This is a genomic window from Streptomyces sp. Ru62 (assembly GCF_002920615.1).
Taxonomy (GTDB): domain Bacteria; phylum Actinomycetota; class Actinomycetes; order Streptomycetales; family Streptomycetaceae; genus Streptomyces.
On sequence record NZ_PQSU01000004.1, the window covers coordinates 230,152 to 285,327 of the forward strand.

The 55,176-nt window shown below is 71.7% G+C and carries 55 protein-coding genes and 1 tRNA gene (2 of these 56 cut by a window edge); 29 read left to right on the forward strand and 27 right to left on the reverse strand.

The genetic code is table 11. From position 1 onward, the window contains the following. Nucleotides 1-971 carry the 5' portion of an NADP-dependent oxidoreductase gene (locus C3492_RS07270; RefSeq protein WP_103810898.1) on the reverse strand. Its footprint begins 28 nt before the window's first position, so 971 of the gene's 999 nt are visible here — the first part of the coding sequence; the start codon lies at nucleotides 969-971; its stop codon lies off the left edge, out of view. Between the two features lie 97 nt (nucleotides 972-1,068). On the opposite strand from C3492_RS07270, the gene C3492_RS07275 reads away from it, so the two are divergent. The 3 genes from C3492_RS07275 (at nucleotide 1,069) to C3492_RS07285 (ending at nucleotide 2,989) form a co-directional block, all read left to right on the forward strand. Next, nucleotides 1,069-1,506, forward strand: a complete 438-nt coding sequence (locus C3492_RS07275; protein ID WP_103810899.1) for a MarR family winged helix-turn-helix transcriptional regulator — start codon at nucleotides 1,069-1,071, stop codon at nucleotides 1,504-1,506. 77 nt (nucleotides 1,507-1,583) lie between these two features. Further along, nucleotides 1,584-2,378: an EI24 domain-containing protein gene (locus C3492_RS07280; RefSeq protein ID WP_103810900.1), complete on the forward strand. Its 795-nt coding sequence runs from the start codon at nucleotides 1,584-1,586 to the stop codon at nucleotides 2,376-2,378. Continuing rightward, a complete protein-coding gene (locus C3492_RS07285) occupies nucleotides 2,375-2,989 on the forward strand; it encodes a LysE family translocator (protein ID WP_103810901.1) in 615 nt (204 codons plus the stop codon). The genes C3492_RS07280 and C3492_RS07285 overlap by 4 nt, the downstream gene beginning before the upstream one ends. Here C3492_RS07285 and C3492_RS07290 read toward each other — a convergent pair. The 3 genes from C3492_RS07290 to C3492_RS07300 form a co-directional block, all read right to left on the reverse strand. Then, entirely contained in the window at nucleotides 2,961-4,202 is a 1,242-nt protein-coding gene (locus C3492_RS07290) for a pyroglutamyl peptidase (RefSeq protein ID WP_103810902.1), read from the reverse strand. The genes C3492_RS07285 and C3492_RS07290 overlap by 29 nt on opposite strands. Before the next feature lie 343 nt (nucleotides 4,203-4,545). Further along, on the reverse strand, nucleotides 4,546-5,511 hold the full coding sequence (locus C3492_RS07295) for an aldose epimerase family protein (RefSeq protein ID WP_103810903.1): 966 nt from the start codon (nucleotides 5,509-5,511) through the stop codon (nucleotides 4,546-4,548). A gap of 15 nt (nucleotides 5,512-5,526) precedes the next feature. Continuing rightward, the gene (locus tag C3492_RS07300) at nucleotides 5,527-6,411 is read right to left on the reverse strand and encodes an SGNH/GDSL hydrolase family protein (RefSeq protein ID WP_103810904.1); all 885 of its coding nucleotides are present in this window, start codon (nucleotides 6,409-6,411) and stop codon (nucleotides 5,527-5,529) included. 257 nt (nucleotides 6,412-6,668) lie between these two features. Here C3492_RS07300 and C3492_RS07305 point away from each other — a divergent pair, with 257 nt between their 5' ends. Beyond that, entirely contained in the window at nucleotides 6,669-7,163 is a 495-nt protein-coding gene (locus C3492_RS07305) for a DUF3145 domain-containing protein (protein WP_103810905.1), read from the forward strand. A gap of 71 nt (nucleotides 7,164-7,234) precedes the next feature. Here C3492_RS07305 and fabF read toward each other — a convergent pair whose 3' ends face one another. The 5 genes from fabF to fasR form a co-directional block, all read right to left on the reverse strand. After that, the gene (gene fabF / locus C3492_RS07310) at nucleotides 7,235-8,497 is read right to left on the reverse strand and encodes a beta-ketoacyl-ACP synthase II (protein ID WP_103810906.1); all 1,263 of its coding nucleotides are present in this window, start codon (nucleotides 8,495-8,497) and stop codon (nucleotides 7,235-7,237) included. A 106-nt stretch (nucleotides 8,498-8,603) separates the two neighbouring features. After that, the gene (locus C3492_RS07315) at nucleotides 8,604-8,852 is read right to left on the reverse strand and encodes an acyl carrier protein (RefSeq protein WP_014672482.1); all 249 of its coding nucleotides are present in this window, start codon (nucleotides 8,850-8,852) and stop codon (nucleotides 8,604-8,606) included. Between the two features lie 81 nt (nucleotides 8,853-8,933). Then, nucleotides 8,934-9,965 (reverse strand): ketoacyl-ACP synthase III, encoded by a 1,032-nt coding sequence (locus C3492_RS07320; protein ID WP_030649488.1) that lies wholly within the window; start codon nucleotides 9,963-9,965, stop codon nucleotides 8,934-8,936. A 10-nt stretch (nucleotides 9,966-9,975) separates the two neighbouring features. After that, complete coding sequence (locus C3492_RS07325) at nucleotides 9,976-10,893, reverse strand: ACP S-malonyltransferase (RefSeq protein WP_103810907.1); 918 nt, start codon at nucleotides 10,891-10,893, stop codon at nucleotides 9,976-9,978. A gap of 89 nt (nucleotides 10,894-10,982) precedes the next feature. Continuing rightward, nucleotides 10,983-12,188, reverse strand: coding sequence for a fatty acid biosynthesis transcriptional regulator FasR (gene fasR, locus C3492_RS07330; RefSeq protein ID WP_103810908.1), 1,206 nt, complete (start codon nucleotides 12,186-12,188; stop codon nucleotides 10,983-10,985). 184 nt (nucleotides 12,189-12,372) lie between these two features. On the opposite strand from fasR, the gene C3492_RS07335 reads away from it, so the two are divergent. Further along, the gene (locus C3492_RS07335; RefSeq protein ID WP_103810909.1) at nucleotides 12,373-13,026 is read left to right on the forward strand and encodes a pirin family protein; all 654 of its coding nucleotides are present in this window, start codon (nucleotides 12,373-12,375) and stop codon (nucleotides 13,024-13,026) included. On the opposite strand, the gene C3492_RS07340 is transcribed toward C3492_RS07335, so the two are convergent. Together C3492_RS07340 and C3492_RS07345 are read right to left on the reverse strand one after the other, a co-directional pair. After that, nucleotides 13,023-13,844, reverse strand: a complete 822-nt coding sequence (locus tag C3492_RS07340; RefSeq protein WP_103810910.1) for a serine hydrolase — start codon at nucleotides 13,842-13,844, stop codon at nucleotides 13,023-13,025. The two genes, C3492_RS07335 and C3492_RS07340, sit on opposite strands and share 4 nt — an antisense overlap. Nucleotides 13,845-13,863: 19 nt before the next feature. Then, a complete protein-coding gene (locus tag C3492_RS07345; RefSeq protein WP_181140241.1) occupies nucleotides 13,864-14,340 on the reverse strand; it encodes a GNAT family N-acetyltransferase in 477 nt (158 codons plus the stop codon). Between the two features lie 96 nt (nucleotides 14,341-14,436). Between C3492_RS07345 and C3492_RS07350 the strand changes: the two genes are divergently transcribed. Beyond that, on the forward strand, nucleotides 14,437-14,892 hold the full coding sequence (locus C3492_RS07350; protein ID WP_103810912.1) for a MerR family transcriptional regulator: 456 nt from the start codon (nucleotides 14,437-14,439) through the stop codon (nucleotides 14,890-14,892). Here the strand turns inward: C3492_RS07350 and C3492_RS07355 are convergent, their stop codons facing one another. The 3 genes from C3492_RS07355 to C3492_RS07365 all read right to left on the reverse strand — a co-directional run bounded on the left by C3492_RS07355 (nucleotide 14,893) and on the right by C3492_RS07365 (nucleotide 17,777). After that, nucleotides 14,893-15,741, reverse strand: coding sequence for a DUF4429 domain-containing protein (locus tag C3492_RS07355; RefSeq protein ID WP_103810913.1), 849 nt, complete (start codon nucleotides 15,739-15,741; stop codon nucleotides 14,893-14,895). It abuts the gene before it with no gap. Nucleotides 15,742-15,807: 66 nt separating this feature from the next. Then, a complete protein-coding gene (locus C3492_RS07360) occupies nucleotides 15,808-17,025 on the reverse strand; it encodes an alpha/beta hydrolase (protein ID WP_103810914.1) in 1,218 nt (405 codons plus the stop codon). A gap of 125 nt (nucleotides 17,026-17,150) precedes the next feature. Beyond that, a complete protein-coding gene (locus tag C3492_RS07365; RefSeq protein ID WP_103810915.1) occupies nucleotides 17,151-17,777 on the reverse strand; it encodes a TetR family transcriptional regulator in 627 nt (208 codons plus the stop codon). Between the two features lie 124 nt (nucleotides 17,778-17,901). Here C3492_RS07365 and C3492_RS07370 point away from each other — a divergent pair, with 124 nt between their 5' ends. Beyond that, complete coding sequence (locus C3492_RS07370) at nucleotides 17,902-19,521, forward strand: MFS transporter (protein ID WP_103810916.1); 1,620 nt, start codon at nucleotides 17,902-17,904, stop codon at nucleotides 19,519-19,521. Nucleotides 19,522-19,760: 239 nt separating this feature from the next. Continuing rightward, entirely contained in the window at nucleotides 19,761-20,066 is a 306-nt protein-coding gene (locus C3492_RS07375) for a small hydrophobic protein (protein ID WP_103811047.1), read from the forward strand. Here C3492_RS07375 and C3492_RS07380 read toward each other — a convergent pair. After that, the gene (locus C3492_RS07380) at nucleotides 20,063-20,884 is read right to left on the reverse strand and encodes a potassium channel family protein (protein WP_258055547.1); all 822 of its coding nucleotides are present in this window, start codon (nucleotides 20,882-20,884) and stop codon (nucleotides 20,063-20,065) included. The two genes, C3492_RS07375 and C3492_RS07380, sit on opposite strands and share 4 nt — an antisense overlap. Before the next feature lie 133 nt (nucleotides 20,885-21,017). Beyond that, complete coding sequence (aceE, locus tag C3492_RS07385) at nucleotides 21,018-23,765, reverse strand: pyruvate dehydrogenase (acetyl-transferring), homodimeric type (RefSeq protein WP_103810917.1); 2,748 nt, start codon at nucleotides 23,763-23,765, stop codon at nucleotides 21,018-21,020. 395 nt (nucleotides 23,766-24,160) lie between these two features. Here aceE and C3492_RS07390 point away from each other — a divergent pair, with 395 nt between their 5' ends. From C3492_RS07390 to C3492_RS07415, 6 genes are all read left to right on the forward strand, one after another. After that, entirely contained in the window at nucleotides 24,161-24,598 is a 438-nt protein-coding gene (locus tag C3492_RS07390) for a DUF3052 domain-containing protein (RefSeq protein WP_030649446.1), read from the forward strand. Nucleotides 24,599-24,726: 128 nt separating this feature from the next. Then, complete coding sequence (locus C3492_RS07395; RefSeq protein ID WP_103810918.1) at nucleotides 24,727-25,185, forward strand: peroxiredoxin; 459 nt, start codon at nucleotides 24,727-24,729, stop codon at nucleotides 25,183-25,185. A gap of 138 nt (nucleotides 25,186-25,323) precedes the next feature. Next, a complete protein-coding gene (locus C3492_RS07400) occupies nucleotides 25,324-25,899 on the forward strand; it encodes a TerD family protein (protein ID WP_014672465.1) in 576 nt (191 codons plus the stop codon). A 113-nt stretch (nucleotides 25,900-26,012) separates the two neighbouring features. Next, entirely contained in the window at nucleotides 26,013-26,591 is a 579-nt protein-coding gene (locus C3492_RS07405; RefSeq protein ID WP_103810919.1) for a TerD family protein, read from the forward strand. A 76-nt stretch (nucleotides 26,592-26,667) separates the two neighbouring features. Then, complete coding sequence (locus C3492_RS07410) at nucleotides 26,668-27,807, forward strand: DUF475 domain-containing protein (protein ID WP_103810920.1); 1,140 nt, start codon at nucleotides 26,668-26,670, stop codon at nucleotides 27,805-27,807. An 88-nt stretch (nucleotides 27,808-27,895) separates the two neighbouring features. Then, the gene (locus C3492_RS07415) at nucleotides 27,896-28,633 is read left to right on the forward strand and encodes a Tellurium resistance (RefSeq protein WP_103810921.1); all 738 of its coding nucleotides are present in this window, start codon (nucleotides 27,896-27,898) and stop codon (nucleotides 28,631-28,633) included. 23 nt (nucleotides 28,634-28,656) lie between these two features. On the opposite strand, the gene C3492_RS07420 is transcribed toward C3492_RS07415, so the two are convergent. Continuing rightward, nucleotides 28,657-29,424, reverse strand: a complete 768-nt coding sequence (locus C3492_RS07420) for a TerD family protein (RefSeq protein ID WP_103810922.1) — start codon at nucleotides 29,422-29,424, stop codon at nucleotides 28,657-28,659. Between the two features lie 176 nt (nucleotides 29,425-29,600). Here C3492_RS07420 and C3492_RS07425 point away from each other — a divergent pair, with 176 nt between their 5' ends. Genes C3492_RS07425 through C3492_RS07435 form a run of 3 tightly spaced genes read left to right on the forward strand, consistent with a single transcriptional unit; the run spans nucleotide 29,601 to nucleotide 34,108 of the window. Beyond that, nucleotides 29,601-30,767 carry an HpcH/HpaI aldolase/citrate lyase family protein gene (locus tag C3492_RS07425; protein WP_103810923.1) on the forward strand — a complete coding sequence of 389 codons (1,167 nt, stop codon included), beginning with the start codon at nucleotides 29,601-29,603 and terminating at the stop codon, nucleotides 30,765-30,767. 27 nt (nucleotides 30,768-30,794) lie between these two features. After that, nucleotides 30,795-33,293, forward strand: coding sequence for a phosphoribosyltransferase (locus C3492_RS07430; RefSeq protein WP_103810924.1), 2,499 nt, complete (start codon nucleotides 30,795-30,797; stop codon nucleotides 33,291-33,293). Further along, nucleotides 33,293-34,108, forward strand: a complete 816-nt coding sequence (locus C3492_RS07435; RefSeq protein WP_103810925.1) for an HAD family hydrolase — start codon at nucleotides 33,293-33,295, stop codon at nucleotides 34,106-34,108. The genes C3492_RS07430 and C3492_RS07435 overlap by 1 nt, the downstream gene beginning before the upstream one ends. A 102-nt stretch (nucleotides 34,109-34,210) precedes the next feature. Here the strand turns inward: C3492_RS07435 and C3492_RS07440 are convergent, their stop codons facing one another. After that, the gene (locus tag C3492_RS07440) at nucleotides 34,211-34,438 is read right to left on the reverse strand and encodes a zinc ribbon domain-containing protein (protein ID WP_103810926.1); all 228 of its coding nucleotides are present in this window, start codon (nucleotides 34,436-34,438) and stop codon (nucleotides 34,211-34,213) included. Nucleotides 34,439-34,648: 210 nt separating this feature from the next. On the opposite strand from C3492_RS07440, the gene C3492_RS07445 reads away from it, so the two are divergent. The 3 genes from C3492_RS07445 (at nucleotide 34,649) to C3492_RS07455 (ending at nucleotide 39,474) form a co-directional block, all read left to right on the forward strand. Further along, a complete protein-coding gene (locus C3492_RS07445) occupies nucleotides 34,649-36,844 on the forward strand; it encodes a transglycosylase domain-containing protein (protein ID WP_258055560.1) in 2,196 nt (731 codons plus the stop codon). A gap of 43 nt (nucleotides 36,845-36,887) precedes the next feature. Then, nucleotides 36,888-38,183, forward strand: a complete 1,296-nt coding sequence (locus C3492_RS07450) for a hypothetical protein (protein WP_103810927.1) — start codon at nucleotides 36,888-36,890, stop codon at nucleotides 38,181-38,183. Nucleotides 38,184-38,370: 187 nt separating this feature from the next. Continuing rightward, on the forward strand, nucleotides 38,371-39,474 hold the full coding sequence (locus C3492_RS07455) for an amidase domain-containing protein (RefSeq protein WP_103810928.1): 1,104 nt from the start codon (nucleotides 38,371-38,373) through the stop codon (nucleotides 39,472-39,474). Here the strand turns inward: C3492_RS07455 and C3492_RS07460 are convergent. The 3 genes from C3492_RS07460 to C3492_RS07470 form a co-directional block, all read right to left on the reverse strand. Then, on the reverse strand, nucleotides 39,462-40,094 hold the full coding sequence (locus C3492_RS07460) for a DUF4383 domain-containing protein (protein WP_103810929.1): 633 nt from the start codon (nucleotides 40,092-40,094) through the stop codon (nucleotides 39,462-39,464). The genes C3492_RS07455 and C3492_RS07460 overlap by 13 nt on opposite strands. 79 nt (nucleotides 40,095-40,173) lie before the next feature. Then, nucleotides 40,174-41,568, reverse strand: coding sequence for a hypothetical protein (locus C3492_RS07465; RefSeq protein ID WP_103810930.1), 1,395 nt, complete (start codon nucleotides 41,566-41,568; stop codon nucleotides 40,174-40,176). A gap of 74 nt (nucleotides 41,569-41,642) precedes the next feature. Further along, a complete protein-coding gene (locus C3492_RS07470; RefSeq protein WP_103810931.1) occupies nucleotides 41,643-42,413 on the reverse strand; it encodes a DUF4097 family beta strand repeat-containing protein in 771 nt (256 codons plus the stop codon). Nucleotides 42,414-42,614: 201 nt separating this feature from the next. Here C3492_RS07470 and C3492_RS07475 point away from each other — a divergent pair. Further along, nucleotides 42,615-42,686: transfer RNA gene (locus C3492_RS07475), tRNA-Val, on the forward strand. A gap of 46 nt (nucleotides 42,687-42,732) precedes the next feature. Here the strand turns inward: C3492_RS07475 and C3492_RS07480 are convergent. Next, a complete protein-coding gene (locus tag C3492_RS07480; protein WP_103810932.1) occupies nucleotides 42,733-43,071 on the reverse strand; it encodes a hypothetical protein in 339 nt (112 codons plus the stop codon). Nucleotides 43,072-43,339: 268 nt separating this feature from the next. Next, complete coding sequence (locus C3492_RS07485; protein WP_103810933.1) at nucleotides 43,340-44,239, reverse strand: ketopantoate reductase family protein; 900 nt, start codon at nucleotides 44,237-44,239, stop codon at nucleotides 43,340-43,342. A gap of 91 nt (nucleotides 44,240-44,330) precedes the next feature. Here C3492_RS07485 and C3492_RS07490 point away from each other — a divergent pair, with 91 nt between their 5' ends. From C3492_RS07490 to C3492_RS07500, 3 genes are all read left to right on the forward strand, one after another. Continuing rightward, on the forward strand, nucleotides 44,331-44,561 hold the full coding sequence (locus C3492_RS07490) for a DUF2277 domain-containing protein (protein WP_103811049.1): 231 nt from the start codon (nucleotides 44,331-44,333) through the stop codon (nucleotides 44,559-44,561). Nucleotides 44,562-45,033: 472 nt separating this feature from the next. Beyond that, nucleotides 45,034-45,492: a DoxX family protein gene (locus C3492_RS07495; RefSeq protein WP_103810934.1), complete on the forward strand. Its 459-nt coding sequence runs from the start codon at nucleotides 45,034-45,036 to the stop codon at nucleotides 45,490-45,492. A gap of 122 nt (nucleotides 45,493-45,614) precedes the next feature. Then, nucleotides 45,615-46,259: a DedA family protein gene (locus C3492_RS07500; protein ID WP_103810935.1), complete on the forward strand. Its 645-nt coding sequence runs from the start codon at nucleotides 45,615-45,617 to the stop codon at nucleotides 46,257-46,259. Nucleotides 46,260-46,269: 10 nt separating this feature from the next. Here the strand turns inward: C3492_RS07500 and C3492_RS07505 are convergent, their stop codons facing one another. Beyond that, nucleotides 46,270-46,914 carry an HNH endonuclease family protein gene (locus tag C3492_RS07505; protein ID WP_103810936.1) on the reverse strand — a complete coding sequence of 215 codons (645 nt, stop codon included), beginning with the start codon at nucleotides 46,912-46,914 and terminating at the stop codon, nucleotides 46,270-46,272. A 382-nt stretch (nucleotides 46,915-47,296) separates the two neighbouring features. On the opposite strand from C3492_RS07505, the gene C3492_RS07510 reads away from it, so the two are divergent. Beyond that, nucleotides 47,297-47,878 (forward strand): TMEM165/GDT1 family protein, encoded by a 582-nt coding sequence (locus C3492_RS07510; protein ID WP_103810937.1) that lies wholly within the window; start codon nucleotides 47,297-47,299, stop codon nucleotides 47,876-47,878. Between the two features lie 198 nt (nucleotides 47,879-48,076). Further along, nucleotides 48,077-48,745 carry an HAD family hydrolase gene (locus tag C3492_RS07515; protein WP_103810938.1) on the forward strand — a complete coding sequence of 223 codons (669 nt, stop codon included), beginning with the start codon at nucleotides 48,077-48,079 and terminating at the stop codon, nucleotides 48,743-48,745. Between the two features lie 323 nt (nucleotides 48,746-49,068). Here C3492_RS07515 and C3492_RS07520 read toward each other — a convergent pair whose 3' ends face one another. Beyond that, nucleotides 49,069-50,088 carry a peptidoglycan-binding protein gene (locus C3492_RS07520; protein ID WP_103810939.1) on the reverse strand — a complete coding sequence of 340 codons (1,020 nt, stop codon included), beginning with the start codon at nucleotides 50,086-50,088 and terminating at the stop codon, nucleotides 49,069-49,071. A 128-nt stretch (nucleotides 50,089-50,216) separates the two neighbouring features. Between C3492_RS07520 and C3492_RS07525 the strand changes: the two genes are divergently transcribed. After that, nucleotides 50,217-52,277, forward strand: coding sequence for an MDR family MFS transporter (locus C3492_RS07525; RefSeq protein ID WP_103810940.1), 2,061 nt, complete (start codon nucleotides 50,217-50,219; stop codon nucleotides 52,275-52,277). Between the two features lie 6 nt (nucleotides 52,278-52,283). Here C3492_RS07525 and C3492_RS07530 read toward each other — a convergent pair whose 3' ends face one another. Beyond that, entirely contained in the window at nucleotides 52,284-52,802 is a 519-nt protein-coding gene (locus C3492_RS07530; protein ID WP_103810941.1) for a GNAT family N-acetyltransferase, read from the reverse strand. A gap of 137 nt (nucleotides 52,803-52,939) precedes the next feature. Between C3492_RS07530 and C3492_RS07535 the strand changes: the two genes are divergently transcribed. Together C3492_RS07535 and C3492_RS45465 are read left to right on the forward strand one after the other, a co-directional pair. Further along, nucleotides 52,940-53,620: a hypothetical protein gene (locus C3492_RS07535; protein ID WP_103810942.1), complete on the forward strand. Its 681-nt coding sequence runs from the start codon at nucleotides 52,940-52,942 to the stop codon at nucleotides 53,618-53,620. 5 nt (nucleotides 53,621-53,625) lie between these two features. Continuing rightward, nucleotides 53,626-54,762, forward strand: coding sequence for a hypothetical protein (locus tag C3492_RS45465; RefSeq protein WP_258055548.1), 1,137 nt, complete (start codon nucleotides 53,626-53,628; stop codon nucleotides 54,760-54,762). Here C3492_RS45465 and C3492_RS07545 read toward each other — a convergent pair. Beyond that, nucleotides 54,751-55,176, reverse strand: the 3' portion of a protein-coding gene (locus C3492_RS07545; RefSeq protein WP_181140242.1) for a DUF1992 domain-containing protein. The gene runs 15 nt beyond the window's last position; the window shows 426 of its 441 coding nt (coding positions 16-441); the start codon falls outside the window, past its right edge — the gene reads right to left on this strand; the stop codon is at nucleotides 54,751-54,753. The two genes, C3492_RS45465 and C3492_RS07545, sit on opposite strands and share 12 nt — an antisense overlap.

Here is a 55,176-nt window from a genome sequence, read left to right on the forward strand (position 1 = left end):
TTGTCGCCGCGCAGGACCCCGAGGAACGCCTCCAGGTTGTTCTCGATGCCCTCGACCACGGTCTCCCGGTACTTCAGCGCGCCCGAGGCGACCCACGGGCCGACCTCCTGGACGAACTGCGGCTGGAGGTCGTAGTGGTCGCCGACCAGGAAGCCCTCGATCCGGCCGCGGGTCTGGATCAGACGGGCCAGGTTCTTCGGGCCGGGCGCGGGCTCGGTGTTGTTGTAGACCGAGATCATGCCGCAGACGGCGATCCGGCCGCCCTGGTTCAGCGAGCCGATCGCGGCCTCCAGGTGGTCCCCGCCGACGTTGTCGAAGTAGACGTCGATGCCGTCGGGCGCCGCCTCGCGCAGCTGCTCGGCGACCGGGCCGTTCTTGTAGTTGAACGCGGCGTCGAAGCCGTACTCGTCCACGAGCAGCTTGACCTTCTCGTCGGACCCGGCGGAGCCGATGACCCGCGAGGCGCCCTTGAGCTTGGCGATCTGGCCCACCTGGCTGCCGACGGCCCCGGCGGCGCCCGACACGAACACGCTGTCGCCCTCCTTGAAGGAGGCGGTGCGCAGCAGGCCGGCGTAGGCGGTCAGGCCGGTCATGCCGAGGACGCCCAGGTACGTCGACAGGGGGGCGGCCTCCGGGTCGACCTTCACGGCGTTCTTCGCGTCCACGGCCGCGTACTCGCGCCAGCCGAAGAAGTGCAGGACGTGGTCGCCGGCGGAGATGCCCTCGGCGCGGGACTCGATCACCTCGCCGACCGCGCCGCCCTGCATGACCTTGCCCAGCTCGAAGGGGGCGACGTAGGACTTGGCGGCGCTCATCCTGCCGCGCATGTACGGGTCGACGGAGAGGTACTTGTTCCGCACCAGCACCTGACCCTCGCCCGGGGTCGGGACCGGCGCCTCGACGAGGGCGAAGTCCTCGGGCTTCGGCCAGCCGACGGGTCGGCTGAGCAGGTGCCACTCGCGGTTGATCATGACGGAGCCTTTCGTGTCACGGCATTTACTTCAGTACCTGAAACAACCATGCCCCTGAATATTTCATGATGTCAAGTAACCGGGTATTCTGGTGGGTATGCCCACACCGTCGAAGACCCACCGCCCCGACCCCCTCACCATGGAAGTGGTCGAGCTGATAGGTGACGTCGTGTCCCGTTTCTACGCGGACTACGAGGAGGCGGCGGGCGAGCACACGCTGACCGGCCCGCAGGCCAGGCTGCTCAGCCTGCTCTCGCTGGAACCGCTGCCCATGCGCAAGCTGGCCCAGAAGCTGAAGTGCGAGCCGTCGAACGTCACCGGGATCGTGGACCGGCTGGAGTCCCGCGGCCTGGTGGAGCGCCGCCCCGACCCGGCCGACCGCCGGGTGAAGGTCGCCGCCGCCACCGAGGAGGGCCGCAGGGTGGCCCGGGACCTGCGCGAGGGCCTGCACTTCGCCCGTGAGCCGCTCGCCGCGCTCACCGACGACCAGCGCCGCTCCCTGCGCGACCTGCTCCGGCGCATGCTGGACGCCTGAGACCCCGGCCGGCCACGGGCCGGCCTCGCTGTCACCGGCCGCCCGCGCCGTCACACCGAGCCAGTAGAGTCCTCGCCATGCGCGATCTTGGGGTGGGTTTCGGGTATCTGCTGAAGGGCCAGCGCTGGGTGACCCGGCACGGGCGGAGTTACGGCTTCGGGCTGCTGCCCGGACTGATCACGCTGGTGCTGTACGCCGCCGCGCTGGTCGCGCTGGCCATATGGGGCGCGGACGCGGTCACCTGGGCGACCCCGTTCGCGGACGACTGGTCCAGCCCCTGGCAGGGGCTGTTCCGCGGTTTCCTCACGGCCGTCCTCTTCGCCCTGGGCCTGCTGCTGGCCGTGCTGACGTTCACCGCCGTCACCCTGCTGGTCGGCCAGCCCTTCTACGAGAACCTGTCGGAGAAGGTCGACGCCGACGTCTCGCCCGACGGCACCGCCCCGCGGTCGCACCTGCCGCTCTGGCGCGAGCTGTGGATCTCCGCCCGGGACAGCCTGCGCGTCCTGGTGCGGGCCGGCCTGTGGGGCGTCCTGCTCTTCGCCCTCGGGTTCCTGCCGTTCGTCGGGCAGACCGTCGTCCCCGTGATCGGCTTCTTCGTCACCGGCTTCTTCCTCACCGAGGAACTGGCCGCCGTGGCGATGCAGCGCCGGGGCGTCGACCTGCGCGCCCGGCTCACCCTGCTCCGCTCCCGCAAGAGCCTGGTCTGGGGCTTCGGCACACCCCTGGGCCTGGCCTTCCTGGTCCCGTTCGTCGCGGTGTTCCTGATGCCGGGCGCCGTCGCGGGCGCCACGCTCCTCGCCCGCGACCTGCTGGGCGAGGAGACCCGCGAGGACGGCGCCGACGAGCCCGAGGCGGAGGACGTCACCCCGTGACCGAGATACTCGCCGTAGCCGTCATCACCGTCCTGGCCGTCATCGCCCCCGGCGCCGACTTCGCGATGATCGTCCGCAACAGCTATCTGTACGGCCGCCGCACCGGCCTGCTCGCCGCCACCGGGGTCGCCGCGGGCGTGCTGGTCCACGTCACCTACACCATGCTCGGCGTGGGCCTGCTGATCGCCTCCTCCACCTTCCTGTTCACGGTCATCAAGCTGATCGGCGCCGCCTACCTCGTCCTCGTCGGCGTCCGCACCTTCCGCGCGCGCGGCGAGGTGACGGTGGACCTGGAGCACAAGACGGAGCTGACCCCGCTCGCCGCGCTGCGCACCGGCTTCCTCACCAACGTCCTCAACCCCAAGACGACCCTGTTCGTCGTCTCCACGTTCGCCCAGGTCGTCAGCCCCGGTACGCCGGTCCACCGGCAGGTGGGCTACGGCCTGTTCATGTCGCTGGCCCACCTGCTGTGGTTCGGAGTGGTCGCGCTGTTCTTCTCGCAGGAGCGGATGCGCACGCTGATGCTCCGGGCCCAGAAGGTCCTCAACAAGGTCATCGGATCCGTCCTGGCCGGTCTCGGCGTCAGCCTGGCCTTCGCTCCGTCGCACTGACGGACACGGCGACGATCGACCGGACCTGCGCGATGATGTCCAGCCGGTTGCGCACGAACTCCGGGTCGGTCACCTCGGTGGTGTTCCCGGCCCCGAACTGCAGCACGGGGGTGTGCACATGCCCGCCCGGCAGCGTGTCGTGCAGCCCGAGCCGGTCGCGCAGCAGGGTGGCCCGGTAGGCGATCTCGTTGGAGAGGTAGTCACCGCCGGCCCCGGCACGGGCGGTGGAGCCGGGGGTCGGCCCGTCCGGCCGTACGACGGGCGTGGTGCCGCCGGCCGGGACCTCGGTCACCTCCGTGTGGTCGTACACGGGGAAGCGGCCCGTCCGCGCGGTCACGACGGCGGTGTACGGCAGCGTGGTGCTCGTCCACTGCGGCTGCGACGCCGGGTCCGTGACCGGGATGGTCCCGGTCCGGCCGACGTTGTCGTTGTCGGCGAAGCCGCCCCGCCACGCGCCGTTGGTGCGCTCGACGTCGAACCGGCCGACCCGGCCCTGGCTCACGGTCGTGAACAGGTCCACCTTCGGCAGATACGGCCGCAGCGTCCGCTCCACCGTGCCCTCGGCGAAGTCCTGCCAGCGCACCGGGAACACGGCCGTCTCGACGCGCGCCGGTCCCTCGGCCGTCTCGACGACCGTGCCGTCCAGCGCGAGCGCCGTCGCCCCGGAGGGGTTGGAGATGCGGATGTCCCGGTCGAGCGTGAAGGGGTCGAACCCGGTGAGCAGGACGCGCCGCAGGTGCCCCTTCCCCGGGTAGCGGATGTCGGTCTGCCCGCGCGAGGAACGCTCCAGCTCGTCGAGGAGCGCGCCCCGTTGCTGGTCCGTGAGCCCGAACTCCGGATCCCACGTGCGCACCTCCCGGGTCATCCCCAGCCGGGCCCAGTACAGCGGCCGGTCGTCGTCCCGGCTCAGATCACCGCCGGCCGGCCCCCGCCCCTGTGCCCGCTGCACGGCTCGCCGCCACAGCGCGGACCCCTCGCGCACGACGACGCGGCGGGCCTGCGCGTAGGAGTGCGCCTGGTGCAGAGCGCGGCCGAACTCCGGTGCGGCGTCGGCGAACCCGGAACGCCGGAGGATCTCCTGCGGCACGGCCTTGTCGAGCCGCTGTTCCTCGGCGGTGGGGGAGGGCGGGGTGGCGGCGGACGCCGTGGTGGCGGGCGCGGACAGGCCGGCCAGCAGGGCCAGCCCGAGGAGGCCGATACGTATACGCGTCAAGGGAGTTCGGGTCCTTCCGTCGCTGTGGGGCGCGTGGTGCGGTGGGACGGCCGCAGTATCGCGTGACGGAAGTGACCCGCGCCATGGTGCGGGCGATCCCGTCGGCGGTCTGCCGCGCGGCGCCTGCCCCCCCCAGGCCCGGGACGAGACCGCGCTGACGTCGGCAAGTGTGAAGGGTTCGTACGAGATCTCCGCCGGACGCCCGATCGAGGGCCGCCACGTCATCACGACGATTAACGTCTGATCCGGGACAAGTCCCCCGCAGGGGACGCGTCCCTCCCGCGCAGCCCCGGTCCGGGAACCTGACCCCTGGACCGGGGCTACACGGCACCCCGGCGACGGGCTACCGGCCCCGGACGCCGAAGCCGTACACCGTCTCGGAACGGAAGACCTCGCCGGGCCGCAGCACCGTGCTCGGGAAGTCCGGCCGGTTGGGGGAGTCCGGGAAGTGCTGCGTCTCCAGGGCGATCCCGGCGCCGGGGCCGAGCGGCCCGGACAGGTGGTCGGCGGTGTACAGCTGGAGGCCGGGCTCGGTCGTGGCCACCGTCAGGGTCCGCCCGGACTCCGGGTCGTGCAGCTCGGCCACCTCCTCCGCCACCTCGGTCACGCCCTTGTCCAGGACGAAGTTGTGGTCGTACCCGGAGCCGGTCCTGCGGGCCGTACGGAAGTCGAAGCGGGAGCCGGTCACGTCCTCCGGCGCGCCGGCCGGGATCAGGTCCGCGTCCACCGGCGTGTACCGGGACGCGGCCAGCCGCAGCTCGTGCCCGCCCGCGTCACCGGAACCGCTCAGGTTCCAGTACGCGTGACTGGTCAGGTTGACCACCGTCGGCGCGTCCGTGACCGCCTCGTAGGCGATCCGCAGCGCGCCCGACGCGTCGAGGGTGTACGTCACCGCCACCTCCAGCCGCCCCGGGAAGCCCTCCTCGCCGTGCGGGCTGACCCGGCTGAGGCGGACGCCGTGCTCGACCGGTGCCACCTCCCACACGCGCTTGTCGAACCCGCGTTCACCGCCGTGCAGCGAGTTCGGGCCGTTGTTGCGGGCCAGCGCGTACGTCCGGCCGTCCAGCGGGAACCGGCCGCCCGCGATCCGGTTCGCGTACCGGCCGATCACGGCACCCAGATACGGCTCCGGATGCGCCAGGTAGCCGTCGAGGCCGGGGAAGCCCAGCGCCACGTCCGCCGTCCGCCCGGCGCCGTCCGGGACTTCCACGGACTGCACGATCCCGCCGTACGACAGCACCCGCACCCGCACCCCGCCGCGCTCCAGCGTCCACCGGTGCACCGCCGTGCCGTCGGGGAGTGTGTTCATGCGGAAAACCCTAGGTCACGGATTTCTCGCCGTGATCCGCCGGTAAGCGATCTCCGCGAGCCGCGCCTGACCGTCCTTGCTGGGGTGGAACCAGTCCCAGTGGCTGAGCTGGTCCGTGCCGAAGCGGTAGTCGTACACCGCGTTGTCGTCGAAGCGGCAGCGGCGGTCCTTGGCACAGACCTCCTTCAGCACCCGGTTGTACTCCACCACCCGCTGCTGCACGGAGTCCCGGCGCAGCATCGCCGCGCTGGTCAGATCGTCCGCGTCGCCCAGCATCGACGGGCAGATGCCCAGCTTCCACACCTGCTTGCCCAGCGGGTTCGTCCGGCCCTCCGACCACAGCCGCTTCAGATTCGGCACACTCGCCACGTACACCTGCGTCTTCGGCAGCGCCGAACGCAGGGTGCGCAGCGCCTCCTCGAAGTCCGCGCGGAAGTCGGCCGGCGGGGTCATCGCCGACGCCGAGGCCCGGCAGGCGTCGTTCGCCCCCACCATCACCGTCACCAACTGCGGGCCGCGGGAGACCGCCTGCTCCATCTGCCCGGGCAGGTCCGCCATCCGGGCGCCCGTCACCGCGTAGTTCCAGCTGCGCTCCGCCGCCCCCGTCACGCCCAGCAGCCGCACCGCCAGGCTGTCCACCTTGGCGTCGCTGCCCGTCGCCCACGACACCTCCGGGCAGTCCGACAGCACCGTGCACGCGTCGAAGCCGCGCGTGATGGAGTCGCCCACCGCGGCGATCGAGTCCGGGCTGCGGTCCCACACCGGGGGCCGGGCCGCGCGCGCCTTGGTGCCCGCCGGGGCCGGCGCGCTCCCCGGCCTGTCGTCACATCCGGCGGCGCCCAGCAGGACGGCCGCCACGACGGCGAGAACGGCCCGTACACGGTGGCTTCGCTTCCGCATCCCTGCTGTTCCCCTCGTTCGACGGTAGGCATCCCCCTCCCCTGACAACGTGCGAGGGTTCCCGGCCCGGCGCCCCGGGAACGGCGCACCCCCGCACAAGCGTCCCCCTGGGTGAATGGCGGCGGTTTCCTGGCACCGGGACCGACCGTACGTCACACTCCTTGCCCCGCCGCAGGGTAGCCTCGCCATCAACGCGGCCGTCGCGCCACTGCCGCCCAGCCAGTCCGCAAGATGTCCCGCTCTGCCCGGAGGTTCCGGTGACGACACGTGGAGTTCTGTACGTGCACTCCGCGCCGCGCGCGCTGTGCCCGCACGTCGAGTGGGCCGTCGCCGGGGTGCTCGGCACGCGCGTCAACCTCGACTGGATCCGGCAGCCCGCGGCCCCGGGCACCTGGCGCTCGGAGTTCTCCTGGCAGGGCCAGGCCGGCACCGCCTCCAAACTCGCCTCGGCACTGCGCGGCTGGCACCTGCTGCGCTTCGAGGTCACCGCCGAGCCCTGCGCGACTGCCGAGGGCGAGCGCTACAGCTGCACCCCCGACCTCGGCATCTTCCACGCCGTCACCGGCATCCACGGCGACATCCTGATCCCCGAGGACCGCCTGCGCGCCGCGCTGACGCGGTCCAGGCAGGGGGAGACCGACCTGGAGGCGGAGATCGCCAAGCTCCTGGGCAAGCCCTGGGACGACGAACTGGAGCCGTTCCGCTACGCCGGCGAGGGCGCCCCGGTCCGCTGGCTGCACCAAGTGGTGTGACGTCGCGCACGTAGCGGCGGACATGACTGAAGGGCCCTCACCTGCTGGTGAGGGCCCTTCAGTCATGTTTCTCAGATCGTCCGGAACGCCAGGACCACGTTGTGCCCGCCGAAGCCGAACGAGTCGTTCAGCGCGGCGATACGGCCCTCGGGCAGAGCCCGCGCCTCACCGACGACCACGTCCGCGTTGACCTCGGGGTCGAGGTTGTCCACGTTGATGGTCGGCGGCGCCGTGCGGTTCACCAGCGCCAGGATCGACGCCACGGTCTCCACACCACCGGCACCGCCCAGCAGGTGACCGGTCATCGACTTGGTCGCGGAGATCGCCATGTGGTCGACGTCGTCGCCGAACACCTTCCGCAGCGCCTTGATCTCGGCCACGTCACCCTGCGGCGTCGAGGTGGCGTGCGCGTTCACGTGCACGATCTCGGCCGGCTTCAGGTCCGTGTTGTCCAGCAGGTTCTGCAGCGCGTGCGCGATCCCGTTGCCGGACGGCTCGGGCTGCGTGATGTGGTGCGCGTCGGCGGAGATGCCCTGTCCGACCGCCTCGGCGTAGATCCGGGCGCCGCGGGCCTTCGCGTGCTCCTCGGACTCCAGGACGATCACACCGGCGCCCTCACCGAGCACGAAGCCGTCCCGGCCGGCGTCGTAGGGACGCGAGGCGCCCTGCGGATCGTCGTTGTTCTTGGACATCGCCATCATGTTGCCGAACGCGGCGATGGGCAGCGGGTGGATGGCGGCCTCGGTACCACCGGCCACGACCACGTCCGCACGCCCGGTGCGGATCATCTCGATCGCGTACCCGATGGCCTCCGCGCCCGAGGCGCAGGCCGAGACCGGGGTGTGCACACCGGCGCGGGCACCCAGCTCGATACCGACGTTGGCCGCCGGGGAGTTGGGCATCAGCATCGGCACGGTGTGCGGGGAGACGCGGCGTACGCCCTTCTCCTTGAGGATGTCGTACTGGTCCAGCAGGGTCGTCACGCCGCCGATGCCGGAGGCGATGACCGCGCCGAGACGGTCGGGGTTGATGGACGAGTCCTCACCGGCCTTGGCGGTGAAGCCGGCGTCCTTCCAGGCCTCCTGAGCGGCGATCAGCGCGAACTGCGCGGACCGGTCCAGCTTGCGGGCCTGCGGGCGGGGGATGATCTCGCCCGGCTCGACGGCGATCTGCGCGGCGATCCGGACCGGCAGCTGAGCCGCCCACTCCTTCTCCAGCAGGCTGACGCCGGACGTACCGGCGACGAGGGCCTCCCAGGTCGAGGCTGCGTCGCCACCCAGCGGTGTGGTTGCGCCGATACCGGTGACGACCACGGTGTGATTGGTCGGGCTCACGGGAATTCTTTCTCCAACGGATACGGGAGGACTACCCCCGCGTCTGCGGGGATTACGGCGCCACCGCCGGGTGGCGGGGCTAGCAGCCTGCGGCCTACGGGGTGGCTCAGGCCTGGTGCTTGAGGATGTACTCGGTCGCGTCGCCGACGGTCTTGAGGTTCTTGACGTCCTCGTCCGGGATCTTCACGTCGAAGCGCTCCTCGGCGGCGACGACGACCTCGACCATGGACAGCGAGTCGACGTCCAGGTCGTCGGTGAAGGACTTGTCCAGCTGGACGTCCTCGGTGGGGATCCCGGCGATCTCGTTCACGATCTCGGCGAGACCCGCGACGATCTCTTCCTGAGTGGCGGCCATGTCAGGCGCTCCTTCTTCGATAATCCAGACGGTTTGTGGCAGTTGTCCCCCTGCCGGATCGCATGATCCGGCACGGAGTGCCTAGGGGAGGGTAACGACCGTGGCGGCGTAGACGAGACCCGCCCCGAATCCGATGACGAGCGCGGTGTCGCCGCTCTTCGCCTCCCCGGTCGCCAGGAGCCGCTCCATCGCGAGCGGGATCGAGGCGGCCGAGGTGTTGCCGGTGGTGCGGATGTCACGGGCGACCGTGACGTGCTCCGGCAGCTTCAGTGTCTTCACCATCGAGTCGATGATCCGCACATTGGCCTGGTGCGGGATGAAGACGTCCAGGTCGTCCGCGGTGATTCCGGCCGCGTCCAGCGCCTGCTGGGCGACCTTCGCCATCTCGAACACGGCCCAGCGGAACACCGCCTGGCCCTCCTGCGTGATCGCAGGGAACTTGATGTTGCCCTGGCTGTCCAGGGGCAGCTGGGAGACGTCACCGACGGCGAACCGGTCCCAGGACACGGTCTGCTTGATGGTCTCGGACTTGTCTCCCTCGGAGCCCCACACGGTCGGGCCGATCGCCGGCTCGTTCGAGGGGCCGACCACGACCGCGCCGGCGCCGTCACCGAACAGGAACGCGGTCGCGCGGTCCTCCAGGTCGGTCAGGTCGCTCAGCCGCTCCACGCCGATCACGAGGACGTAGTCGGCGGAACCTTCCACCACCATGCCCTTGGCGAGCGTGAGGCCGTAGCCGAAGCCCGCGCAGCCGGCCGAGATGTCGAAGGCGGCGGCCTTGTCCGTGCCCAGCTTGTCGGCGATCTCCGTGGCGACGGCCGGGGTCTGGCTGAAGTGCGACACGGTCGAGACGACCACCGCGCCGATCTGCTCGGCGTCGATGCCGGCGTCCGCGATGGCCTTCCCGGAGGCCTCGATCGCCATCGCGGCCACGGTCTCCTCCGGGCCCGCCCAGTGCCGGGTCTCGATGCCGGAGCGGGAGCGGATCCACTCGTCGGACGAGTCGATCTTCTCCAGGATCACCTCGTTGGGCACGACCCGGGTCGGCCGGTAGCCGCCGACACCGAGGATGCGCGCATACGGGGCACCCTTGCTGGGCTTGATCTTCGCCATGTACGGCTCCTTAGGCACCGGCGTGCTCTGCGAAGAGAGCGCGGGCCGCGTCGAGGTCGTCGGGGGTCTTCAGGGCCAGCGTCGCGACACCGGGCAGGGCCCGCTTGGCCAGGCCGGTCAGCGTGCCGCCCGGGCACACCTCGACGAGCGCGGTGACGCCCAGCTCCTTGAACGTCTCCATGCACAGGTCCCAGCGCACCGGGTTGGCGACCTGGCCGACCAGCCGCTCCAGCACCTCGGCACCGGACGCGACGGCCCGGCCGTCCTTGTTGGAGACGTAGGGAACCTTGGGGTCGGCCGGCGACAGCGCCGCCGCGGCCTTGGCCAGCGTCTCGACCGCGGGCGCCATGTGCCGGGTGTGGAAGGCGCCGGCCACCTTCAGCGGGATGACCTTGCGCACGCCCTCGGGCTTGTCCTCGGCCAGCGCGGCGAGCTGCTCCAGCGTGCCGGCGGCGACGATCTGGCCCGCGCCGTTGATGTTCGCCGGGGTCAGGCCCAGCTTCTCCAGGTGCGCGACGGAGGTCTCCGGGTCGCCGCCGAGCAGCGCCGCCATGCCGGTCTCGGTGACGGCGGCGGCGTCGGCCATCGCCAGACCCCGCTTGCGGACGAGGCCCAGGGCGGCCGTGTCGTCCAGGACACCGGCGAAGGCGGCGGCGGTGATCTCACCGACGCTGTGCCCGGCGACCGCGCCGGGGTTGATGTCACCGAGTGCCGCGGCGGACAGGATGCCGGCGGCCACGAGCAGCGGCTGGGCCACCGCGGTGTCCCGGATGGCGTCGGCGTCGGCCTGGGTGCCGTAGTGCACCAGGTCCAGTCCGATGGCGTCCGACCAGGCGGCGACGCGGTCGGCGGCACCGGGCAGTTCGAGCCAGGGGGTCAGGAAGCCGGGCGTCTGAGCGCCCTGGCCGGGAGCGACGAGTACGAGCACTCTCACACTCTCTCTTGGGGACGGGCACGGCCGCCCGTGAGGACAGGGACGAAGAACACGAAGGGCTTTTGTGGGCCTCCGACAAAACCCTATGCCTGGGTTTCAGCGTCGGCCAGACGCCCCAGGATGAGCGCGATCCGTAGTGTGAACGCGGATCGTACATCCGAAGGCGACCATCCGGTGACGTCAGTCACACGTCGGAGCCGGTAGCGCACGGTGTTCGGGTGAACGAAGAGCATCCTCGCCGCGCCTTCCAGGCTGCTCGCCTGCTCCAGGTACACACTCAGGGTTTCCAGGAGAGCCGAGCCCGCTTCCTCCAGCGGTCTGTAGATCTCCTCCACCAGCTGTTCGCGGGCGCTCGGATCACCCGCGATGGCCCGCTCCGGCAGCAGGTCGTCCGCCAGCACCGGACGCGGCGCGTCCTGCCAGGCGGAACAGGCCTTCAGCCCCGCGGCGGCGGCCTGCGCGGACCGGGTGGCGGCCAGCAGATCGGGTACCACGGGCCCCGCGACGACCGGCCCGGCGGCGAACGGCCCGATCAGCGACTTGGCCACGGCGAGCGGGTTGGCGCTGCCACCGGCGACGACGACCAGCCGGTCGCCGAGCACCCCGGTGAGCACCTGGAGCTTGGCGTGCCGGGCGGCCCGCCGGATGGCCTCCACCGTCAGCTCGCTGTCCCCGTCCGGCGCGGTCCCCAGGACGACGCACACGTGCTCGGGCGAGTTCCAGCCCAGCGCGGCGGCCCGGCTGACGGCCCCCTCGTCCGCCTCCCCGCTCAGCACCGCGTTCACCACCAGCGACTCCAGCCGTGCGTCCCAGGCACCCCGTGCCTCGGCGGCCTGGGCGTACACCTGGGCGGTGGCGAAGGCGATCTCCCGGGCGTACACGAGCAGCGCCTCACGCAGCACGCTCTCGTCGCCCGGCGCCGCCACCTCGTCGATGGCGGACTCCATGACCTCGATGGTGGTCCGCACCATCTCCACGGTCTGCCGCAGCGTGATGGCCCGGGTCAGTTCACGCGGCGCGGTCCCGAAGACGTCCGTGGAGATCGCCTGGGGCGCGTCCGGGTGCCGGAACCACTCGGTGAACGCCGCGATGCCCGCCTGGGCGACGAGGCCGATCCAGGAACGGTTCTCCGGGGGCATGGCCCGGTACCACGGCAGGGTCTCGTCCATGCGCGCGATGGCCTGTGCGGCCAGGCTCCCGGAGGACTTCTCCAGTCGCTTCAGGGTCGCGGCGTGCTGATGGACGTCGTGGGCTGCGGGATCGCCGTTGTGGGATTCGGGTTCGGGCACGGGGACAAGACTGCCTTATCGGGCCGGGCCCGTGCGCCGCCGGGGCTGGCTTGACGGCTCGGTCGCCTCCGGGGGCGCGCCCCCTCCGGCTCCCTCGCGGCCGACGCGCGGGGACGGTGGGCGTCGGTGGGCCCTTGGCCTCGGTCGGGTCTCGTGTGCCCGGCCCGGCTACCGTGGTGCCGTGATGGACGTACGGCGCGCCGGTGAGCGCTATCGCGGAGGGGATCCCGGGGCCGGGATCGACACCTGGCACGCCTTCTCCTTCGGCCCGCACTACGACCCGGACAACCTCCGCTTCGGCGCGGTGATCGCCTGCAACGAGGAACGGCTCGCGCCCGGCGCCGGCTTCGACGAACACCCGCACAGCCACACCGAGATCGTCACGTGGGTGGTGGAGGGGGAGCTGACCCACCGTGACTCCACGGGCCACGAGACACGGGTCCGGCCCGGGGACGTGCAGCACCTCGGCGCGGCGGCGGGCGTACGGCACGTCGAGCGCAACGACGGGGACGTCCCCCTGACCTTCGTGCAGATGTGGCTGGCGCCACGGGAGCCCGGCGGCGACCCCTCCTACGACCTCGTCCCCGGCATCGCCGACTCCACGCCGTACGCGGTGCCGGTGGCGGGCGCGATGCTCCACGTGCGCCGCCTGGAGCCCGGCGAGCGGACCGCCGTCCCGGACGCGGCGTACGTGTACGCGCACGTGGCGCGGGGCGAGATCCGGCTGGCGGGGGAGGAGCTGGGCCCCGGCGATGCGGCGAGGATCACAGGGGCGGAGGGCCTGGAGGCGGTGGCGGTCACGCCGGCGGAGCTGCTGCTGTGGGAGATGACGGCCTAGCCGCGCAGCTCCGCGAGCACCGCGTCCGTGAAGGCCGGCCATGCCTCGATCGCCCAGGGGCCGAACGCCCGGTCCGTCAGGGCGACCCCGGCGAGCCCGGCATCCGGGTCGACCCACAGGAACGTACCGGACTGCCCGAAATGCCCGAAGGTGCGGGAGGAGGACGAACTCCCCGTCCAGTGCGGGGACTTCCCGTCGCGGATCTCGAAGCCCAGCCCCCAGTCGTTCGGGTTCTGGTGGCCGTACCCCGGCAGGACCCCCTTCGTCCCCGGGTACTGCACGGTCATCGCCGCCGCCACCGTCCGCGCGTCCAGCAGCCTCGGCGCCTGCACCTCCGCCGCGAACCGCAGCAGGTCCCCGACCGTGGACACCCCGTCCTTCGCCGGCGACCCCTCCAGCGACGTCGACGTCATCCCCAGCGGCTCCAGCACCGCCTGCCGCAGGTACTCCGCGAACGGGATGTCCGTCGCCTTGGCGATGTGGTCCCCGAGCTGCTCGAACCCGGCGTTGGAGTACAGCCGCCGCTCCCCGGGCGGGGCCGTCACCCGGTGCTCGTCGAAGGCGAGCCCGGAGGTGTGGGCGAGAAGGTGACGGACCGTCGACCCGGGCGGTCCGGCGGGCTCGTCCAGCTCGACCGCGCCCTCCTCGTAGGCGACGAGCGCGGCGTAGGCCGCCAGCGGCTTGGTGACGGAGGCCAGCGGGAAGCGGTGCCCGACGGGACCGTGCGTCCCGAGGACGGTCCCGTCGGCACGTACGACGCCCGCCGCGGCGGTGGGGACGGGCCAGTTCTCGATCAGCGCCAGGCTCTGCAACGACATGTCTCCGAGCCTATGCGGCTCACAGCACCAGCCGCATCGACGGGTCGGGGTCCCGCGTGAAACCGAGGGAGGTGTACAGCGGCTCGGCCTCCGGCGAGGCGTTCAGCAGCACGTGCCCGGCACCCCGCGCCCGGAACCAGCCCAGCAGCTCCGCCATGCACGCGCGCGCGTACCCCCGCCGCCGGGCGTCCGGGTCGGTCGCCACGCTGAAGACGTGCCCGACCCGCCCCCGGGGATTCCCGGCCTTGCCGATGCGGTACTCCACCGTCCCCGCCACCAGCGCGGCCAGTGCCTCCGGCCGGGCGGGATGCTCCACGACGAACGCGGCGAAGTCCCCGTCCTGCTCGGCGAGCCGCTCCCGCAGCGCCGGCAGCGACTCCGCGTGCCACTCCGTCGGCCCGGAACCTCCCGCGCTCCACAGGGAGTCGATCATCACCTGGCGCAGTCGCAGCACTTCGGCGGCGTCCTCGGGCCGGGCCCGGCGTACAAGACTCATGGGCCACACGCTAGTGAGCCGCCCCGGGTGCCGTCCCGTGGAATTCTCGGCGAACCCGCTTGCTTGGAGTGCACTCCAAGGCCATAGCGTGGGGGCATGACGGTGATGCAGACCACGCCAGCGGCCACCGAGCAAGCCACCCCCGCCGACATCTGCTCCGCCCCGCCCCGGCGGCACCCCCGCCCCGACGGCCAGGACCGCTACACGATCAGCGAGGTCGTCGCGTTCACCGGCCTCACCGCGCACACGCTGCGCTGGTACGAGCGGATCGGGCTGATGCCGCACGTGGACCGCTCGCACACCGGCCAGCGCCGCTACAGCAACCGCGACCTGGACTGGCTGGACTTCGTGACCAAGCTCCGCCTGACCGGCATGCCGGTGGCGGACATGGTGCGCTACGCGGAACTCGTCAGGGAGGGCGACCACACCTTCGCTCAGCGCCGTCAACTGCTGGAGTCGACCCGCCGGGACGTCCTGTCCAGGATCGCGGAACTCCACGACACCCTGGGCGTCCTGGACAGGAAGATCAGCTTCTACGGCCGCGAGCGGTAGCTACAGCTCGGCCAGCAACTCGGCCTTCTTGGAGGAGAACTCCTCGTCGGTGACCAGCCCCGCCTGATGCAGCTCCCCGAGATGCCGGATCCGCTCGGCGATGTCGGCGGGGTCACGCCGTGCCGGGGCCGGTACGGCGGCTACCGGCCCACGCGTGCGCACCGCCGCCAGCACGGCCGCGGCGAACGGGAGTGACTCGTGCACCGGCCCGTACCCCAGGCCGAACACCACCGACGCCGGATCCTGGTCCGGCTGCACGGAACGGGCGGAGCCCGCATCGCGGGGCACCAGCCGCAGATGCCCGTCGAAGATCTCCGGCGACCGCCACTCCACCCCGCTCAGGGAGGCCACCGGAAAGCTCTGGTCGCCGGCCTTCCACTTCGCCGACGACGCCCCGGTCCAGGACCAGCGGAACTGTACGGACGTCCCGTCGAAGGACGCCTTCCCGTCGTACGCCTTGAACTGCAGCGGCGCCTCGGGCGCCGTCACCAGATGCCGCTCGGCGGGCCCCGACTCGGTCAGCAGGCCCTTCAGTTCGTCGGCGTAGTACTCGGCGAGGGTCTCCCGCTCGGCCGGCAGCACCAGCCGGTAGGGGTCGGAACCCTCCTTCAACTGGCCGTCGGCCGCCTCCATCAGCGGATCGGCACCCGGACGTGGCGTCAGGCGCAGGACGACCGTGCCGCGCTTGCCCGGGGCGAGGGTCACGCCCTCCACCGCGGACAGCGGGATCCGGCGCTCGCCGAGCGCCTGGAACAGCTTCGGTGTTCGAATCCCCCGTTCGTAACGGATGAGCACGGAGTCGGACTCGAACTCCCAGACGGCATGAAAACCCGCCAGTACGTCACCCATGCGGCTCATCGTATGCGGCACGTGCTCCTCCGTCGCCACCCGCGCAGACCGCACTTCCTGCTGTTTCTACGCGCGTCCGGCTGTCACCGTGCCGGACAGACCGGACCGGCACGCATCGTTCTCCCGTGCGCACGTCACCGTGTCGTACGCGCCCACGCCGATGTCGGCGAGGTTGCGCAGGCTGTCCGTGCCGGGCTGGAAGTAACCGCTGTGCCCCTCGGCGTCCCGGGCCGACAGCACCCGCGCCCCGAATGCCGAGGAGACCGGGTCGGCGCCGTGGCCGAGGCCGCCCAGCTCCAGGTACGGAACATCCTGCACCCAGTCACTGGCGTCCCGCATGGCCCACACCCGGGCCGTCGTGCCCAGGTGGGAGGCCTTGGCGACGCGCATGCCGGGGCTCGCGGCCACCGCTATGTCGGCGACCCGGCGGGGCATGCCGTGTGCGGCGACCCCGCAGACCACCGAGCCGTAGCTGTGACAGAACATCGACACCGGGGCCCGGCCGGGCAGCGCGCGCAGCAGCGCGTTCAGCCGTACGGCCCCCTCCTCGGCGCGCAGTCCGGTGGCCGCGTCCACCCCGAGCCCGTCGGGGGAGGTGTAGTCGGCCCAGGCGATCACGGCCGTACGGGTCCGCGGGCTCGCCTCGCGCTCGGCCGCGTACAGGGCCTTGGCCATGCCGACCGGGGCGCTGTACTTGCGGTTCGTCCGCTGGAAGGTGAGCAGGTCGGTGTCGACGCCGGGGACGACGACCGAGATCCGCTGCGCCGTGGAGAGGTCGCCGAAGACCTCGGCGACCCGGCCCGAGCCCTCGGGGTCGAAGGCCAGGATGTGCCGGCCGGGGTTCAGCAGGGACGTGTAGCGGTCCATCCGGCGGGCCGCGTCCTGCTGGCCCGCCGTGCTGAGCCGGCTGTCGTGCACACGCTTGCGCTCGACCTCGCGGGCCTGCGCCAGCGCGACGCGGTTGGCCCGGTAGCGCAGGGAGACGGGCGCGCCGTTCATGTTGCCGACCGCCAGCGGATAGCGGTGGGCGAGACGGCCGCGGTCGTGCGGGGTGAGCGAGGCGAAGAAACGGGCCAGCCGGGACGGCGCGGCCTCGGGGTCCGGCAGGCTGAGGCCGTGGAGGCGGCCGTGCTCCCACTTGGTGAGCGAGGCCTGGAGAGCTGTCGACTCCCGGTGACTGCGCAGGGCGGTCCAGCCGGTGGTCGCGAGCATCACGAACACGACGGCCAGCGCCAGCAGCGCGCGCCAGACGTTCCATTGCGGGGAGGTGTCGAAGGAAGTCACTGGGAGGACACACTAGGAGAACGGGAGGGTCTCGCGGTAACCGAGTGACAGGGATCACGTTTCGGCAGTAACCGAACAGGGGCCGGCGATCTGCCGGAGGCGGTCCCGGCGATCCGCCGGCGGTCTCAGGCGCTGCGCCAGTTGCCCGTGAGCGCCGAACCCACCTGATCGAGGTACGCCGCGCTGAGCGTCCGGAGCGCTTCCGGGCCGAAGTCCTCGCGCACGCAGCACTGCCGTTCGGTGACCCGTATCACCGCGGCGAAGACGGCCACCGCCAGCCGGGGGCGTGGATCGGTGTCCACGTCGACGCCCTCCCGTTCGGCCAGCAGACGGGCGATCGTCTCCTCGGTCGCCGCCGACCGGCGCAGATGGGCGGCGAGCAGCGCGGGCGTCGACTCGATCGTCCGGTACATGCGCAGGTACAGCTCGACCGGGACGATCGACTCGACCGACTCGCGTATCGCGTCCCAGCCTTCGAGGAACGCCTGCCGCAGGGCCTGCATCGGCGCCTCGTGCGGCGGACGCGCGCGGACGGCCGCCACGAAGGCCGCCTCCGTGATGTTCTGCACCGTGAAGGCCACATCCTCCTTGCCCGCGAAGTAACGGAAGAAGGTGCGCTGGGAGACGTCGACGGCCTCGGCGATCTCGTCGACGGTCGTGTGCTCGTACCCCTGGGTGGTGAACAGTTCGAGAGCGGCCCGCAGCAGCGATTCCCGTGTACGCCGCTTCTTGCGCTCGCGCAGCGTCTCCATGGCCCCTCTATGGCCTCTCTCCTGTGCGTGTCCGGCCGGCCCAGCCTATGCGCCGATGTCGTGTCAGTAACCGACGAGTGAATTGGTTTGTCAACTGTCAGTGACTGTCACTAGCCTGGGAAGTATGACTAGTCAGACCACCGTCGACGCGCCGGGGCCGGGGGACGGGGCGCCCGCGGCGCCGCCGGGGCCCGCGCCGGCCCAGGGCCTGCGCGGCCACCCGTGGCTCACTCTCCTCACCGTCGCCGTAGGGGTCATGATGGTGGCCCTCGACGGCACCATCGTGGCCATCGCCAACCCGGCCATCCGTGACGACCTCAACGCGTCCTTCGCCGACGTGCAGTGGGTGTCCAACGCCTACTTCCTCGCCCTCGCGGTCACGCTGATCACCGCGGGCAAGCTCGGTGACCGCTTCGGCCACCGGCAGACCTTCCTCATCGGTGTGACCGGCTTCGCCGCCGCGTCCGGTGCCATCGGGCTCTCCGGCAGCATCGCCGCCGTCGTCACCTTCCGGGTCTTCCAGGGCCTGTTCGGCGCGCTGCTGATGCCGGCCGCGCTCGGCGTGCTGCGGGCCACCTTCCCGGCCGAGAAGCTGAACATGGCCATCGGTGTGTGGGGCATGGTGATCGGCGCGTCCACGGCGGGCGGCCCGATCCTCGGCGGTGTCCTCGTCGAGCACGTCAACTGGCAGTCGGTCTTCTTCATCAACGTGCCGGTCGGTGCCCTCGCGCTGCTCCTCGGCACCATGATCCTGCTCGACCACCGTGCCGAGAACGCCCCGCGCTCCTTCGACCTGCTCGGCATCGCCCTGCTGTCGGGCGCGATGTTCTGCCTGGTCTGGGCGCTGATCAAGGCCCCGACCTGGGGCTGGGGCGACGGCAAGACATGGCTGTTCATGGTCGTGTCCGTGGCCCTCTTCGCCCTCTTCGCCTTCTGGGAGACGAAGGTCGCCGAACCGCTGATCCCGCTGGGCCTGTTCCGCTCGGTGGCCCTGTCGGCGGGTGTCGTCCTGATGGTCCTGATGGCCATCGCCTTCCTGGGCGGCCTGTTCTTCGTGACGTTCTACCTGCAGAACGTGCACGGGATGAGTCCCGTCAAGGCCGGCCTGCACCTGCTGCCGCTCACCGGCATGATGATCGTCGGCTCGCCGCTGGCCGGCACCGCGATCACCAAGCTCGGCCCGCGCGTCCCGCTGGCCTTCGGCATGGCCGTGACCGCGGTCGCCCTGTACGGCATGTCGACGCTGGAGCCGGACACCGGCAGCGGTCTGATGTCCCTCTGGTTCGCGCTGCTCGGCCTGGGCCTCGCACCGGTCATGGTCGGCGCCACCGAGGTCATCGTCGGCAACGCCCCCCTGGAGCTGTCCGGTGTGGCCGGCGGTCTCCAGCAGGCGGCCATGCAGATCGGCAGCAGCCTCGGTACGGCGGTGCTGGGCGCGGTGATGGCCTCCAAGGTCGACAGCGACCTGCCGGGCAACTGGGCGGACGCGGGGCTGCCGAAGCTGACCCCGGATCAGCTCGACAAGGCCTCCGAGGCGGTCCAGGTGGGCGTGGCCCCGGTGACGAAGGGCATGCCGGAGCCGGTCGCCGCGAAGATCACCGCCGTCGCCCACGACACCTTCATCTCCGGTATGAGCCTCGCCTCCCTGGTCGCGGCCGGCGTGGCGCTGGTCGCCGTCCTCGTCGCGCTCTTCACCAAGCGCGGCGCCAACGCGGAGGCGGGCGCGGGCGTGGGCCACATCTGAGCCCGGGTTCTCCGTCTCCCTCCCGGCGGAGTTCCCCTATCAGGGTGACTCCGCTAAAGATCGCTCGCCCCCGGCACACGCCGCAGGTCACAGTGGGTCAAGTCCTCCGCAGGACATGGGAGGACGTCGGGCCGCGGCGCGCGCTGCTGGAGGGGGGCAGCGCGCGCACGTCTGCCGACGCGGAACCGGGGTACCCGCACACCGAAGCCGAACTGTCCATTCACGTCAAGGAGTTGATGATGGCGGGCTTCGGGCGAGGAACGAGCGGGTACCCCCGGTCACGCGGCCGCACGTGGCAGCGGACCGGGCCGGACCGTGCGACGCTCGGGATCATCGGCACGATCTGTGCGGTGGCCGGATTTTTCGCACTGGGCATCGTCCTGGGCCCGGTGGCGATGTTCTGCGGCTGGCAGTCGATGGGCCGCAAGTGGTCCAACGACGGCAACGTCCCCGCACTGGTCGCCCTGATCCTGGGCGCGATCGACACGTTGCTCGCCATCATCGCCCTGGCGGGCGCGGCGACGTGGGGCCACGGGCTCCTCTAGCCGACGGCGTCCCGCCGCAGGGTCGTGGGCGCGTTGGCGGCCGCGGGCACGTCGTGGCCGCTCGCGCGGTTCCCCACGCCCCCTTCGGGATGCTTGAGTTCGGCCAACCGGGCCACCTCCGCCCGCAGCAGCCGTACCTCTTCGGCCAGGGCGGAGATGGCCTCTGTCTGCCGCCGCTCCTCCACGTCGTCCTTCTCGAACCGCGAGATGAACCACGCGGCGATGTTCGCGGTGACGACACCGAGCAGCGCGATCCCCGACAGCATCAGCCCGACGGCGATCATCCGTCCGAGGCCGGTCGTCGGCGCGTGGTCCCCGTACCCCACGGTCGTCATCGTCGTGAACGACCACCACACGGCGTCACCCAGTGTCCGGATGTTCCCGTCCGGCGCCTCCCGCTCCACGGACAGCACCGCGAGCGACCCGAACATCAGCAGGCCGACCACGGCCCCGACGACATAGGTGGTCAGCCGGATCTGCGGAGCCATCCGCGCCCGCCGGCCGACCAGCAGCAGCGTGGACACCAGCCGCAGCAGCCGTAGCGGTTGCAGGACCGGCAGGACCACCGCGCACAGGTCGGGCCAGTGCTGTCGTACGAAGTCCCGCCGGTGCGGGGCGAGGGCCAGCCGGACCAGATAGTCGAGGGCGAACGCCGCCCACACCACCCACTCGACACCCGTGCACACGGCCGTCAGGGAGTGACCGGCGGAGTCGTCCACGATCGGCACCGCGTACGCCACGGCGAACGCCACCGCGAGCGCCAACAACGGCCGCTGGGTACGCCCCTCCCACCGAGCCTGCGCCGACAGTTGATCCATGCCAGCAATCGTAAAGAAACCGTAAGGCCACCGCGCCCCCGAAGGGGCGCGGGGAGCTGCGCGACCAGCCACCACGGACCCGCAGGTCCCCACGACCCCGGCAACCCTCGTCGGCCGAAGCCGAGGGCACCGGCTAGGCGTCGCCGCCCGCCGCCCCCGGATCCGCCGCCGAGACGTCCAGCAGCCGGTAGCGGTCGATGGCCTGCTTGAGCACGGAGCGGTCGACCTTGCCCCCGCGGGCCAGCTCGGTCAGCACCGCCACCACGACCGACTGGGCGTCGATGTGGAAGAAGCGGCGCGCCGCGCCCCGGGTGTCGGCGAAGCCGAAGCCGTCGGCGCCCAGGGACTGGTACGTGCCGGGCACCCAGCGCGCGATCTGGTCCGGAACCGATCGCATCCAGTCGGACACGGCCACGAACGGCCCCTCGGCGCCACTGAGCTTCCGTGTCACGTACGGCACCCGCTGCTCCTCCTCCGGATGCAGCAGGTTGTGCTCCTCGCACTCCACGGCCTCGCGGCGCAGCTCGTTCCAGGAGGTCGCGGACCACACGTCGGCCCGGACGTTCCACTCCTCGCCGAGGAGCCGCTGCGCCTCCAGGGCCCACGGGACCGCCACGCCCGACGCCATGATCTGCGCCGGCACGGAGCCGCCCGTGCCCTCCTTGAGCTTGTAGACGCCCTTGACGATGCCCTCGACGTCCACGCCCGCCGGCTCGGCCGGGTGCTGGATGGGCTCGTTGTAGACGGTGAGGTAGTAGAAGACGTCCTCGCCGTGCGGGTGCTCGGCCGAGCTGCCGTACATCCGGCGCAGGCCGTCCTGCACGATGTGCGCGATCTCGTACGCGTACGCCGGGTCGTAGGCCACGCAGGCCGGGTTGGTGGAGGCCAGGAGCTGGGAGTGGCCGTCCGCGTGCTGGAGGCCCTCGCCGGTCAGGGTCGTACGACCGGCGGTCGCACCCAGGACGAATCCGCGCGCCAGCTGGTCGGCCATCTGCCAGAACTGGTCGCCCGTGCGCTGGAAACCGAACATCGAGTAGAAGACGTACACCGGGATCAGCGGCTCGCCGTGCGTGGCGTACGCCGAGCCCGCCGCGATCAGTGACGCCGTGCAGCCCGCCTCGGAGATGCCGTCGTGCAGCATCTGGCCGGTCGGCGACTCCTTGTAGGCCAGGAGCAGCTCGCGGTCGACCGACTCGTACTGCTGGCCGAGCGGGTTGTAGATCTTCGCGCTCGGGAAGAAGGAGTCCATGCCGAACGTGCGGTACTCGTCCGGTGCGATCAGCACGAACCGCTTGCCGATCTCCTTGTCCCGCATGAGGTCCTTGAGAAGGCGCACAAAGGCCATGGTCGTCGCGATGGACTGCTGGCCCGTGCCCTTCTTCACGGTCGCGTACGCCTTGTCGTCCGGCAGGGCGAGCGGCTGGGAGCGGACGACGCGGGTCGGGACGTAACCGCCGAGGCCCTTGCGGCGGTCGTGCATGTACTGGATCTCCTCCGAGTTCCGGCCCGGGTGGTAGTACGGCGGCGGGCCGGACTCCAGCTCCTTGTCGGAGATCGGCAGGTGCAGACGGTCCCGGAAGTGCTTGAGGTCGTCGACCGTCAGCTTCTTCATCTGGTGCGTGGCGTTGCGGCCCTCGAAGTTCGGGCCCAGCGTCCAGCCCTTGATCGTCTTGGCCAGGATGACCGTCGGCTGCCCCTTGTGCTCCTTGGCCGCCCTGAACGCCGCGTAGATCTTGCGGTGGTCGTGGCCGCCGCGGCCGAGGTGCAGGATCTGCTCGTCGGTCATGTTCTCGACCATCGCGCGCAGACGCAGGTCGTCACCGAAGAAGTGCTCCCGGATGTACGCGCCGGACTCGGTGGCGTACGTCTGGAACTGGCCGTCCGGCGTGATGTTCATCTTGTTGACCAGCACGCCGTCCCGGTCCTGCGCGAGCAGCGGGTCCCAGGTGCGGTCCCAGATCAGCTTGATCACGTTCCAGCCGGCGCCCCGGAAGACCGACTCCAGCTCCTGGATGATCTTGCCGTTGCCGCGGACGGGGCCGTCCAGCCGCTGGAGGTTGCAGTTGACCACGAAGGTCAGGTTGTCCAGGCCCTCGCGGGCGGCCAGGGTGAGCTGGCCGAGCGACTCCGGCTCGTCCATCTCGCCGTCGCCGAGGAACGCCCACACGTGCGACCGGGAGGTGTCGGCGATCCCGCGCGCCTGCATGTACCGGTTCATCCGCGCCTGGTAGATCGCGCCGAGCGGGCCGAGGCCCATGGAGACCGTCGGGAACTCCCAGAAGTCCGGCATCGAGCGCGGGTGCGGGTAGCTGGACAGCCCGTTCGGGTACTTCGACTTCTCCTGCCGGAAGCCGTCGAGCTGCTCCTCGCTGAGCCGGTCGAGCAGGTACGCGCGGGCGTAGATGCCGGGGGAGGCGTGGCCCTGGAAGAAGACCTGGTCGCCGCCGTCGCCCTCGTCCTTGCCGCGGAAGAAGTGGTTGAAGCCGACGTCGTACAGCGAGGCGGAGGAGGCGAAGGTGGCGATGTGGCCGCCGACGCCGATGCCCGGGCGCTGGGCGCGCGAGACCATGACGGCCGCGTTCCAGCGGGTGGCGTTCAGGATCCTGCGCTCGATCTCCTCGTTGCCCGGGAAGAACGGCTCGCTCTTGGTGGGGATCGTGTTGACGTAGTCCGTGCTGCGCATCTCGGGCACGGCCACCCGCCTCTCGCGGGCACGCTCGATCAGACGCAGCATGAGATAGCGGGCCCGCTCCCGGCCGCGCTCGTCGACGGCGGCGTCCAGGGAGTCGAGCCACTCCTGGGTCTCTTCGGGATCGAAGTCAGGAACCTGACTCGGAAGGCCGCCAATGATGATCGGATTGCGATCGGATCCGGAAGCCACGCTGTTCCTTACCTGTCAGAGGGCCAGTTCGTTGCACCTGCCTACACCGTTCCCCATCGTGTACCTCGGGAAGGCGTACGTCACCCGCACCGTCATCTGCACCGGTCAAAACGCAACGATACGCCCGGGGTGTGACGTGCATGGCAAAGTTGTTCGAGCGACGTAACCCCGGATGATTCCGAACGTGACAAACCGGGCGCATCGGCGTGATGTGGGTCGCGCGGAATCGAGATACGGTGCTGGGAGTTGCGGCGACACGGCCGGGATCGTCACCGTTTCGGCGGTCCCGACGGCCGGGTACTTGCGCGATCCGCCCCGCCCGTGTGGACTACGGCCAATGCTTCGCGCACGCGCGTGGCTGAGATACTTACCAAGACATGATCAGGAGGCAACCCGTGAGCGCGACCGCGGACCACGCGGAGGAGCGGACGAACCCTGCCGCCAGGCTGGGGTTCCAGCCCGGGCAGGTGGTCCAGGAGATCGGCTACGACGACGACGTCGATCAGGAGCTCCGCGAGGCCATCGAGGAAACCATCGCAGGCGACCTCATGGACGAGGACTACGACGACGTGGCCGACGCCGTTGTGCTGTGGTTCCGTGACGACGACGGCGACCTGACGGATGCGCTGGTGGATGCCACCACGTACATCGAAGAGGGCGGCGCGATCCTGCTCCTCACGCCGAAGACCGGCCGTGCGGGGTACGTCGAGCCGAGCGACATCCAGGACGCCGCCACGACGGCCGGCCTGACCGCTTCGAAGAGCGTCAGCGTCGGCAAGGACTGGAGCGGCAGCCGGCTGGCGACGCCGAAGGCGGCCAAGTCCAAGAGGTGACCGTCCTCGGACGCCGGACGGGCTGGACATCGCCCCAGCCCGTCCGGGAGTCCCCGGTGGCCGCTGCGTAGGGTGGAACCGAGCGTCCGCGCTCCCACCCGAACAGCCCACCGAAGGGAAGCACGACGATGGCGATCCAGGTCGGCGACAAGGCGCCCGACTTCGAGCTGAAGGACAACCACGGCCGGACCGTGAAGCTCTCGGACTTCCGCGGCGACAAGAACGTGGTCCTGCTCTTCTACCCCTTCGCCTTCACCGGCGTGTGCACCGGCGAGCTGTGCGAGCTGCGCGACAACCTGCCGAAGTTCCAGGACCGCGACACCCAGCTGCTCGCCGTCTCCAACGACTCCATCCACACGCTGCGCGTCTTCGCCGAGCAGGAGGGCCTGGAATACCCCCTGCTGAGCGACTTCTGGCCGCACGGCAACGTCTCGCGCGCGTACGGCGTCTTCGACGAGGACAAGGGCTGCGCCGTCCGGGGCACCTTCGTCATCGACAAGGAGGGCGTCGTGCGGTGGACCGTGGTCAACGGCCTGCCGGACGCCCGCGACCTGAACGACTACGTCAAGGCGCTCGACACCCTGTGAGGGGACCGCGAGCGACACCTGTGATTCTCCGGGTCCAGGGTCTGCGGGGCGCGGGAACCCGTCACTAGGATCGGCACGTTGATCCCATATCCGAAGCACGACGGGGCTCCCCGCCCCTGAACACCACATGGAGGACCCGTGGGAGTCAGCCTCAGCAAGGGCGGCAACGTATCGCTGACGAAGGAGGCCCCGGGCCTGACCGCCGTCATCGTCGGCCTGGGGTGGGACGTGCGCACGACGACCGGCACGGACTTCGACCTCGACGCGAGCGCGCTGCTGCTGAACAACTCCGGCAAGGTCATCAGCGACCAGCACTTCGTCTTCTTCAACAACCTCAAGAGCCCCGACGGCTCCGTCGAGCACACCGGTGACAACCTCACCGGTGAGGGCGAGGGCGACGACGAACAGATCAAGGTCAACCTGGCCGGTGTCCCGGCCGACGTCGACAAGATCGTGTTCCCGGTGTCGATCTACGACGCCGAGAACCGCCAGCAGTCCTTCGGCCAGGTCCGCAACGCCTTCATCCGCGTCGTGAACCAGGCCGGCGGGCAGGAGATCGCCCGGTACGACCTCAGTGAGGACGCCTCCACCGAGACCGCCATGGTCTTCGGCGAGCTGTACCGGCACGGCGCGGAGTGGAAGTTCCGCGCCATCGGCCAGGGCTACGCGTCGGGCCTGCGTGGCATCGCGCAGGACTTCGGCGTCAACGTCTGACACGAAGGACGTGTGAGGCCCAACAGCCCGTGAGACCGGCGCCGCCCCCGTTTAGGGGCGGCGCCGGACGCGCAGGACAACCAGGGAAGCACCACCAGGGGAGGACCAGCATCATGGGTGTCACGCTCGCCAAGGGGGGCAACGTCTCCCTGTCCAAGGCCGCACCGAACCTCACCAACGTCATGATCGGACTCGGCTGGGACGCGCGGTCCACCACCGGCGCCCCCTTCGACCTGGACGCCAGCGCGCTGCTGTGCGGGGCCGGAAACCGGGTGCTGGGTGACGACTGGTTCGTCTTCTACAACCAGCTCACCAGCCCCGACGGCTCCGTGGAGCACACCGGTGACAACCTCACCGGTGAGGGCGAGGGCGACGACGAGTCGATCCTGGTGGACCTCGCCAAGGTGCCGCCGCAGTGCGAGAAGATCATCTTCCCCGTCTCGATCCACATGGCGGACGAGCGCGGACAGACCTTCGGCCAGGTCTCCAACGCCTTCATCCGCGTCGTCAACCAGGCCGACGGCCAGGAACTGGCCCGCTACGACCTCAGCGAGGACGCCTCCACCGAGACCGCCATGATCTTCGGCGAGCTCTACCGCTATCAGGGCGAGTGGAAGTTCCGGGCGGTGGGTCAGGGGTACGCGTCGGGCCTGCGGGGCATCGCTCTAGACTTCGGAGTCAACGTTTCGTAAAACTCGGTACGACTCAGGGGAGACCCTCCCCCGGACTCCGTCCGGGAGGTGCCCCCAACACACGATGGGGTAGCCAGTGCTTCTGAAAACCTTCGGCTGGTCGTTCGCGGTCACCGCGCTCGGTCTGGTCGCGGCGGCGTTCTACGGGGGGTGGACCGCCTTCGGCATCGTGGCGATCCTGGCCATCCTGGAGATCTCGCTGTCCTTCGACAACGCGGTGGTCAACGCCGGAATCCTGAAGAAGATGAACGCCTTCTGGCAGAAGATCTTCCTCACAGTCGGTGTCCTCATCGCCGTCTTCGGCATGCGGCTGGTCTTCCCCGTCGTCATCGTCGCGATCAGCGCCAAGATGGGCCCGATCGAGGCCGTCGACCTGGCGCTCAACAACAAGGACCGCTACCAGCAGCTGGTCACCGACGCCCACCCGGCGATCGCCGCGTTCGGTGGCATGTTCCTGCTGATGATCTTCCTCGACTTCATCTTCGAGGACCGGGACATCCAGTGGCTGCGCTGGATCGAGCGGCCCCTGGCCAAGCTCGGCAAGGTCGACATGCTGTCGGTCTGCATCGCCCTGATCGTCCTGCTGATCACGTCGTTCACCTTCGCCGCCCACGCCCACCAGCACGGCGGCGCCCACGTGGACAAGGCGCAGACGGTCCTGATCGCCGGTATCGCCGGCCTGATCACCTACATGGTCGTCGGCGGCCTCTCCGGCTACTTCGAGGACAAGCTGGAGGCGGAGGAGGAGCGCGAACACGAGGAGGAGGAAGAGGCCGCCCGCACCGGCAAGCAGAAACCCGCGATCGTCCTGGCCGGCCAGGCCGCGTTCTTCATGTTCCTCTACCTGGAGGTCCTGGACGCGTCCTTCTCCTTCGACGGCGTGATCGGCGCCTTCGCCATCACCAACGACATCGTCCTGATGGCCCTCGGCCTCGGCATCGGCGCCATGTACGTCCGGTCGCTGACGGTCTACCTGGTCCGCCAGGGCACCCTCGACGACTACGTCTACCTGGAGCACGGCGCCCACTACGCCATCGGCGCCCTCGCAGTGCTCCTCCTGGTCACCATCCAGCACGAGATCAACGAGGTCATCACCGGTCTCGTCGGCGTCGTCCTGATCGCGGCGTCCTTCTTCTCCTCCGTCCGCCGCAACCGGGCCCTGGCCGCGGCGGGCGAGGGCAGCGACGAGAAGGCCGAGGTCTCCTCCGGGGTGTGACACCCCGGACGGTGAGGAACGCTCTGAGCGGGGCGGCCGGCGCGGCCGGCCGCCCCGTCGGCGTCACAACGGGTACCTGGGGGCGGGAATGGGTTTCTTCGACGGACTGCTGGGCGGGCGCGCCGCCGACTTCGACTCGGGCAACGCGTCGAGCAACGCCATAGAACTGACCAGGCGGCACCAGACGGTGTCCCTCACCAAGCAGGAAGCGGCCACCGGCCACCTGCGCGTCAACCTCTCCTGGCGGATGCGGACCTCCGACTTCGACGGAGCCCAGCGCACCAGCCTGTTCCGGCACCCCTTCAAGGCCCTGAAGCCGCCGGAGGTCCTCGGCCACGGCCAGAGCATGGTCAACGTCGACCTGGACCTCGGCTGCCTGTACGAACTGGCCGACGGCACGAAGGGGGTCGTACAGCCCCTCGGCGGCTACCTCGGCGACGTCAACGCACCGCCGTACATCAAACTCAGCGGGGACGACCGGTTCGGCTCGGCGTCCGGCGAGACCATGTACGTCAACCTGGACCACCGGGACGCCCTCAAGCGACTGCTCGTCTTCGTCTACATCTACGACCAGACCCCCGCCTTCGACCGTACGCACGCCATCGTCACGCTCTACCCCAGCAACGGCCCCCGCATCGAGATAGGCCTGGACGAACGCCACCCCCAGGCCCGCTCCTGCGCCGTGGTCATGATCGAGAACATCAAGGGCGAACTGATCGTCCGCCGCGAGGTGAAGTTCGTCTACGGCTTCCAGGGCGAACTGGACCGCCTCTACGGCTGGGGCCTGCAGTGGGGCAGGGGCTTCAAGACCAAGGTGGACAGGTGACCACCGCCCGCTTCCGGGGCTGACTACCGCCCGAGGAACTGCGGCCCCTGCGGCGGCAGCCGGAAGTACGGGTCCCCGGCCACGGCCGCCGGCGCCGACATCGGCTGCGGATAGCCGTACGCGGGCGGCTGTGCCGGGACGGCGGCCGTCTGCGGTGCCGGAACCGCGCCCGTCGGCGGTGCCGGGACCGCGGCCGTCGGCTGCTCCGGAGGCAACGGCTGGGACGAGACCGGCTCCTCCTCCATCTCGGACTCGTCCACCGAGATCCCGAAGTCCGTGGCGAGCCCCTTCAGCCCGTTCGAATACCCCTCACCCAGCGCCCGGAACTTCCAGCCCTCACCGCGCCGGTACAGCTCACCGCAGATCAGCGCCGTCTCCGCGCCGGTCTCCGGCTTGATCTCGAACCGGGCCAGCGGCTCCCCGTCGGCGACCGCCGCGTCGTACAGCAGGATGCACAGCGCCGGCACCTGGTCGAAGGCGACCCCGTCCGCGGAGGCGACCAGCAGGATCCGGCCGACCCCCGGCTCCACCCCGGCCAGGTCGGTCTGGATCGTGTCCGTCAGCCCCTCGGCGACCCGCTTCTTGCCGAGCCGCCACACCTTCCCGGAGGGATGCCGGGGCTGGTTGTAGAAGACGAAGTCCTCGTCGGAGCGCACACGGCCGCCCGGGCCCAGCAGCAGCGCCGAGGCGTCCACGTCCGGGACGCCCTGCCCGGGCGTCCAGCGCAGCACGGCGCGCACCGTGGTGGCCTCCAGCGGGACGTTCGACCCTTTCAGCATCGCGTGCGTCATGCGGTCATCCTGCCCTCTCGGTCCTGGTCACGACAATGCGGGGGGCGGCGCCGCCGACATGGGCGAGTTACCGGAAATTCATGCCCACAGGGAACCCCGGACATGGATCCCTACGTACTATTACCGGCCACCCTTTACCGAACCCAGAGGCCCGGCTCGCGCCCTGAGGGAGTCCTATGCGTCATTTCGGGCACATCGCCCCCGAGGTGCGACAGCGCCTCTTCCACCAGGAGCCGTGCGCGTTCACCGCCGACTCCCCGGCCCGGCTGCTCTCCGCGGCCCTGGGCGCCACGCTGTACAGCCCGGCCACCCGGCCCCGGCTCGCCGACGACATCGTCAAACAGGCCGGCAACGGCGTGGTCTCGATGGTGCTGTGCCTGGAGGACTCGATCGACGACGCGGACGTCGAGCCGGGTGAGGAGAACCTCGTCCGGCAGTTCGCCGACCTCGCCGCCCGGCCCGGGGTGGAGCCGCCCCTGCTGTTCATCCGGGTGCGCACCCCCGAGCAGATACCGGACCTGGTCCGCCGCCTCGGCCCCGCCGTGCGCCTGCTGTCCGGGTTCGTGCTGCCCAAGTTCACCGAGGAACGCGGCATCCCCTTCCTGGAGGCCCTGACCGCGGCCGAGAACAGCAGCGGCCGGCGGCTCTTCGCCATGCCCGTCCTGGAGTCCCCCGAGCTGCTCTACCGCGAGTCCCGGGTGGACACCCTGGAGGGCATCTCCCGCGCGGTCGGCAAGTACCGGGACCGGGTGCTGGCCCTCCGCCTCGGCGTGACCGACTTCTGCTCCTCCTACGGCCTGCGACGCGCCCCCGACATGACCGCCTACGACGTCCAGATCGTCGCCTCCGTGATCGCCGACGTCGTGAACATGCTCGGCCGCGCCGACGGCACCGGCTTCACCGTCACCGGCCCGGTCTGGGAGTACTTCCGTCTCTCCGAACGCATGTTCAAGCCGCAGTTGAGGCAGAGCCCCTTCCTGGAGGTGCAGGCCGTCTCACTGCGCGAGAAGCTGATCGAACACGCCATGGACGGACTGCTTCGGGAGATCTCCCTCGACCAGGCCAACGGCCTGCTCGGCAAGACCTGCATCCACCCGTCCCACGTCCTGCCCGTGCACGCACTGTCCGTGGTCAGCCACGAGGAGTTCAGCGACGCCCAGGACATCCTGCGGCCGGAACGCGGCGGCGGGGGTGTACTCCGGTCGGCCTACACGAACAAGATGAACGAAGTGAAACCGCACCGCGCCTGGGCCGAGCGGACCCTGTTGCGCGCCGAGGTGTTCGGCGTCGCCAACGAGGACGTCGGCTTCGTGGAACTGCTCGCCGCCGGCATACCCGGCTGAACCATTCTCCGCCTCTCCAAGGAACGCATGAACAACGCAGTGAACGACGCGGTCTGGTCCGGCAGCTGGGTCGCCGAGCGACTCGGGGTCGGGCTCGTGGGCGACGACGACCTTCCGGCGCTGCTCGGGCTCGCGCTGCGGCGCAACCCCAAGCGGGCGCACCTGCTGGTCTCCAACGTCCTCGGCAAGCACGTACCGCAGTCGCCGGCCGTGGTGTACGAGTACGGCCTCCGCCTGGGCCGACGGGTGGCCGCGCTGCTCGGCGAGGAAAGGGCCGGTGCCGTCGTCCTCGGCTACGCGGAGACCGCGACGGGGCTGGGGCACGCGGTCGCCGACGGGCTCGGCGCGGTGCCGTATCTGCACTCCACGCGACGGCCGGTTCCCGGGGTCGCCCCGGCGGGCGGCTTCGAGGAGTCGCACTCGCATGCCACCTCGCATCTCCTGCTGCCGGAAGACCCCGTTCTGCTGGCCGGGGACGGGCCGCTGGTGCTGGTGGACGATGAGTTCTCCACCGGTAACACCGTGCTGAACACCATGCGTGACCTGCACGAGCGGTACCCGCGCGAGCGGTATGTGGTGGTCGCTCTGGTCGACATGCGGTCGGCTGAGGACTCCGCGCGGTTGGCGCGGTTCGCGCGGGAGACCGGGGCCCGGGTCGACGTCATCGCCGCCGCGTCCGGGACCGTACGGCTGCCCGAGGGGGTGCTGGAGAAGGGGCAGCGACTGGTCGCGGAATGCGAGTCCGCCGGGTGCGGGGCTGGTGCGGCCGCTCGCGCCCGCGCGGCGGAGCCGCGGGACGTCTCGTCCCGCGCCCCCGGAGGGGCGCCACGGTCAGGGCCCCTCACCAGGGTCGACCTGCACTGGCCTGCCGGTGTCCCCGACGGTGGCCGGCACGGTTTCACCCCCGCCCACCGGGCCCGGCTCGAAGCGGCGCTGCCCGCCATGGCCGGGCGGATACGCGAGGCACTGCCCGTCGGCGCCCGGCGCGTTCTGGTGCTCGGCTTCGAAGAGCTCATGTACGCGCCGCTGCGACTCGCCCGCGAGCTGGAGCAGGCGGCGGACGCCGAGGTGCGGTTCTCCACCACCACCCGGTCGCCCGTGCTCGCGGTCGACGACCCCGGGTACGCGATCCGCAGCCGCCTGGTCTTCCCGGCCCACGACGACCCGGCCGACGGGCCCGGCGAGCGGTACGCCTACAACGTGGCCGGCGCCGGCTTCGACGCCGTCGTCGCCGTGGTCGACTCCGTCGCCGACACCCCCGCCCTGCACGCGCCCGACGGTCTGCTGGCCGCCCTCGCCGCGCACGTCCCGCACGTCCTGCTCGCGGTCGTGCCCTCGTACGTTCCGCACGCTCCCGAAAGGCCGGCCATGCTGCCCGAGCCCCTCCGCGGCCCCGCGTTCTCCTCGTACGCGCCGGAGGAGGTCGGCTGGCTGCTCCAGGACCTCTCCGACGTGACCCTGGAGGCGCCGACGGAGGAGCGCGAGGAGGCCATCCAGCGCGGCGGCGCGCACTACGCCGAGTCGCTGCCGGTGGAGTACCAGCCCAGCGCCCGGTACCAGGAGCTGTTCCACGCGGCCCTGGACGCGTCCGCCGCCCGCCTCGCGCAGGCCGTCGGTGTCGTGACCGAGACCGTCCTCACCGAGCGGTCGCCCCGCCCGGTGCTGGTCTCCCTGGCCCGCGCCGGCACCCCGGTCGGCATCCTGATCCGCCGCTGGGCCCGGTTCCGGCACGGCATCGACCTGCCGCACTACGCCGTGTCGATCGTGCGCGGCCGGGGCATCGACGCCAACGCGCTGCGCTGGCTGGCCGACCGTCACGACCCCCGGGACGTCGTGTTCGTCGACGGCTGGACCGGCAAGGGCGCGATCACCCGCGAACTCGCCGAGGCGGTCGAGGAGTTCGAGCGGAAGGAGGGCGTCACCGGGTTCGACCCGGAGATCGCGGTCCTCGCCGATCCCGGCTCCTGCGTACGCACCTACGGCACCCGCGAGGACTTCCTCATCCCCTCCGCGTGCCTCAACTCGACCGTCTCCGGGCTGATCTCCCGTACGGTGCTGCGCGCCGACCTGGTCGGCCCGCACGACTTCCACGGCGCCAAGTTCTACCGGGAACTCGCGGGCGCGGACGTCTCCGTGGCCTTCCTCGACGCCGTCGCCGCCCGCTTCCCGGAGGTGGCCGACGGCGTGGACAGCGCGGTGAAGGAGCTGCTGGCCACGGACCGCACCCCGACCTGGGCGGGCTGGCGGGCGGTCGAGCGGATCAGCGAGGAGTACGGCATCCACGACGTCAACCTCGTCAAGCCGGGCGTCGGCGAGACCACCCGGGTGCTGCTGCGCCGGGTGCCGTGGAAGATCCTCGCGCGGGCGGGGGCGGGCGCGGACCTCGACCACGTGCGACTCCTCGCCGAGCAGCGCGGGGTGCCGGTGGAGGAGGTGGACGACCTGCCGTACACCTGCGTCGGGCTGATCCACCCCCGGTACACGCGGGGCGCCACCGGCGCCGACGGCAAGGCGGTGAACGTCTGATGCCGGTGCTGGTGGCGAGCGACCTGGACCGTACGCTGATCTACTCCTCGGCGGCCCTCGCGCTGACCATGCCGGACCCGCGGGCGCCCCGGCTGCTGTGCGTGGAGGTGCACGAGGCCAAGCCGCTGTCCTACATGACCGAGACCGCGGCCCAGTTGCTGACCGACCTCGGCGACACGGCCGTGTTCGTGCCGACGACGACCCGGACGCGCAAGCAGTACCAGCGGATCAACCTGCCGGGCCCGCCGCCGGCGTACGCGATCTGCGCCAACGGCGGCCATCTGCTGGTCGACGGGGTCACCGACGCCGACTGGCACGCGAGTGTCCAGGCCCGGCTCGCCGACGAGTGCGCGCCGCTGGCGGAGGTCAGCGAGCATCTGCTGCGCTCCGCCGACCCGGTGTGGGTGCGCAAGCACCGGATCGCCGAGGACCTGTTCGCGTACCTCGTGGTGGAGCGCGAACTGCTGCCCGGGGACTGGGTGAAGGAGCTCGCGGTGTGGGCGGAGAACCGGGGCTGGACGGTGTCCCTGCAGGGCCGCAAGATCTACGCCGTACCGAAGCCGCTCACCAAGAGCGCGGCCGTCCGCGAGGTGGCCCGGCGCACCGGCGCGGAGCTGACGCTGGCCGCCGGTGACTCCCTGCTCGACGCCGACCTGCTGCTGGCCGCCGACCGGGGCTGGCGCCCCGGCCACGGCGAACTGGCCGACACCGACTGGACGGCCCCGCAGATCAACGCCCTCCCGGAACGCGGCGTCCTGGCGGGGGAGCGGATCCTGCGGGAGTTCTTGAAGGCGACCCGCACGGCAACACCTTAGGGGCGCGGGGCTGTATCGATGCGCGGCTCCGCCGCGTGGGCGCGACAGGCCACGACGGCGCCGCACCCATGAGACGGCACCAGGCGGCGCCCTCGCAGGCGACTACCCGCAGCACCCGCCCCCGCAGCACCCGCCCCCGCCGGCCCTCGGCGACGGCGCGGGTGCGGGCGCGGACGTGTTGTTCGACACGCCCACCGCCACCGTCGAGAGCAGCTTCACCGTGTCGTCGTGCCCCGCGGGGCACGACGCGGGGGCGGCGGACTGCGCCATGGGCCGGTTGAGTTCGAACGTGTCGCCGCAGGTCCGGCAGCGGTACTCGTAACGAGGCATGGCCCCAGGTTAGCCGCCGAGGCCCGGCCGGGGGCGTCTCAATGTTTCATGAGCGTTGCTTTCTATCCGGCATATGTGCAGGGCATTCGAAAACGTTACTGATAATTTGTGAACGCCGTTGCGAGGATGCTCAGCTCACCCGCGCGAGCAAGACCGAGTGCGGAGGGAGACGCAGGCGTGACCGATGCGTCGCAGGGGGAGGACGGCCCCATGGGGGGTGGCCGTGGCGAGAAGCCGTTGGACGCCGATGAGACGTTGCATCTGAGAGTGGACGCCCTCAGGGCGGACCAGACCATGCAGTTGCGCGTGCCCCCGCCACCGGAGCCGCCCGCTCCGGGCGGCGGCCGGGCCGAACGCCGGCGTGACGCGCGCTCCGCCGGACGGGAGCGCGGCGCGCCCGTGAGCGCGGCCCTGGGCGCCGTCGCCCGGCTGCTCGGCCCGCTGACCCCGTACGCGCGCCGAATAGCCCCCTACGCGCGCCGCCTGAAGCCGGTGTACCCGCGCCCCGGCCGCACCGGCTGGCGCCGCTGGATACCCTCCTGGCGCCAGTGGCTCGGCGCCACCCTGACGTCGTTCGGTCTGCTCAGCGCGTTCCTCGTCACGGCGTACGCGATGACGGACATACCGGAGAACCTCAACTCGTACGCCACCCAGCAGGACAACGTCTACTTCTGGTCCGACGGCACGCCCATGGCCCGTACGGGCTGGGTGCAGCGGCAGGCGATGCCGCTGAAGGACATCCCCCCGGACGTGCGCTGGGCGGTGCTCGCGGCGGAGAACGAGAGTTTCTACTCGGACCCGGGCATTTCCGCCAGAGGTATCACCCGGGCGGTGTTCCGCACACTGGGGCAGGGGGACACCGAGGGCGGATCGACCATTACCCAGCAATACGTCAAGAATGTCTATCTGACCCAGAATCAGACCATCAGCCGCAAGTTCACCGAGGCGATGATCGCCCTCAAACTGGACAACAGGATGAGCAAGGACCAGATCCTGGAGGGCTATCTCAACACGAGCTGGTTCGGCCGCGGCAGCTACGGCATCCAGCGCGCCGCCCAGGCGTACTACGGCAAGGACGTCGGCAAGCTCAACGCCTCCGAGGCGGCCATGCTCGCCGGGCTGCTCAAGGGCGCCGGCCTGTACGACCCCACGCTGAGCAAGGCCAACCACGCGCGGGCCGTCGAGCGCTGGTCCTGGATCCTCGACCGCATGGTCAAGATCGGCAAGCTGTCGCCGCAGGAACGGGCGACGTACACCAGGTTCCCCGAGCCGCTGAAGAGCAACCCGCTGTACAACACGGGTGCGCAGAGCGACTACCTGGTGGAGCTGGCCTCGCAGTACGCCAAGAAGGCCGGACACCTGACGGACAAGCAGTTCGACCTGGGCGGCTACCAGATCTACACGACCTTCGACCGCAAGCGGGAGAAGGCGCTCACCGACGCCGTCACCAAGGCCCGCAAGCAGGCCAGGCGGGACAACCCGGCGGCGGCGAAGAACGGTCACTACGGCGCCGCCTCGGTGGCCGCCGACGGCCGGATCCTCGCCGTCTACGGCGGCCCCGACCACCGTACCCAGGGCTACAACGAGTCCAACGCGACCACCGTCCCGGCCGGCACCGCGTTCACGCCGTTCGTCTACGCCGCCGGGCTGGAACACGGCGTGCACAAGACGCGTGGCGGACCCGCCACCCCCGTCACCCCGGACAGCGTCTACGACGGCGACGACGGCGTGCCCGTCACCACCCCGGAGGGGCCGTACTGGGACCGCAGCGGCAAGAAGGTCGCCGCGCACAACGACGGCGGCGCGTCGTACGGGGACATCAGTCTGCGCGAGGCCATGGCCCGGTCCGTGAACACGCCGTTCATGCAGCTCGGCATGGACACCGGCCTGGACAAGGTGCGCCAGACCGCCGTGGCGTCCGGGCTGCTGTCCTCCAGCATCGGTCCCCAGGTCCCGGCCCTGTCGATGGGGAACTCCACGCCCAGCGCCATCCGGATGGCCGGCGGCTACGCCACCTTCGCCGCCGGCGGCAACCACACCGAGCCGTACTCGGTGGGCCGGATCACCCGCAACGGTTCCCCGGTCGCCCTGGCCACCCCGCGCCCGAAGCGCGCGGTCGGCGCCAAGGTGGCCGAGGAGGTCACGGAGGCGCTCACCGACTCCTTCCGCACCGCCCATCCCGAGGCGGCGGCCGGCCGGTCCGGGCTGTCCGGGAAGGCCGGTACGACCGAGAAGGACACCGCCGCCTGGTTCGTCGGCACGGCCGACTCCGTGTCCACCGCGATCGTCGTCTACCGGATCGACCTGGCCAAGTCACTGGAGCCACTGCCGCTCAAGGGTCTGGCCGGCACGTCCGCCCACAGCGTCCCGTATGCCCTCTGGTCGGCAGCGACGGGTCTCGGCTGAGCCGGGGCCCGTACACCCTCCCCTTCCGCAGAATGAGCCGCGCATGCCCCGCAAGATGTCGTCGTCAGGCCGCCGTCGCGCCCCCCGCAGCCGCAGTGCGCCCCGCGCCACCCGGCCGCAGGTGCTGACGCTGGCCGCCCTCCTCGTCGTCGCCTCGCTGGTCGCCGGGTTCCTGGCGCTGTCCGGCACGGACAGCAACAGCACACCGGCCGCCGCGGCCGGCAAGAGACCGAAGAGCACGCCGAAGGCCAGCCCGACCCCGGAGTGGGACGGCAGGACCAAGGTGCTGGGCGACGGCTCCACCTCCTACACCGGGCCGCAGAAGGGCCAGTTGAAGCCGGTGCCGCTCAAGCCCGGTGAGAAGCCGCCGCAGTTCGTCGTCTTCTCCTGGGACGGCGCGCTGGAGGGCAGCGACCACCTGTTCTCGCACTACCGGGAGCTGGCCAAGGAGTACAACGCCCACATGACCTTCTTCCTCACCGGCATCTACCTGCTGCCCAAGAGCAAGAAGTCCCTGTACCACGGCCCCATGCACTCCCCGGGTGACGCCGCCATCGACTACGCCACCGACGACCACATCCGCACCACCGTGGAGCAGCTCGGCAAGGCGTACGAGGACGGCAACGAGATCGGCACCCACTTCAACGGCCACTTCTGCGGGGCCAAGGGCGGCGGCGACTGGAGCGTCGAGGAGTGGAAGAGCGAGATCGACCAGTTCTACTCCTTCGTGGAGCACTGGAAGACCAACACCGGCTTCACGGACCTCGCGCCGCTGCCCTTCGACTTCAAGAAGGAGGTCACCGGCGGCCGGGCGCCCTGCCTGGAGGGCCAGCCGAACCTGCTGAAGGCCATGAAGAGCTACGGCTGGCGCTACGACGCCAGTTCGCCGGGCGACTTCCAGATATGGCCGTCCAAGAAGAACGGCATATGGGACTTCCCGCTCCAGATGCTGCCGTACGAGAGCGGCAAGTACCAGGGCCTGTCCATGGACTTCAACTTCCTGTACAACCAGTCCAACGGCGAGACCCAGGGCGACCCGGCGAAGTTCCCCCAGTGGGAGCAGCAGACCGTCGACTCCTACATGGCCGGCTTCAACCGGGTGTACTACGGCAGCCGGGCCCCGCTGTTCATCGGCAACCACTTCGAGGACTGGAACGGTGGCATCTACATGAAGTCCATCGACCAGGTGGTCAAGAACGTCTGCACCAAGAAGGGCGTCAAGTGCGTGTCCTTCAAAGAGCTGGCCGACTGGCTCGACGTACAGAAGCCGCAGACCCTCGCCGCCCTGCGCAGCCTCGACCCGGCCCAGTCGCCCGACTGGTCGGCGGTCGTCAAGTGACCGGCGCGCGCCGGGGATTCCACTTGTGCAACCCCCTTCACAACCGACGCACGCGGCGTGCGAAGATGCCCCTCGCCCGGTAGGTGTACCGGCGTAGAGGGGAACATCATTGAAATCTAGAAGACTGAGCCGTGGGCGGCGCCGCACGGCCATAGTCACCGCCGCGGCCGCCTCGGTGGTCGCCGGCGTGGCCCTGGTGCCCAACTGGAGCGCCGGTGCGGCGGTGACCGACGACCCGACGGTGGACGCGGCGACCAAGGCGACCTTCCAGCGGCTGGCCGACGCGGTCTTCACCGACCGCACGCAGGCCCTGGTGGAGGGCGCCGGGAAGGCGGAGACCCGGCACACGTCCGGCTTCTCCGGTTCCGTCCGCCTGTCCGGCGGGCAGACCCGCCAGGAGAAGTCCGCGCTGGACGAGCTGCGCGACCGCCGCGGCCGACTGGCCCGGCTGGGCGAGACGTACCGCGCGGGCAGTACCAAGGTCACGCTCGACGCGACCCAGGTGAAGGGCCGGCACGCCAAGGTCGCCGTCACCGAGACCACGACGCTGACCTACGACAAGGCCACCGCCAAGGGGCCGAAGTCGACCGGCTTCCAGGCCCACCACGAGCTGACCTTCCAGGCGGACCGGCACGGCACCTGGCAGCTCACCGGCATCCGGGACACCGACGACGGCTACCTCGCGGTGAACCAGATCGCCAAGCCCGCCGTCACCTCGGTGAAGACCGCCACCGCGGACGACGGCCCGCCCTCCGCGGCCCGCGCCGCCACCACCTGGCCCGCACCGGTCAACAAGAAGGACTTCTCCGCGACCGGCTACGACTACAAGGCCATGGTCGCGTACGCGCAGAAGTACTGGAACAAGTACAACCCGGCCTACCCGGACTTCAACGGGCAGGGCGCCGGCGGCGACTGCACCAACTTCGTCAGCCAGGTCCTGAAGGCGGGCGGCTGGAAGCACGTGCCCGGCTACACGTACGACTGGAAGAAGTGGTTCGGCACCGCCGACATCCAGTCGGACTCGTTCGTCGGCGTCAACGAGTTCTCCTGGTTCGCTCTGTCCTCGAAGCGCGCCACCAGCCTCGCCAACGTCTACCAGATGGACCTCGGCGACGTGCTGCAGATGGACTTCAACCGGGACGGGTCCAAGGACCACTCGATGATCGTCACGTACCGGGACAGCCGGGGCGTGCCGTACGTGAGCTACCACTCGACCAACACGTACAACCGGTCGGTGGCCAGCCTCGTCGCCTCCTACCCGAACGCGGCGTTCTACGCCTACAGGACCTGACCCGGTCCTGGCTGCCGCGGGCCCCGCTGCTCCTGCCTCTCCCGCTGCTCGTCCCGCGGACGCCGCTCCTGCCGCGTCAGCTGCTCGGGCCGCGTCCGCTGTTCCTGCGGAGGGGCGTCCGGGTGGCGGGCCCGCCAGTAGGGGTTGTCGTGGGGCAGGTTGTGACCGACTCGGCCGTACATGCCGAAGGTCATCAGCAGCAGGCCCACGATGAAGCTGAAGAACACGTTCTGGATCTTGAACGCCAGGAAGTTGCTGTCGGTGTCCAGCAGGCCGAGGAACAGGAAGCCGTTCAGCAGGAACAGCACGCCGAGGACCATGTTCAGGGTCGACGCGAAGTTCCCGCCGATCGCCATGCCGGCCAGCAGCACCGCGCCGATGCAGATCGACAGCACACTCAGCGCGCCGTTGGAGTTCAGCCCGGCGACCGTGTTGCCGCCCGTGCTGAAGAAGCCGATCTGGTCGATCAGGCCGAGAATGCCGAAGGCGACCAGGAATCCGCCGATGAGGCCGGCACCGATCCGGTAGACCTGGTTGAGCCGGTGGTCGACGGGCAGATGGTCGTCCAGCCGGGGCCGTCGTTCCTCGGCGTTCCTCGTGTGCACCGTGTGTGTGGCCATGTCCGCCTCCCTCGGGCGCTAGCGGAGGCCATCCGTCCTCTTAATATCCGCTGCCGCACAGCACCCGGCAACACGCACGTCAGTGCCCGGCGCCGCGCTCCTCGCGGATCTGCGCCACCACCCGCGCCACCGTCTGCCGCACCCCTTCCGTCTCGGTGAGGAAGTGCCAGTAGTCCGGGTGCCGTCCCTCCAGCGTGCCGACCGCCCGCTCCAGCCGGGCCACCGCGTCGTCCAGCGGCCGGGCGTGCCGCGGATCGGGGGTCGAACGGCCCGTCATGGCCAGCCGCTGGGCGTCCCGGATCGCGAACCGGGTCCGCTCGATCTCCGCCTGCGGATCCTTCTGCACCGCGTTCAGCCTGCCCAGCCGGTCACCGGCGGCCGACACCGCCTCGTCGGTGGCGTTCAGCAGGGCCCGCACGGTCGACAGCAGTGCGGTCGCGTCCGCCCAGCGCTGGGCGTCCCGGGCCGCCTGCGCCTCCCGGAGCTTCAGCTCGGCCTGCCGCACGTTCTCCGCGGCATGCTCCGGCACCTGTTGCAGGTCCTGCCAGCAGGCGGCGGTGAAGCGGCGGCGCAGCTCGCTCAGCACCGGCTCCACCTGTCCGGCCCGTGTGGTCAGCGCCTGGGCCCTGGTGCGCAGGCTGACCAGCCGGTGGTCGATCTCGGCCGCCCGCTCCGGCAGCCGCTCCGCCTCCGCCGCGATCGCCCCGGCCTCCCGCTGCACCCGCTCGGCCCGCTCCAGCGTCGCCTGCACGCCGTGCCGCCCGGCGCCCTGGTTCAGCTTGGTCAGCTCCGGTGACAGGGCCGCCAGCCGCGCGGCCAGCTCGTCGGCCCGCAGGTTCCGCTCCCGTACGGCGTCCAGGGCGTTGCTCGCCGCCAGCAGCGACTGCCGGGCCCGCTCCACGGCGGGCGCCAGCCGGGCCAGCTGCGTCTCCGCCTTGCCCAGCAGCGGCTCCAGCGAGCTCGCGAACCGGTCCAGCTCCTGCCGGACCCGGTCGAGCTCGTCCTTGGCCGCGGTCAGCTCGGCCCGCGCCCGCGCCGCCGTGCCGGCCTCCAGATCGTCCCGGTCCAGGTCGTGGGCGTCCACGGCCTGGATGTAACTCCGGCTGACCTCGTCGATCCGGCGCCCGAGCGCCTCGAAGTCGGACACGGCCCGCCGGGCGGCGGGGGAGTCGTCCACCGCCGAGATGGTCTCCACCGAGATCCGCAGGTCCCGCTGCGCGGTGTCGAGTTCGTAGAACGCCGTCGCCGCCGCGTCCTTCGCGGCCTGCGCGTCGGCCCGGTGGCTCTCCGCCCGCCCGCCGAACCAGCGCCGGGTGCCGCCGCCGGCGAACGCGACGGGCAGCGCGAGCGCGGCCAGCACCGGCAGGCCGAGCAGCGTGAGGGCGTCCCGCAGGGGAGAGGGGCCGCGCCGGGCGCGTGCGGTGGACGGCGGCGGGTACGGCTGGCTGGCTGGCGTGCCCGGTGTCGCCGTCACATCCCTCTCCCGTGCTGTGGTTCGCCCTGGGTGGTGTCATTCTCCCACCCGTTGAAGACGAACACACGGGCCGGTCAGTTCGCCGTGCGCACCGTGACTTTCCCGTCCTGGGTGTGCGCCGACACCCGGTGCGGGCTGCTGTCGTCGCGGGGCACGGACACCGTCACCGACCCGTCGTCGGCCCCGGCCGACACCCGGTACGCGCCCTTGGGCAGGCCCACCGTCACCGACCCGTCGTCACTGCGGACGTCGACCAGGTCCGGCGGGCCGGTCAGCTCGACGTCCACGGAGCCGTCGCCGGTGGTGGCCCGCACCCGGCGCGAGGAGACCACCGCGCGCACCGATCCGTCATCGGCCCGCAGGTCCAGCGGGCCGCTGGTGTCGGTGACGCGCACGGCGCCGTCGTCGACGTGGATGCCGACCGCGTCCCGGAACCCGGAGGCCCGCACGGCGCCGTCCTCGTTCACGACCTCGACGCCGACCCCGCCCGGCACCTCGATCCGGTGCCGGGCCGAGCAGTCGGCGATGATCCCGGAGCAGTGCACCCGCAGCACGAGCCGGTCGCCGTCCATGGACCACCGCGCCTCGGGCTCGCCGCCGGCGACCACGGACCCCTCGAACCAGCGAGTCACCTCGACCGTGCCGGCCTTCTGCCCCGGCGCGGCGACGATCTCCAGCGCCGAGTCGTCGGAGTCGACGGTGAGGGTACGGCCGTGCAGCGCGAAGGACCGGTGATCCGGATGTGTGTCGTCGCCGGCGGAGGCGCCACACGCGGTGAGCCCCGCGAGGAGCGCGCCGGTGAGCACGGCCGGCCGGGCAGCGCGGAACGAAAGCGAACGGACCATGTGATGTCTCCCCCTGAACCGGCTCGTACCGGTCTGGTCCGGCGCGCGGGACCCGGCGCCGGAGTACTTACGGTCTGCGCCGACGTTAGGGCCCGCGGCCCGGGGCGACGATCCGGCGGCCTCCCGGAACGGGGTGGGGTTGTCCCCCCTGTCGGGTTTGCAGGGCAGCCGCTCGGGCAAGGTAGGCTGTCGGCCTGTCCCGGGTGCGTAGCTCAGGGGTAGAGCGCCTGCCTTACAAGCAGGATGTCGGCGGTTCGAAACCGTCCGCGCCCACCGGTCCGGCCCCTCGGAGCAGTCTCCGAGGGGCCGTTTCCTTGCCCTACTCCTCGGCCGCCTTCTCGTGGGCGTGCTTCAGCCGGGAGCGGGCGTCCATGCGGTCCGCCGCCGCCACCTCGGCCCAGAAGCGGTGCGTGCTGACGAAGACCGCGAGTTCGTGCTCGCGTCGCCGCAGCTTCTCCACCTCGGCCTGCTCGTCCTCCGTCCAGCCGGGGGACGCGGGCCGCTCCACCTTGCGCCAGCCGGTGTCGTCGCTGAAGCCGTCCATCGGCTCGACCGACCAGGGCAGCCGCTTGAGCAGGGCCGACAGCTCGGCCCGGACCTGATGCAGCTCCTCCTGACCGGCGAGGAGGTCACTGGGAAATTCATAGGTCGTAGCCACGCGGCAATGCTACGCCTGTTCGATTTGCGGGGGCGAGGCTGTCCGTGGGGTCAGGGGGGAGGTTCAGCCGAACGGGTGGCGCGGGGCGGCGGCGTCCGGCGTGCCCTGCCGGTCACCGGGAGACGCGAGGGGCGGGGGGATGACCGCCGGGGCACCACCGGTGGCGAGTCGCCGCCCGGTTGCCCGAGCACCGCGCCGTGTGCGAGCGCGTGATCGCCGACCCCCGGTCCCGAGCGTGCCCCGGCGGGGCCGGGGCGTCGGCGCCGGGTCAGTGGCCGGACTCCCGCAGCTCCCGGACCAGCCGTGCGGTCACCGGCACGGGTACCCCGTGCCGCTCGGCCGCGCGCAGCAACGCCCCGCCGATGGCGTCCAGTTCCAGCGGGCGGCCCGCCTCGGCGTCGCGCTGCATGGACGACTTGGCGGCGGGCGGGAAGGCGTCGTACCGGGCCAGGGCCTGGGCCGGGTCGGCCGGGGCGCCGCAGGCACGGCTGACCGCGGCGGTCTCCGCGACCAGGGCCTCCAGCTCGTCCCGGTGACGGGTGCGGACCACGCCGAGCGGGACGCCGTACCGGGTGGTGAGCAGGGCGAACGGGGCGAGGAACGCCATCTTGGCCCACAGGGCCGCCGTCTCGTCGCCGGCCACGCGGGCGGTCGCACCGCAGGCATTGAGGTGGGCGGCCAGCGCGTCGAGCCGGGCGCGGGGTACGGCGTCCCCGGCCAGGTCGATCTCCGTGAACGGGCTGCCGTGCTCGATCACGCCCGGGGCGATCCGGGTGGACTCCACGCGGATCACGGCCGGGGCGACCCGGTCGGGACGGTAGCGGGTGCGCAGGGTCGCGGGGTGTTCGACGCCGTTCAGCAGCGGTACGGCCAGGGCGTCGCCCAGGACGGCCGGCGGGACCCGGGTCAGGGCGGCTTCCAGCGCGGTGTGCTTCACGGTGATCAGGCAGGCGTCCACCGGCTCGCGCAGCTCGGTGTCCGCGTCGACGGCGGCCGTGAAGTCGCCGAACTGCGGACTGCGGACCGTGATGCCGCTACGGCGCAGGGTGTCGGCCGTGGCCTCGCCGGCCAGGCAGATCACGCGGTGCCCGGAGCGGGACAGCAGGGCGGCGAGCAGGCCGCCGGTGCCGCCGGGGCCGAGAACGGCCACGGTGAGCGGTTGCGTCATGAAGTTGTCCTCTCGACGGTCGGCCCCGGGATCGGTGGCCGCCTTCGCGCAGATCATCGCAGGGCGCGGCGGGCTGCGCGAGACTGGGCACATGTGCCGGAGCATCAAGACGCTGCGTCCGCCCGTGCTGCCCGGTGAGGCCACGGACGAGGACATCCACGCGGCCGCGTTGCAGTACGTACGGAAGATCTCGGGCTTCCGGGCCCCCGCCGCCCACAACCGCGAGGCCTTCGACAAGGCGGTGCAAGCGGTGGCGCAGGCCACGGCGGAGCTGCTCGGGGGGCTGGAGGTGCGGGGGCGGTCGGCGCGGCGAGGAGGCTAGCGCCGGAAGGGTCCGCGGGTCCGGCACGGTGCCGGACCCGTCTGTCGGCGTACCCGCCGTGTGACCACTCTCATAGCGGCGCGGCCCCGGAACCCGGTCGCGGCGCACCGCCGGGGCGCCGCTCGCGAGGGGATGCCGGCCGCACGCCGTGGACGGTTATGAGACAGGTGTGGCCGGACGTGACGTGGCGGCCGCATTGTCTGACGTGTCGTCAAAGGTGCGTAGGTGTAGGGATGTTGACTCCTGGGAAGCTCGCGGAAGACGGGCACCCCGTGACCGCGGCGGGCGCCCCGCCAGGCGCGGTGCACCGGCGCCGAGCCGCGAGCGGAGGCACCTCCATGGCCGAATGTTGAACTTGCAAGCATTGATTAGGCACCCCTAACCTGGGCTCCCGTTCGGTACCGCCGCCCCCACGACCGGCCTTCTTCGTCCCCGGCCGGCCCGACCGACACCGAAGAGGAGAGATCCCCTCATGTCCGCACGTCTCGATTCCGCTCAGCCCTATGTCATCGGGCTCTTCCGCATCGTCCTCGGCCTGCTCTTCGCGGTGCACGGCGCCGCCTCCCTGTTCGGCGTCCTCGGCGGCGCCGCCGGCGGCAACGGCGGCACCATCGCGGCCGGCACCTGGCCCGGCTGGTACGCGGCCGTGATCCAGCTCGTCGCCGGCGGCCTGGTGCTGCTCGGCCTCGGCACCCGCGGTGCCGCGCTGATCGCCTCCGGCTCGATGGCGTACGCCTACTTCGACGTCCACCAGCAGGCCGCCCTGTGGCCCATACAGAACGGCGGCGAGCTGTCGGCGCTGTTCTGCTGGGCGTTCCTCCTGCTCGTCTTCACCGGCTCCGGCGCCTTCGGCCTGGACCGGCTTCTCGTCCGCCGCGCGGCGGACGACGGCGAGCGGGCGCCGGAGCAGTCGCCGGTCGCCGCCGCCTGACGGTCCGGCCGGTGTGCCGTACGGGTCCGGCCGGTGTGCCTACGGCGGCCCACCCGTGAACCGTCTGTGATCGTCCCGCGGACCCCTCGCGAACCTCCTGTCACACCCCCGGCGTACGCTGTATGGCTGTCAACGGGGGAGTGACGGGAGTCGTGGTGTTCGAGAGCGTGGGGTCGCTGGCGGCCGGGCCGTGGATCTATGCCGTGGTGGCCCTGTCGGTCCTGCTCGACGTGTTCCTGCCCGTCCTGCCCAGCGGCGTGCTCGTCATCACGGCGGGTACGGCGGCGGCGGCCGGTTCGGGCGCGGCGGGGCAGGTCCCGCACGAGGTGCCGGACATCCTGGCCCTGATCCTGTCCGCCGCGACCGCCTCCGTCCTCGGCGACCTGGTGGCGTACCGGCTGGCCTGGCGCGGCGGGGAGCGGCTGGACCGGGCGATAGCGCGTTCCCGGCGGCTGACCACCGCTCAGGAACGTCTCGGTGACGCCCTGGCCCGGGGCGGAGGCGCGCTGGTCGTCCTCGCCCGCTTCGCCCCCGCCGGCCGCTCGGTCGTCTCCTTCTGTGCCGGTGCCGCCCACCGCCGCGTCCGCGACTTCCTGCCCTGGTCCGCCCTGGCCGGCCTGTCCTGGGCCGCCTACAGCGTGGCCCTCGGCTACTACGGCGCCCAGTGGCTGGGCGCGACCTGGCTGGCCACGGGCGTCTCGGTGGCGGCCCTGTTCGGCGCCGGGGCGGCAGCGGCCTTCCTGATGCGCCGCCGCCCCGTCTCCTGAGCGGCCCGGCTCAGCACCCGGCCAGGTAGTTCGTCAGCGCGCTCTTCTCGGCGGAGTCGACCGACAGGTCGTAGTAGTACTTCACCTGCACCCACGCCCGCACGTACGTGCACAGGTACGCCGACCGGGACGGCACCCAGGTGGCCGGGTCCTGGTCGCCCTTGGCCTGGTTGACGTTGTCGGTGACGGCGATCAGCTGGGGCCGGGTCAGGTCGTTCGCGAACGCCTGCCGCTGCGCGGTCGTCCACTTGCTCGCGCCGGAGTCCCACGCCTCGGCCAGCGGCACCAGGTGGTCGATGTCGAGGTCGGCGGCGGCGGTCCACGTGGCGCCGTCATAGGGGGAGTACCAGCTTCCGCTGGTCGCGGCGCAGGAGGAGTCGGTCACGACGTTCGAGCCGTCCCGCTTGAGGACCGTCTCGCGGGTGTTGCAGGCGCCGCTGATGGTGATCCAGTGCGGGAAGAGATCGCGGCTGTAGCCGGTGCGGTTCTCGGTGGCCACGGTGAGCTGGGAGAGGTAGCTGCGGGCGGTGGCGCCGCTGACCGGCGTGGGGAGGGCCGCGGAGGCGTTCGGGGAGTTGAACAGGGCGACGGAAGCTGTCAGGGCGGTGAGGGCCGCGAGTATGCTCGTCCGTCGACGCGCGTAGAACTTCGGCATGCGTGAACTCCCTTGTGGGGTGGCGGTGTTGGGGCACGAGCGAGGGGATGCTCGCGGGGCGGTGTTGCCGGGGGGTGAGCGCTCGGTAAGAAGTTAGTGACGTGTGCATGTCACGACAAGGTTGACGGCGGAACTTTCACATCCCGTACGATGGGAAGCGCAGAAGGGGAGTAGCTCTTCGCCGGACCGTCGACATACTGCTCAGCGAGCCTGAGCCGGCGCCCGGAGGCGGACCGCGTTCCAGCGGGTCCGCCAGCGAGACCTTCGGCAAGCAGTGCACGTCCGCGCCCCCCGGCGCGGGCGCCGAGTGTGCTGTCGTGCCGAGGTGTCATCGCGTGACGTACCGCACTCTCGGCGGGGCAGCCCGACCGATTGAGGAACCTTGATCAGCATCACCGTGACGGCGCTCGTCTTCGGCGTCATCTTCCTCGCCGAACTGCCGGACAAGACCGCGCTCGCCGGCCTCGTCCTCGGCACCCGCTACCGCGCCTCGTACGTCTTCGCGGGCGTCGCCGCCGCCTTCCTGCTGCACGTCGTGCTCGCCGTCGCGGCCGGCAGCGTGCTCACCCTGCTGCCGCAGCAGATCGTGCACGCCCTCACCGGCGTCCTCTTCCTCGGCGGGGCCGCGATGCTCCTGCTGAACAAGGGCGAGGAGGAGGAAGAGGTCAGGAAGCCCGCCGACCAGTCGTTCTGGAAGGTCGCGGGGACCGGCTTCATGCTCATCCTGGTCGCCGAGTTCGGCGATCTCACCCAGATCATGACCGCCAACCTGGCCGCCCGCTACGACGACCCGATCTCCGTCGGCCTCGGCGCGGTGCTGGGCCTGTGGGCCGTCGCCGGACTCGGCATCGTCGGCGGGAAGGCCCTGATGAAGCGGGTGCCGCTGCGGCTGATCACGCAGATCGCGGCGCTGCTGATGCTGGCGCTCGGCGTGTGGAGCCTGTGGGAGGCCGTGCGCGGCTGACCGGGACGGCCCGGCCGTGCGGCCGGTCCGGGGCGAACACCGGGTGAACGCTCGCGGGGGTGGTGGCGGGAACGGGGCCTGTTTTGTACCGTGGGGGAACAAAGTGGCTCCCGCCCGTTTTCCCTGACCGGCGGGCGGGGCCGCCTTGTCCCACCCGACGTCCACCCGACACGGGTCTTCTCGTTCCTGGAGCTGCCGATGCCGGCCACCGCCACGCCCGCCGTCCTCACCGCCCGCGCCCTCCTGCTCGACATGGACGGCACCCTCGTCAACTCGGACGCCGTGGTCGAGCGCATCTGGCGGCGCTGGGCCGAGCGGCACGGGCTGGACGGCGACGAGGTGATGAAGGTCGTGCACGGCCGGCAGGGCCACGCCTCCATGGCCCTCCTCCTCCCCGGCCGGCCGGTCGAGCAGAACCTCGCCGACAACGCCCGCATGCTCGCGGAGGAGACCGCCGACACCGACGGCGTGATCGAGATCCCCGGCGCGCGTGCCTTCCTCTCCTCGCTGGAGGGGCTTCCGCACGCCCTGGTGACCTCCGCCGACGTCGCCCTGTCCACCGCCCGCATGAACGCCGCCGGGCTGCCCCTGCCGGCCGTCCGCGTCACCGCCGAGTCGGTCGGCGCGAGCAAGCCGGATCCCGAGGGCTTCCTGAAGGGCGCCGCCGAACTGGGCGTCGACCCGGCCGACTGCGTCGTCTTCGAGGACTCCGGCGCGGGGATCGCGGCGGGGCGCTCCGCGGGGATGCGCGTGGTGGGGGTCGGGCCGCGTGCGGTGTTCCACGAGCCGGACGTGGCGGTGCGGGATCTCACGCAGGTGCGGGTCGAGGCGGTGGCCGGCGGGGAGATCCGGCTGCACATCGGCTGACGGACCGGTTCCACGGCCGGGTCCGGTCGCACGGTCCGGTTCGACGGCCGGGTCCGGTCTCACGGTCCGGTTCGACGGCCTGGTTTCAGGTCCGGCGACATGGCCTGGCTTCAGGGTCCGGTCCCATGGCCTGGTTTCACGGTCCGGTTTCGCGATCCGGTTCCACGGCTTGGTCTCACGGTCCGGTTCCGCTTTCACAGCTCACGGTTCGGCCCCACGGCCCGGCCCCACGGCCCGGCCCCACGGCCCGGCCCCACGGCCCGGTCGTGCGCGCCCGTGCGGCGGAGCCGCGCAACGTTCCGCCCCGGGCCCCTTCGGGGGCGCTAGGGCTCCGTCGTCTCCGACTCCAGGCTTCTGCGCGTCGCCGCGCCGTACGTTCCCAGGTCGTCGCCCGTGATGCCCCGGGCCAGCTGGTAGTTGCGCACCGCGTCCTCCACCGGGCGGGTGAAGGTGCCGTTGACCTGGTCGCCGTAGAGGTTCAGCTGGCGCAGGCGCTGCTGGAGCTCGGTGACCTCCGGGCCCGTGTCCCCGCGTCGCAGGACCGGTGGCGCGGCGGGCGTGGTGCCCGGGGTGCCCGAAGGCGTCGTGGACGGGGTCGGTGAGGCGGCGGCGCGGGACGCGCTCGCGGAGGCCGTCGCGGTCGGGGACGGAGGGGCGGAGCCCCGCGACGGGCTCGGGTCGGCCGTCGCCGAGGGGGAGGACAGCGGTGGACGCGGGGTGACCGGGGGTGCCGGGGCCGGCGCCGAGGACGGTGCCCGTGTCGTCGTCCCCGGGATGCTCTCCCTGACCTCCTGAACCACCTGGTCCCGGGCCGGCGCCCGGTACGAGAACAGCGCGAAGCCGGCCACCGCGACGACGGCCGCCCCCGCGCCCCCGGCGGCCAGCAGCACCGTACGACGGGACCGGCGCCGGGGCGGGCCGGCCTCAAGGTCGTCCGTGGGCGCGTCCGGCTCCGCCGCCGCGCCGAGCGGTGCGGGCGGGTGCGGCTGCGCTGCGGTCTCGGCGGGCGGCTGCGGCGGTAGTGCGGTCTCAGCGGGTGGTGCGGGCGGCTGCGGCGGTCGTGCGGTCTCAGCGAGCGGCGCGGGCGGCTGCTGCGGTCGTGCCATCTCAGCGGGTGGTGCGGTCGCGGCCGGTGGTGCGGGCGGGGGGCCCTCGGGGGCCGGCCGCATCTCCACGTACGGCCGTATCCGCAGCGGGTCGAAGTCCTCCGCCGCTGCCGCCTCGGCCGTGCGGGTCTCGCGCAGGGCCTCGGACGCGCGCGCCGTGCAGTCGCACGACGGCGTGTTGTCCGCCCCCCTCGGCGTCCCGCACTCCGGGCACGTGGTGCCCCGCTCTCGCGTCACGCGTGTGTCCCCTCCCCTCGGGAACTCCAGAGATTATGCGGATTTTCTCCAGATCCGCAGCACTCGGCAGGCCATAAGTGGTGACACCGATCACCATGGAGAAGACGCACCGACCCCCGGGAGGTCCCATGGCCCTGGAGACGCACGGCACGGCCAAGGGCGTGAGCAGCGGTGAACACGTTCCGGGCAGCGTGCTGGTGCCGATCGGCGCGCTGCTGCTCGGGCTCCTGCTCGCCGCGCTCGACCAGACCATCGTGTCGACCGCTCTGCCGACGATCGTGAGCGACCTCGGTGGCCTGGAGCACCTCTCCTGGGTCGTCACCGCCTATCTGCTGGCCTCGACGGCCGCGACCCCGCTGTGGGGCAAGCTCGGTGACCAGTACGGCCGCAAGCGACTGTTCCAGACGGCCATTGTGATCTTCCTGATCGGGTCGGCGCTGTGCGGCATGGCGCGGGACATGCCCCAGCTCATCGCCTTCCGGGCGGTGCAGGGCCTGGGCGGCGGCGGCCTGATGGTGCTGTCCATGGCGATCGTCGGCGACCTCGTGCCACCGCGTGAACGGGGGCGCTACCAGGGCCTGTTCGGCGCCGTCTTCGGCACGACCAGCGTGCTCGGGCCGCTGCTCGGCGGTCTGTTCACCGAACACCTCAGCTGGCGCTGGGTGTTCTACGTCAACCTGCCCGTCGGCGTGGTCGCCCTCGCCGTGATCGCCACCGCCCTGCGCATCCCGCGCCGCACCGCCCACCACGTCATCGACTACCTGGGGACCTTCCTGATCGCCGCCGTCGCCACCTGCCTGGTGCTGGTCGCCTCCCTCGGCGGCACCACCTGGCCCTGGGGCTCGGCGCAGATCATCGGGCTCGCCGTCCTGGGCGTCGTCCTCGCCGTGGCGTTCGTCGCCGTCGAGCGCCGGGCCGCCGAACCGGTCCTGCCGCTGAAGCTGTTCCGCATCCGCACCTTCACCCTGGCCGCCGTCATCAGCTTCATCGTCGGCTTCGCCATGTTCGGCGCGCTGACCTACCTGCCGACCTTCCTCCAGGTCGTCCACGGCGTCTCCCCGACCCTGTCCGGCGTCCACATGCTGCCGATGGTGTTCGGCCTGTTGCTGTCGTCCACCCTCTCCGGGCAGATCGTGAGCCGCACCGGCCGCTGGAAGGTGTTCCCGATCGCCGGCACCGCCGTCACCACCCTCGGCCTGCTGCTCCTGCACCGGCTCGACGAGAACAGCGCGACCGCCGTGATGAGCGTCTGCTTCTTCGTCTTCGGCACCGGCCTCGGCCTCGTCATGCAGGTCCTGGTGCTCATCGTGCAGAACGCCGTCTCCTACGAGGACCTCGGCGTCGCCACCTCCGGCGCCACCTTCTTCCGCTCCATCGGCGCCTCCTTCGGCGTGGCCATCTTCGGCACCGTCTTCGCGAGCCGCCTCGGCGACAAGCTCACCGACGCCTTCCGGGGCGTGCACCTGCCGCCCGGCGCCACCCCCGGCGCGCTGAAGGCCGACCCCCGGGGCATCGCCGCCCTGCCGCCCCCGCTACGCCCGGCCGCCCTGCACGCGTACGCGTCCGCCATCACCGACGTGTTCCTCTACGCCGCGCCCGTCGCCCTCCTGGGCTTCCTGCTCGCCTGGCTGCTGAAGGAGGACCGGCTGCGCGGCTCGGTCACCGCGCCCGACGTCTCCGAGACCATCCCGCCCAACCCGGTCCAGCGCTCCTCCTACGACGAGGTGTGCCGCGCCCTGTCCGTGCTCGGCACCCGGGAGGGCCGCCGCGAGATCTACCAGAAGATCACCGAACGCGCCGGGTACGACCTGCTGCCCGCCGCGAGCTGGGTGCTGCTGCGCATCCGCCGCTACGGCTCCGTCGAACCGGCGGTGCTCGCCGAGCGCAGCCCGGTCCCGCTCCAGGCCGTCATGGCCGCCGCCCGCCAGGTCGAGGAACGGCGGCTAGCCGAGCGCCGGGGCCTCGACCTGGTCCTCACCGACGCCGGCCGCGAGGTCGCCGAACGGCTCGCCACGGCCCGCGAGGAGTCCCTGGCCGAACTGCTCGGCGACTGGTGGCAGCCCGGCCGCTCGACCGACCTCACCGAACTGGTCCGCGACCTCACCGGCGAACTCTGCGGCGCCGAACGCGAACGCCCCCACAACGGCTCGGTGACGAAGACCGGTAATGCCCGCACAACGGCACGGTGAGGGAGATCAGTTGACGGCCCCCGCCGGCAGCAGCTCCTTGCGGAACCAGTGTTCGGCGTACCGGTCGGTGTTGTGCGGGGCGGTCTCCGTGTAGCCGAGGCGGGCGTACAGGGCGCGGGCCTCGACCAGGTCGCCGCGGGTGTCGAGGACGATCCGCCGGGCGCCGAGAGCACGGGCGGCGTCCTCGGCGGCGGCCACGAGCAGCGGGGCCCCGCCCCGGCCGCGCAACTCCGGCAGCACGAACACCCGGGTCAGCTCGGCCGTGCCGGGGTCCAGCAGCCGTACGCCCGCCGAACCGGCCGGCGTGCCCCCGTACCGCCCGACGAGCAACTGCCCGCGCGGGGGCGCGAGGTCGGCACCGCTGTGGGCCGCGACCTCCCGCTCCAGCTCGTCCGGGTCGGTGCGACGCCCCTCGTGCAGCAGGTACCAGCGGTCGCTGACCTCCGTGTAGTACGCCCGCCACAGCGCGGCGGCGGCCGGGGAGTCGTACGGTTCCGGAGCGATCGTCCACGTCATGCCGGCCATTGTCGGGAGTCGCCCCGCCTCCTCCGCAACCGGATATTGCGGGGCCGAACCGGCGGCGGGGAGCCGTTTGTGGGCGAACTTCCGGGTCACCCGAAGGGAGAACCGGCCAGCGGGGCCGGTCCGACCGGAAGGCAACCATGTCCACAGGCCTGATCATTCTGTTGATCGTGATCGCGGCGGTCGTGGTCCTCGGCGCCGTCGCCCTGACCGTGCGGGGCCGCACCCGGCACGGCGGTCCGAACCTGAAGCGGCGCTTCGGGCCCGAGTACGAGCGGACCGTGGCCCTGCACGACGGGGACACCAAGGCCGCCGAACGGGAGCTGACCGAGCGCCTCGAACGCCACGGTGACCTGCGGGAACGCCCGCTGGAGGGCGCTGAGCGGCAGCGGTACGCGGACCGCTGGACGGCCGTGCAGGAACACTTCGTCGACTCGCCCCGGCAGGCGGTGGCCGAGGCCGACCTCCTCATCGGAGAACTCGCCGCCGCGCGTGGCTACCCCGACGGCGGACGGTACGAGGAGCAGCTCGCCGCGCTGTCCGTGCACCACGCCGACCACGTCGACGGCTACCGGCAGGTGCACCGGGTGGCCCACGCGGCCGCCGGCACCGGAGGGGACGGGACCGGCGCGGGAACCGAGGAACTGCGGTCGGCGCTGCTCGGCGCCCGCGCCCTCTTCGAGGACCTGACCAGCGCCGAGTCCGGCCGGCACCGGGCCCCCGCCGGCGCGGGCCGCTCGACGCCTCCCGCCGCGACCCGCTCCCACGCCCGCTCCCACACGCCGTGGGCTCTGCACCGGAGCCGACCGAAGGAGAGCTGAACGCCATGACGGACAGGACGAGCGGCTCCGGCGGCGACCGGCACCGCCCGCAACGTCTCTCGCGCGGGGACGAGTGGACGCCGGAGCAGGAGTCGGAACAGAGGGACGAATGGGCACCGGGCGACGCGGCCCCCGGCCGCCGGACCCCGAGAAGGCCCCTGACGGAGGAACGCCTGCCCGGCGAACCGGGAGCGCGCGGGAGCGGAGGCGGCCCGGCTCCGGGCGCGGGGCCGGGTGGCGCCGGCCGGCCGTCGGACGGGGGCGCGAGCGGCTGGCTCCGGGGCGCCGACGCGAGTGGCCGGGTGCCGGAGGGGAGCACGGGTGGTGGTGAGGGCCGGAGCGGCCGGCTGCCGGGCTCGGCCGGTCCCGGCCGGGAAGGACTGACCGGGGACGACCGCGCCCCGGAGGACACGCCCCAGCCGCCCCCGGGCCCGGCGGGCGTGCCCGAACCGGGAGCGTCCGAGGACATCGAGCCGGCCCCGGGCCCGGTAGGGAGCCCCGCCTCCCGGGGGCCCGGCTCCCGCGAGCACGACCCGCGCCACGGCTCCGAGGGGCTGCGGCCCGGCACGGAGGAACTGGGCCCGGGGACGCCCGGTACGGAGGGGCGAGCGTCGCAGACGTACAGCGGACGGGACAGGGACGCCGGTGGTCCGGAGTGGGCCGGGGAGGAGGAAGGCGTGATGCCGGACAACGGGCTCGGGGCTCCGTCCGTCGGTGAGGTCAGCGGGCGCGAGGCCCGCATGACCGAGGCACGGGCGGCGGACACCTGGCCGACGGCGCCGGGCGGCACGGCCGCACCCGGCCGCAGCGCCACCGGCGCCGCCGGGACGGCCGCCGACGCACCCTCCGGCACCGGCGCACCGCTGCTGCCGCACGAGGAGACGGAGCAGTGGGAGCGGCGGCTGCGCGAGGTGGTCGCCGGGTTCGTGGACGAGCCCCGGCAGGCCGTCGAACAGGCCGACCGGACACTGGAGGAGATCGCCGCGCGGTTCACCGAGGCCGTCACGCGCCGCCGCCGTACGCTGCGGATGTCCTGGGAGGGCACCGAGGGCCGCGGCCCCGGCGCCGAGACAGACACCGAGCAACTGCGACTCGCCCTGCGCGACTACCGGGAGCTGGCCGGGCGCCTGCTAAACGGCTGAGCCCGCCACGCCCCCGTCACCCCTGGCGGCAGCCCTGCGCTGCCGCCATTCGCGTACGACCTCCTCGACGTCGTACGGCTTCTTCCCCAGCGGCGGGCCGGGCGGCGGCTTGAACATCATGTCCTTGATCCGGACGTTGACGTCCTCGATGATCTTCCGGGCGAGCCGTTCCGAGGGAGCCGCGTACGCCGCCTCCAGCGCGTCCTCCGCCTCCTTGCGCAGCGCCAGCGCGGGCGGCAGCACGGCCAGCCCCTCACGGACCAGCTTCCGCTTGACCCACCACAGTTCGTCGTACGTGGAGTCGACCTCCGTGGGCAGCGGCACCCCCGCCCCCGGCAACCGGTCGAACTCCCCGCGCCCCTGAGCGTCGCGGATCTGCTTGTCCACCCAGGACTCGAACGGGACCCCCGGTGG

What these genes read in the sequence shown, in the direction of transcription:
- C3492_RS07275 (WP_103810899.1), top strand. Translation starts at nt 1,069, where the DNA reads ATGCCCACACCGTCGAAGACCCACCGCCCCGACCCCCTCACCATGGAA.
- C3492_RS07280 (WP_103810900.1), top strand. Translation starts at nt 1,584, where the DNA reads ATGCGCGATCTTGGGGTGGGTTTCGGGTATCTGCTGAAGGGCCAGCGC.
- C3492_RS07295 (WP_103810903.1), bottom strand. Translation starts at nt 5,511, where the DNA reads ATGAACACACTCCCCGACGGCACGGCGGTGCACCGGTGGACGCTGGAG.
- C3492_RS07300 (WP_103810904.1), bottom strand. Translation starts at nt 6,411, where the DNA reads ATGCGGAAGCGAAGCCACCGTGTACGGGCCGTTCTCGCCGTCGTGGCG.
- C3492_RS07315 (WP_014672482.1), bottom strand. Translation starts at nt 8,852, where the DNA reads ATGGCCGCCACTCAGGAAGAGATCGTCGCGGGTCTCGCCGAGATCGTG.
- C3492_RS07320 (WP_030649488.1), bottom strand. Translation starts at nt 9,965, where the DNA reads ATGGCGAAGATCAAGCCCAGCAAGGGTGCCCCGTATGCGCGCATCCTC.
- C3492_RS07335 (WP_103810909.1), top strand. Translation starts at nt 12,373, where the DNA reads ATGGACGTACGGCGCGCCGGTGAGCGCTATCGCGGAGGGGATCCCGGG.
- C3492_RS07340 (WP_103810910.1), bottom strand. Translation starts at nt 13,844, where the DNA reads ATGTCGTTGCAGAGCCTGGCGCTGATCGAGAACTGGCCCGTCCCCACC.
- C3492_RS07345 (WP_181140241.1), bottom strand. Translation starts at nt 14,340, where the DNA reads ATGAGTCTTGTACGCCGGGCCCGGCCCGAGGACGCCGCCGAAGTGCTG.
- C3492_RS07350 (WP_103810912.1), top strand. Translation starts at nt 14,437, where the DNA reads ATGACGGTGATGCAGACCACGCCAGCGGCCACCGAGCAAGCCACCCCC.
- C3492_RS07355 (WP_103810913.1), bottom strand. Translation starts at nt 15,741, where the DNA reads ATGGGTGACGTACTGGCGGGTTTTCATGCCGTCTGGGAGTTCGAGTCC.
- C3492_RS07365 (WP_103810915.1), bottom strand. Translation starts at nt 17,777, where the DNA reads ATGGAGACGCTGCGCGAGCGCAAGAAGCGGCGTACACGGGAATCGCTG.
- C3492_RS07370 (WP_103810916.1), top strand. Translation starts at nt 17,902, where the DNA reads ATGACTAGTCAGACCACCGTCGACGCGCCGGGGCCGGGGGACGGGGCG.
- C3492_RS07375 (WP_103811047.1), top strand. Translation starts at nt 19,761, where the DNA reads ATGGCGGGCTTCGGGCGAGGAACGAGCGGGTACCCCCGGTCACGCGGC.
- C3492_RS07380 (WP_258055547.1), bottom strand. Translation starts at nt 20,884, where the DNA reads ATGGATCAACTGTCGGCGCAGGCTCGGTGGGAGGGGCGTACCCAGCGG.
- C3492_RS07395 (WP_103810918.1), top strand. Translation starts at nt 24,727, where the DNA reads ATGGCGATCCAGGTCGGCGACAAGGCGCCCGACTTCGAGCTGAAGGAC.
- C3492_RS07405 (WP_103810919.1), top strand. Translation starts at nt 26,013, where the DNA reads ATGGGTGTCACGCTCGCCAAGGGGGGCAACGTCTCCCTGTCCAAGGCC.
- C3492_RS07415 (WP_103810921.1), top strand. Translation starts at nt 27,896, where the DNA reads ATGGGTTTCTTCGACGGACTGCTGGGCGGGCGCGCCGCCGACTTCGAC.
- C3492_RS07420 (WP_103810922.1), bottom strand. Translation starts at nt 29,424, where the DNA reads ATGACGCACGCGATGCTGAAAGGGTCGAACGTCCCGCTGGAGGCCACC.
- C3492_RS07425 (WP_103810923.1), top strand. Translation starts at nt 29,601, where the DNA reads ATGCGTCATTTCGGGCACATCGCCCCCGAGGTGCGACAGCGCCTCTTC.
- C3492_RS07430 (WP_103810924.1), top strand. Translation starts at nt 30,795, where the DNA reads ATGAACAACGCAGTGAACGACGCGGTCTGGTCCGGCAGCTGGGTCGCC.
- C3492_RS07435 (WP_103810925.1), top strand. Translation starts at nt 33,293, where the DNA reads ATGCCGGTGCTGGTGGCGAGCGACCTGGACCGTACGCTGATCTACTCC.
- C3492_RS07440 (WP_103810926.1), bottom strand. Translation starts at nt 34,438, where the DNA reads ATGCCTCGTTACGAGTACCGCTGCCGGACCTGCGGCGACACGTTCGAA.
- C3492_RS07445 (WP_258055560.1), top strand. Translation starts at nt 34,649, where the DNA reads ATGGGGGGTGGCCGTGGCGAGAAGCCGTTGGACGCCGATGAGACGTTG.
- C3492_RS07450 (WP_103810927.1), top strand. Translation starts at nt 36,888, where the DNA reads ATGCCCCGCAAGATGTCGTCGTCAGGCCGCCGTCGCGCCCCCCGCAGC.
- C3492_RS07460 (WP_103810929.1), bottom strand. Translation starts at nt 40,094, where the DNA reads ATGGCCACACACACGGTGCACACGAGGAACGCCGAGGAACGACGGCCC.
- C3492_RS07470 (WP_103810931.1), bottom strand. Translation starts at nt 42,413, where the DNA reads ATGGTCCGTTCGCTTTCGTTCCGCGCTGCCCGGCCGGCCGTGCTCACC.
- C3492_RS07485 (WP_103810933.1), bottom strand. Translation starts at nt 44,239, where the DNA reads ATGACGCAACCGCTCACCGTGGCCGTTCTCGGCCCCGGCGGCACCGGC.
- C3492_RS07490 (WP_103811049.1), top strand. Translation starts at nt 44,331, where the DNA reads ATGTGCCGGAGCATCAAGACGCTGCGTCCGCCCGTGCTGCCCGGTGAG.
- C3492_RS07495 (WP_103810934.1), top strand. Translation starts at nt 45,034, where the DNA reads ATGTCCGCACGTCTCGATTCCGCTCAGCCCTATGTCATCGGGCTCTTC.
- C3492_RS07500 (WP_103810935.1), top strand. Translation starts at nt 45,615, where the DNA reads ATGGCTGTCAACGGGGGAGTGACGGGAGTCGTGGTGTTCGAGAGCGTG.
- C3492_RS07505 (WP_103810936.1), bottom strand. Translation starts at nt 46,914, where the DNA reads ATGCCGAAGTTCTACGCGCGTCGACGGACGAGCATACTCGCGGCCCTC.
- C3492_RS07515 (WP_103810938.1), top strand. Translation starts at nt 48,077, where the DNA reads ATGCCGGCCACCGCCACGCCCGCCGTCCTCACCGCCCGCGCCCTCCTG.
- C3492_RS07525 (WP_103810940.1), top strand. Translation starts at nt 50,217, where the DNA reads ATGGCCCTGGAGACGCACGGCACGGCCAAGGGCGTGAGCAGCGGTGAA.
- C3492_RS07530 (WP_103810941.1), bottom strand. Translation starts at nt 52,802, where the DNA reads ATGGCCGGCATGACGTGGACGATCGCTCCGGAACCGTACGACTCCCCG.
- C3492_RS07535 (WP_103810942.1), top strand. Translation starts at nt 52,940, where the DNA reads ATGTCCACAGGCCTGATCATTCTGTTGATCGTGATCGCGGCGGTCGTG.
- C3492_RS45465 (WP_258055548.1), top strand. Translation starts at nt 53,626, where the DNA reads ATGACGGACAGGACGAGCGGCTCCGGCGGCGACCGGCACCGCCCGCAA.